The 56671-nt window shown below is 65.5% G+C and carries 49 protein-coding genes; 23 read left to right on the forward strand and 26 right to left on the reverse strand.

The annotated features are described in order from the left end of the window. Nucleotides 1-143: 143 nt before the first annotated feature. A complete protein-coding gene (gene recX / locus AC3WOS_RS19790) occupies nt 144-602 on the reverse strand; it encodes a recombination regulator RecX (protein WP_492717832.1) in 459 nt (152 codons plus the stop codon). Nucleotides 603-794: 192 nt separating this feature from the next. Next, on the reverse strand, nt 795-1892 hold the full coding sequence (gene recA / locus AC3WOS_RS19795) for a recombinase RecA (protein ID WP_492717834.1): 1098 nt from the start codon (nt 1890-1892) through the stop codon (nt 795-797). Nucleotides 1893-2096: 204 nt separating this feature from the next. On the opposite strand from recA, the gene AC3WOS_RS19800 reads away from it, so the two are divergent. The 7 genes from AC3WOS_RS19800 (at nt 2097) to AC3WOS_RS19830 (ending at nt 12054) form a co-directional block, all read left to right on the forward strand. After that, nucleotides 2097-2804 (forward strand): response regulator, encoded by a 708-nt coding sequence (locus AC3WOS_RS19800; RefSeq protein WP_492717836.1) that lies wholly within the window; start codon nt 2097-2099, stop codon nt 2802-2804. Further along, on the forward strand, nt 2801-4324 hold the full coding sequence (locus tag AC3WOS_RS19805; protein WP_492717838.1) for a sensor histidine kinase: 1524 nt from the start codon (nt 2801-2803) through the stop codon (nt 4322-4324). Before AC3WOS_RS19800 ends, AC3WOS_RS19805 begins: the two co-directional genes overlap by 4 nt. Next, nucleotides 4317-4586 carry a DUF4212 domain-containing protein gene (locus tag AC3WOS_RS19810; protein ID WP_492717839.1) on the forward strand — a complete coding sequence of 90 codons (270 nt, stop codon included), beginning with the start codon at nt 4317-4319 and terminating at the stop codon, nt 4584-4586. Before AC3WOS_RS19805 ends, AC3WOS_RS19810 begins: the two co-directional genes overlap by 8 nt. Further along, nucleotides 4583-6625: a sodium:solute symporter family protein gene (locus tag AC3WOS_RS19815; protein WP_492717841.1), complete on the forward strand. Its 2043-nt coding sequence runs from the start codon at nt 4583-4585 to the stop codon at nt 6623-6625. The genes AC3WOS_RS19810 and AC3WOS_RS19815 overlap by 4 nt, the downstream gene beginning before the upstream one ends. A 78-nt stretch (nt 6626-6703) precedes the next feature. Continuing rightward, complete coding sequence (locus AC3WOS_RS19820; RefSeq protein ID WP_492717843.1) at nt 6704-8695, forward strand: S9 family peptidase; 1992 nt, start codon at nt 6704-6706, stop codon at nt 8693-8695. A gap of 51 nt (nt 8696-8746) precedes the next feature. Then, entirely contained in the window at nt 8747-10765 is a 2019-nt protein-coding gene (locus AC3WOS_RS19825) for a S9 family peptidase (protein ID WP_492717845.1), read from the forward strand. Nucleotides 10766-10839: 74 nt separating this feature from the next. Continuing rightward, nucleotides 10840-12054, forward strand: coding sequence for a 6-phosphofructokinase (locus AC3WOS_RS19830; protein ID WP_492717847.1), 1215 nt, complete (start codon nt 10840-10842; stop codon nt 12052-12054). Nucleotides 12055-12060: 6 nt separating this feature from the next. On the opposite strand, the gene AC3WOS_RS19835 is transcribed toward AC3WOS_RS19830, so the two are convergent. Further along, nucleotides 12061-12354, reverse strand: coding sequence for a HigA family addiction module antitoxin (locus AC3WOS_RS19835; RefSeq protein ID WP_492717849.1), 294 nt, complete (start codon nt 12352-12354; stop codon nt 12061-12063). A gap of 91 nt (nt 12355-12445) precedes the next feature. On the opposite strand from AC3WOS_RS19835, the gene AC3WOS_RS19840 reads away from it, so the two are divergent. Together AC3WOS_RS19840 and AC3WOS_RS19845 are read left to right on the forward strand one after the other, a co-directional pair. Next, a complete protein-coding gene (locus AC3WOS_RS19840) occupies nt 12446-12778 on the forward strand; it encodes a hypothetical protein (RefSeq protein WP_492717851.1) in 333 nt (110 codons plus the stop codon). Between the two features lie 262 nt (nt 12779-13040). After that, entirely contained in the window at nt 13041-13487 is a 447-nt protein-coding gene (locus AC3WOS_RS19845) for a hypothetical protein (protein ID WP_492717853.1), read from the forward strand. 303 nt (nt 13488-13790) lie between these two features. Here the strand turns inward: AC3WOS_RS19845 and purM are convergent, their stop codons facing one another. Beyond that, the gene (purM, locus tag AC3WOS_RS19850) at nt 13791-14834 is read right to left on the reverse strand and encodes a phosphoribosylformylglycinamidine cyclo-ligase (protein WP_492717855.1); all 1044 of its coding nucleotides are present in this window, start codon (nt 14832-14834) and stop codon (nt 13791-13793) included. A gap of 172 nt (nt 14835-15006) precedes the next feature. On the opposite strand from purM, the gene AC3WOS_RS19855 reads away from it, so the two are divergent. From AC3WOS_RS19855 to AC3WOS_RS19890, 8 genes are all read left to right on the forward strand, one after another. Then, nucleotides 15007-16089: an AI-2E family transporter gene (locus AC3WOS_RS19855; protein WP_492717857.1), complete on the forward strand. Its 1083-nt coding sequence runs from the start codon at nt 15007-15009 to the stop codon at nt 16087-16089. Between the two features lie 48 nt (nt 16090-16137). Beyond that, nucleotides 16138-16806: a DnaA regulatory inactivator Hda gene (gene hda / locus AC3WOS_RS19860; RefSeq protein WP_492717859.1), complete on the forward strand. Its 669-nt coding sequence runs from the start codon at nt 16138-16140 to the stop codon at nt 16804-16806. Beyond that, nucleotides 16806-17477, forward strand: a complete 672-nt coding sequence (locus tag AC3WOS_RS19865; RefSeq protein WP_492717937.1) for a histidinol-phosphatase — start codon at nt 16806-16808, stop codon at nt 17475-17477. The genes hda and AC3WOS_RS19865 overlap by 1 nt, the downstream gene beginning before the upstream one ends. Then, a complete protein-coding gene (gene pcnB / locus AC3WOS_RS19870; RefSeq protein WP_492717861.1) occupies nt 17470-18873 on the forward strand; it encodes a polynucleotide adenylyltransferase PcnB in 1404 nt (467 codons plus the stop codon). Before AC3WOS_RS19865 ends, pcnB begins: the two co-directional genes overlap by 8 nt. Nucleotides 18874-18964: 91 nt before the next feature. Next, complete coding sequence (folK, locus tag AC3WOS_RS19875; protein ID WP_492717863.1) at nt 18965-19444, forward strand: 2-amino-4-hydroxy-6-hydroxymethyldihydropteridine diphosphokinase; 480 nt, start codon at nt 18965-18967, stop codon at nt 19442-19444. A 7-nt stretch (nt 19445-19451) separates the two neighbouring features. Beyond that, nucleotides 19452-19799, forward strand: a complete 348-nt coding sequence (locus tag AC3WOS_RS19880; RefSeq protein WP_492717865.1) for a DMT family protein — start codon at nt 19452-19454, stop codon at nt 19797-19799. Nucleotides 19800-19902: 103 nt separating this feature from the next. Then, complete coding sequence (panB, locus tag AC3WOS_RS19885; RefSeq protein WP_492717867.1) at nt 19903-20775, forward strand: 3-methyl-2-oxobutanoate hydroxymethyltransferase; 873 nt, start codon at nt 19903-19905, stop codon at nt 20773-20775. Between the two features lie 346 nt (nt 20776-21121). Further along, on the forward strand, nt 21122-21280 hold the full coding sequence (locus AC3WOS_RS19890; RefSeq protein WP_492717868.1) for a hypothetical protein: 159 nt from the start codon (nt 21122-21124) through the stop codon (nt 21278-21280). Nucleotides 21281-21314: 34 nt separating this feature from the next. Here the strand turns inward: AC3WOS_RS19890 and AC3WOS_RS19895 are convergent, their stop codons facing one another. The 12 genes from AC3WOS_RS19895 to AC3WOS_RS19950 form a co-directional block, all read right to left on the reverse strand. Continuing rightward, on the reverse strand, nt 21315-22685 hold the full coding sequence (locus tag AC3WOS_RS19895) for an aspartate aminotransferase family protein (protein ID WP_492717939.1): 1371 nt from the start codon (nt 22683-22685) through the stop codon (nt 21315-21317). A gap of 67 nt (nt 22686-22752) precedes the next feature. After that, nucleotides 22753-24090: a glutamine synthetase family protein gene (locus tag AC3WOS_RS19900; protein WP_492717870.1), complete on the reverse strand. Its 1338-nt coding sequence runs from the start codon at nt 24088-24090 to the stop codon at nt 22753-22755. 24 nt (nt 24091-24114) lie between these two features. Continuing rightward, nucleotides 24115-25449 (reverse strand): NAD(P)/FAD-dependent oxidoreductase, encoded by a 1335-nt coding sequence (locus tag AC3WOS_RS19905; protein ID WP_492717872.1) that lies wholly within the window; start codon nt 25447-25449, stop codon nt 24115-24117. Nucleotides 25450-25453: 4 nt separating this feature from the next. Beyond that, nucleotides 25454-26941, reverse strand: a complete 1488-nt coding sequence (locus AC3WOS_RS19910; protein WP_492717874.1) for an aldehyde dehydrogenase — start codon at nt 26939-26941, stop codon at nt 25454-25456. A 16-nt stretch (nt 26942-26957) separates the two neighbouring features. Then, complete coding sequence (locus AC3WOS_RS19915) at nt 26958-28421, reverse strand: DUF3138 family protein (protein WP_492717876.1); 1464 nt, start codon at nt 28419-28421, stop codon at nt 26958-26960. Nucleotides 28422-28463: 42 nt separating this feature from the next. Further along, nucleotides 28464-29315: an ABC transporter permease subunit gene (locus tag AC3WOS_RS19920; RefSeq protein ID WP_492717878.1), complete on the reverse strand. Its 852-nt coding sequence runs from the start codon at nt 29313-29315 to the stop codon at nt 28464-28466. Continuing rightward, entirely contained in the window at nt 29312-30232 is a 921-nt protein-coding gene (locus tag AC3WOS_RS19925) for an ABC transporter permease subunit (RefSeq protein ID WP_492717880.1), read from the reverse strand. The genes AC3WOS_RS19920 and AC3WOS_RS19925 overlap by 4 nt, the downstream gene beginning before the upstream one ends. A gap of 9 nt (nt 30233-30241) precedes the next feature. Further along, nucleotides 30242-31390, reverse strand: a complete 1149-nt coding sequence (locus AC3WOS_RS19930) for an ABC transporter ATP-binding protein (protein ID WP_492717882.1) — start codon at nt 31388-31390, stop codon at nt 30242-30244. 91 nt (nt 31391-31481) lie between these two features. Beyond that, entirely contained in the window at nt 31482-32612 is a 1131-nt protein-coding gene (locus AC3WOS_RS19935; protein ID WP_492717940.1) for a polyamine ABC transporter substrate-binding protein, read from the reverse strand. A gap of 114 nt (nt 32613-32726) precedes the next feature. Continuing rightward, nucleotides 32727-34181: an aspartate aminotransferase family protein gene (locus AC3WOS_RS19940; RefSeq protein ID WP_492717884.1), complete on the reverse strand. Its 1455-nt coding sequence runs from the start codon at nt 34179-34181 to the stop codon at nt 32727-32729. Nucleotides 34182-34275: 94 nt separating this feature from the next. Then, a complete protein-coding gene (locus AC3WOS_RS19945) occupies nt 34276-35646 on the reverse strand; it encodes a glutamine synthetase family protein (protein WP_492717886.1) in 1371 nt (456 codons plus the stop codon). 114 nt (nt 35647-35760) lie between these two features. Continuing rightward, nucleotides 35761-36525: a gamma-glutamyl-gamma-aminobutyrate hydrolase family protein gene (locus tag AC3WOS_RS19950; RefSeq protein ID WP_492717888.1), complete on the reverse strand. Its 765-nt coding sequence runs from the start codon at nt 36523-36525 to the stop codon at nt 35761-35763. Between the two features lie 245 nt (nt 36526-36770). Between AC3WOS_RS19950 and pdxR the strand changes: the two genes are divergently transcribed. The 3 genes from pdxR to gabD all read left to right on the forward strand — a co-directional run bounded on the left by pdxR (nt 36771) and on the right by gabD (nt 41166). Beyond that, nucleotides 36771-38276: a MocR-like pyridoxine biosynthesis transcription factor PdxR gene (pdxR, locus tag AC3WOS_RS19955; protein ID WP_492717890.1), complete on the forward strand. Its 1506-nt coding sequence runs from the start codon at nt 36771-36773 to the stop codon at nt 38274-38276. A 148-nt stretch (nt 38277-38424) separates the two neighbouring features. Next, the gene (locus AC3WOS_RS19960) at nt 38425-39702 is read left to right on the forward strand and encodes a 4-aminobutyrate--2-oxoglutarate transaminase (protein ID WP_492717891.1); all 1278 of its coding nucleotides are present in this window, start codon (nt 38425-38427) and stop codon (nt 39700-39702) included. A 9-nt stretch (nt 39703-39711) separates the two neighbouring features. After that, nucleotides 39712-41166 (forward strand): NADP-dependent succinate-semialdehyde dehydrogenase, encoded by a 1455-nt coding sequence (gabD, locus tag AC3WOS_RS19965; RefSeq protein ID WP_492717892.1) that lies wholly within the window; start codon nt 39712-39714, stop codon nt 41164-41166. A gap of 61 nt (nt 41167-41227) precedes the next feature. Here gabD and AC3WOS_RS19970 read toward each other — a convergent pair whose 3' ends face one another. The 4 genes from AC3WOS_RS19970 to AC3WOS_RS19985 form a co-directional block, all read right to left on the reverse strand. After that, nucleotides 41228-42073 (reverse strand): ABC transporter permease, encoded by an 846-nt coding sequence (locus tag AC3WOS_RS19970; RefSeq protein WP_492717893.1) that lies wholly within the window; start codon nt 42071-42073, stop codon nt 41228-41230. After that, nucleotides 42070-42996: an ABC transporter permease subunit gene (locus AC3WOS_RS19975; protein WP_492717895.1), complete on the reverse strand. Its 927-nt coding sequence runs from the start codon at nt 42994-42996 to the stop codon at nt 42070-42072. The genes AC3WOS_RS19970 and AC3WOS_RS19975 overlap by 4 nt, the downstream gene beginning before the upstream one ends. Before the next feature lie 14 nt (nt 42997-43010). Continuing rightward, nucleotides 43011-44159: an ABC transporter ATP-binding protein gene (locus AC3WOS_RS19980; RefSeq protein WP_492717896.1), complete on the reverse strand. Its 1149-nt coding sequence runs from the start codon at nt 44157-44159 to the stop codon at nt 43011-43013. A gap of 124 nt (nt 44160-44283) precedes the next feature. Continuing rightward, a complete protein-coding gene (locus tag AC3WOS_RS19985; RefSeq protein ID WP_492717897.1) occupies nt 44284-45654 on the reverse strand; it encodes a glutamine synthetase family protein in 1371 nt (456 codons plus the stop codon). Nucleotides 45655-45760: 106 nt separating this feature from the next. Between AC3WOS_RS19985 and AC3WOS_RS19990 the strand changes: the two genes are divergently transcribed. Next, nucleotides 45761-46033: a CopG family ribbon-helix-helix protein gene (locus AC3WOS_RS19990; RefSeq protein ID WP_492717899.1), complete on the forward strand. Its 273-nt coding sequence runs from the start codon at nt 45761-45763 to the stop codon at nt 46031-46033. Between the two features lie 80 nt (nt 46034-46113). Here AC3WOS_RS19990 and AC3WOS_RS19995 read toward each other — a convergent pair whose 3' ends face one another. Beyond that, the gene (locus AC3WOS_RS19995; RefSeq protein ID WP_492717901.1) at nt 46114-46356 is read right to left on the reverse strand and encodes a hypothetical protein; all 243 of its coding nucleotides are present in this window, start codon (nt 46354-46356) and stop codon (nt 46114-46116) included. Nucleotides 46357-46530: 174 nt separating this feature from the next. Here AC3WOS_RS19995 and AC3WOS_RS20000 point away from each other — a divergent pair, with 174 nt between their 5' ends. Together AC3WOS_RS20000 and AC3WOS_RS20005 are read left to right on the forward strand one after the other, a co-directional pair. Beyond that, entirely contained in the window at nt 46531-47358 is an 828-nt protein-coding gene (locus tag AC3WOS_RS20000; RefSeq protein WP_492717942.1) for an AraC family transcriptional regulator, read from the forward strand. 77 nt (nt 47359-47435) lie between these two features. Beyond that, a complete protein-coding gene (locus AC3WOS_RS20005) occupies nt 47436-47861 on the forward strand; it encodes a cupin domain-containing protein (protein WP_492717902.1) in 426 nt (141 codons plus the stop codon). A gap of 98 nt (nt 47862-47959) precedes the next feature. Here AC3WOS_RS20005 and AC3WOS_RS20010 read toward each other — a convergent pair whose 3' ends face one another. From AC3WOS_RS20010 to AC3WOS_RS20030, 5 genes are all read right to left on the reverse strand, one after another. Beyond that, on the reverse strand, nt 47960-50686 hold the full coding sequence (locus tag AC3WOS_RS20010; RefSeq protein WP_492717904.1) for a molybdopterin-dependent oxidoreductase: 2727 nt from the start codon (nt 50684-50686) through the stop codon (nt 47960-47962). Nucleotides 50687-50714: 28 nt separating this feature from the next. Next, nucleotides 50715-51926 carry an NAD(P)/FAD-dependent oxidoreductase gene (locus tag AC3WOS_RS20015; protein ID WP_492717906.1) on the reverse strand — a complete coding sequence of 404 codons (1212 nt, stop codon included), beginning with the start codon at nt 51924-51926 and terminating at the stop codon, nt 50715-50717. Then, nucleotides 51923-52270, reverse strand: coding sequence for a nitrite reductase small subunit NirD (gene nirD / locus AC3WOS_RS20020; protein WP_492717908.1), 348 nt, complete (start codon nt 52268-52270; stop codon nt 51923-51925). The genes AC3WOS_RS20015 and nirD overlap by 4 nt, the downstream gene beginning before the upstream one ends. 24 nt (nt 52271-52294) lie before the next feature. Next, nucleotides 52295-54823, reverse strand: coding sequence for a nitrite reductase large subunit NirB (gene nirB, locus AC3WOS_RS20025; protein ID WP_492717910.1), 2529 nt, complete (start codon nt 54821-54823; stop codon nt 52295-52297). 154 nt (nt 54824-54977) lie between these two features. Beyond that, the gene (locus AC3WOS_RS20030) at nt 54978-56282 is read right to left on the reverse strand and encodes an MFS transporter (protein WP_492717912.1); all 1305 of its coding nucleotides are present in this window, start codon (nt 56280-56282) and stop codon (nt 54978-54980) included. Between the last annotated feature and the right edge of the window lie 389 nt (nt 56283-56671).

Below are 56671 nucleotides of genomic sequence, written 5' to 3' on the forward strand. Positions count from 1 at the left end.
AGGCCGGGGTGGCCGCGGCGGCGGCATATTACAAAAAAGGGGTACGTCCCCATTTTTAGGCCGGGGTGGCCGGGGCCGCGGTGTATCGGGTCCGGTGCGCGGGTCCGGTGCGCGGGTTCGGTGCGGCGAACGCCGGCACCGGCTCAGATCTCGTCGTCGGGATCGCGCCCGCCCAGGGCCGCCAGCACGGCGCGCTGGGAAAATCCGCGCTGGAGCAAAAAGCGCATCTGTTTGTTGCGCTCGAGCCGGTCGGTGGCCACGGTGCCGAACTTGCGGCGCCACACGTCGCAGGCGCGGGCCGTCTCATCCTCGGCCAGGCCGCTCTTGAGTTCCTGCAGCGCCTCGCCCGCCACGCCGTGGCTTTGCAATTCGGCCACGATGCGACTGTTGCCGTAGCGGGCCGCGCGGCGGTGGATCAGGGCTTCGGAAAAGCGCTCCTGCGACAGCCAGTTGTTCTTTTCCAGCCAGTCCAGCAAGGCGTCCACGTCCTCCCCCTCTTCCGCATGGCGGGCCAGCTTGCGGCCCAGCTCCAGGCGGCTGTGCTCGCGCATGGACAGGTAGCGCAGGGCGCGCGCCTTCAGGCTAGGTTGTTGTGCTGCCATCAAACCCTCTGCACATACGGCAAATGCTGTAGACCTTGCACATGCTGCGCACGGCGCACGGTCTGCATAAAAAACAAACCACCGGCCGCGCTGCGGTTCGGTGGTCGCTCGTTTCGGTGGTCGCTCGTACTTGCGGTCATCGGTCGTTCCCGACCACGCGGCGCGGCGCGGGCCGGGAAAGCGACGCCGTTCTTACGCCGCGTCCGCCTTGCTGTCGACGGCCTTGAGCTTGACGGCCGCCGGGCCACCCTGCTCTTCGGTCAAGGCCGGCAGCGCACGCACGCCCAGCGATTCGCGCACCTTGTTCTCGATTTCCCATGCCAGCTGCGGACGCTCCTGCAGGAAGGCGCGGGCGTTGTCCTTGCCCTGGCCGATGCGTTCGCCGTTGTAGCTGTACCACGAACCGGACTTCTCGACGATCTTCGCTTCCGCGCCCAGGTCCAGGATCTCGCCTTCGCGCGAGGTGCCGGCGCCGTACAGGATGTCGAAGTGGGCTTCCTTGAACGGTGGGGCGATCTTGTTCTTGACCACCTTGACCTTGGTTTCGTTGCCGATCACTTCGTCGCCGGACTTGATGGAGCCGGTGCGGCGGATGTCCAGGCGCACGGAAGCGTAGAACTTGAGGGCGTTGCCGCCCGTCGTCGTTTCCGGGCTGCCGAACATGACGCCGATCTTCATGCGGATCTGGTTGATGAAGATCACCAGCGTGTTGGTGCGGTTGATGGAGCCGGTCAGCTTGCGCAGGGCCTGCGACATCAAGCGGGCCTGCAGGCCGGGCAGCGAGTCGCCCATGTCACCTTCGATCTCGGCGCGCGGGGTCAGGGCCGCCACCGAGTCCACCACCACCATGTCCACGCTGCCGGAACGGACCAGGGCGTCGCAGATTTCCAGCGCCTGCTCGCCCGTGTCCGGCTGCGAGATCAGCAGTTCGTGCAGGTTCACGCCCAGCTTTTGCGCGTAGCCCACGTCCAGTGCGTGCTCGGCGTCGATGAAGGCGCAGGTGCCGCCCAGTTTTTGCATTTCCGCGATGGTCTGCAGGGTCAGCGTGGTCTTGCCCGACGATTCAGGGCCATAGATTTCCACCACGCGCCCGCGCGGCAAGCCGCCCACGCCCAGCGCGATGTCCAGGCCCAGCGAACCGGTCGACACCACCTGCACTTCCTCGATCGGGGTGCTGGCATCCATGCGCATCACGGAACCCTTGCCGAACTGCTTTTCGATCTGCGCCAGTGCAGCGGCGAGGGCCTTGGCCTTTTCAGATGCGGGTACTACGCCTTTTTTGTCGTCCATAATGTTCTTTCAGCCTGATGCGCAAGGGAACGCGCGGGTGGGTTTAGTCGGTACAAGCGATACTGTATAAAAAAACAGTGCTTATTGCAAGCGCGATTTTACAGGAGGTTTGAAACTGCTCAAATCTTGACGGCGTCCGACACAAAAATTCGCTTCGCCGGGGGAAATGTCACACAATACAGGCTTCTGCCGCCGGAGTGACTCATGCGTATTTTACTTGCCGAAGATGACAGTGTGCTGGCCGATGGACTGACCCGCTCGCTGCGCCAGTCCGGCTATGCCATCGATTGCGTGAAAAACGGCCAGGATGCCGACACGGCCCTGTCGACCCAGGAATTCGACCTGCTGATCCTGGACCTGGGCTTGCCCAAGCTGTCCGGGCTGGAAGTGCTGCGCCGGCTGCGCGCGCGCGCCTCGCTGCTGCCGGTGCTGATTTTGACGGCGGCCGACTCCATCGAGCAGCGCGTCAATGGCCTGGACCTGGGCGCCGACGACTACATGGCCAAGCCGTTCGCCCTGTCCGAGCTGGAAGCGCGGGTGCGGGCCCTGACCCGGCGCGGCGCCGGCGGCGGCGCCACCGTGGTGCGCCACGGCCCCCTCAGCTACGACCAGGTTGGCCGCAGCGCCTACATCAACGACCAGATGCTGGAACTGTCGGCCCGTGAACTGGGCTTGCTGGAAATCCTGCTGGCCCGCAGCGGCCGCCTGGTGTCCAAGGAGCAGCTGGTGGACCACCTGTGCGAATGGGGCGAGGAAGTGAGCAACAACGCCATCGAAGTCTATGTGCACCGGCTGCGCAAGAAGATCGAAGTGGGCGGCATCCGCATCGCCACCGTGCGCGGCCTCGGCTATTGCCTGGAGAAATACAGCGAACCGGCGCCCGCCGACGCCGCCAAGCCCGAGGCCAAGTGAGTCCGGCCGACGCGCCAGGGGCCGCCCAGGCCGCCGACGACTACCAGCCGCCGGCCGCCGAGCGCGACGAGGAAATCCAGCATTCGCTGTTCGGGGAAATCCTGGACTGGATGCTGGCCCCCCTGCTGCTGCTGTGGCCCATGAGCATCGCCATCACCTACCTGGTGGCCAAGTCCATCGCCAACCAGCCGTTCGACCATGCGCTCGAGGACAGCGTGACCGTGCTGGCCCAGCAGGTGCATGCCGTCAACGGCACCGTCACCAAGCGCCTGCCCGGCACGGCGCGCGACATCCTGCGGGCCGACGACGTGGACAACGTCTACTTCCAGATCCTGGGCCCGGGCGGGGTCTATGTGGACGGCGACCGCGACCTGCCGCCGCCCCAGGAGGAGGATTACTTCCGGGCCGGCACCGTCCACTTTCGCAACGACACCATGCACGGCACCCAGGTGCGGGTGGCCTATTCCTACGTCAAGCTCGACCACGAAGACCCGGACGACACCCACCAGGCCCTGGTGCAGGTGGCCGAGACGCTGGAAAAGCGGGCCAAGCTGGCCAACGAGATCATCAAGGGCGTGATCCTGCCGCAGTTCATCATCCTGCCCATCGTGCTGGCCCTGGTGTGGTTTGCGCTGGCACGCGGGCTGTCGCCGCTGGCCCAGCTGCAGGAGCGGATCCGGGCCCGCAACCCGGACGACTTGAGTCCCATCGAAGCGCGCCAGGTGCCCGAGGAAATCTCGCCGCTGGTCAATTCCCTGAACGACATGCTGGGCCGCCTGTCGCAATCGATCGCCATGCAAAAGCGCTTCATCGCCGACGCCGCGCACCAGATGAAAACGCCGCTGGCCGGCATGCGCACCCAGTCCGAGCTGGCCTTGCGCCAGACCGACCACGAGGAAATCCACCGTTCGCTCGAGCAGCTGGCCAAGAGTTCGCAGGCCGCCACCCGCCTCGTCAACCAGCTGCTGGCCCTGGCCCGCACGGAAAACCAGCCCCAGGCCGGGGTCGCCTTCACGCCGCTGGACCTGGGCGAACTGGCCCGCAACGTGGTGCAGGACTGGGTGCCGGCCTCGTTCGCCAATCAGATCGACCTGGGCCTGGAACCGCCGCCGGAGCCGGTGCAGATCGCCGGCGACCCCACCATGCTGCGTGAAATGCTGTCCAACCTGATCGACAACGCGCTGCGCTACACGCCGGCCGGCGGCAGCGTCACCGTGCGGGTCCATGCCACGGCCGAGCACGCCTTCCTGGAAGTGGAGGACACGGGCCCCGGCATCGCGCCGGCCGAGCGGGAACGGGTGTTCGAGCGCTTCTACCGCATCCTGGGCAGCAATGTGGAAGGCAGCGGCCTGGGGCTGGCCATCGTGCGCGAAGTGGCCCAGCAGCACGGCGCCGAAGTCGACATCTACGCCAATCCGCGCAGCCAGTCGGCCAAGCTGCCCGGCAGCCTGTTCCGCCTCACCTTCCCCCTGCTGCCGGCGCCGCCCGCGCCCGACGACGAGACCATCTACTATGGATAAGCACGCCCCGCCATCGGCCCACTGGCAACGCACGCGCCACCTGAGCGGCCTGCTGTTGCTGCTGTGGCTGCTCACCACCTTCGGCGCCGCCTTCTTCGCCCGCGAACTGGCTGGCCTGAACCTGTTCGGCTGGCCCCTGTCGTTCTACCTGGCGGCCCAGGGCGGCTGCCTGGTCTACCTGGCCATCCTCGGCATCTACGCCTGGCGCATGCGGCGCCTGGACCGGCAGTGGCGGCGCCAGCACGGCCAGGAGCGTCCATGACGGCGCGCCGCTCGCTGTTCCGCCGCCTGCGCAGCACCTACCTGTGGTTTACGGCCGGCTTCGCCTGCTTCCTGGTGGCGCTGGCCGTGCTGGAGCAGGAAGGCATGCCGCGCCAGTGGATAGGCTATCTGTTCATGTTCGGCACCATCGTGCTGTATGCGTCGATCGGTGTGCTCAGCCGCACTTCCAACGTGCTCGAATACTATGTGGCGGGGCGGCGCGTGCCGGCCATGTTCAACGGCATGGCCACGGCGGCCGACTGGATCTCGGCGGCCAGCTTCATCAGCCTGGCCGGCGGGCTGTACCTGCGCGGCTTCGACGGCCTGGCCTACATCATGGGCTGGACCGGCGGCTACTGCCTGGTGGCGCTGCTGATCGCGCCCTACCTGCGCAAGTTCTGCCAGTACACCATCCCCGACTTCCTGGCCGCCCGCTACGACGGCGGCGACGGCGGGCGGGCCGTGCGCATGCTGGCCGTGGCGGCCACCATCGCCATCTCGTTCACCTATGTGGTGGCGCAGATCTATGCCGTGGGCCTGATCGCGTCGCGCTTCACGGGCGTCGATTTCTCGGTCGGCATCTTCCTCGGGCTGGCCAGCATCCTGGTGTGCTCCTTCCTGGGCGGCATGCGCGCCATCACCTGGACCCAGGTGGCGCAGTACATCATCATCGTGGTGGCCTTCCTGATCCCGGCCATGTGGCTGGCCGTCAAGCACAGCGACAATCCCATCCCCCAGCTGGCCTACGGCAAGCTGCTGCCGCGCCTGAGCGCGCGCGAGGCCGTGCTGCAGCACGACCCCAGGGAAGCCCAGGTGCGGGCCACGTTCCGCCAGCGGGCGGCCGAGTATGACGCGCGGCTGCAGCAATTGCCCGTGTCGTGGGAAGTGGGCCGCATCGAAGCCCAGCGCCACCTGGACCGCATCAAGCAGCGCAACGCCTCGCTGCTGGAAATTCGCGCCGCCGAGCGGGCCCTGATCGCCTATCCGAAGAATGTGGACGAGGCCAACCGACTATGGACCGAGGCGCGCGACCAGTACCAGGCGCGGGCCGAGCCGCTCACGCCGCACGCCCAGCCCTACCCGGGCACGCCCGAGCAGTCCGACATCAAGCGCAACAATTTCCTGGCCCTCGTGTTCTGCCTGATGGTGGGCACGGCCGGCCTGCCCCACATCCTGATGCGCTCCTACACCACGCCCTCGGTGGACGAGACCCGCATTTCCGTGTTCTGGACCCTGTTCTTCGTGCTGCTGATCTACCTGACCATCCCGGCCCTGGCCGTGCTGGTCAAGTACGACATCTACAACGCCCTGGTGGGCAGCGACTACGCCCACCTGCCCAGCTGGGTATCGTACTGGGCCAATGTGGACAAGGCCAATCCGCTGCTCAACATCACCGACATCAACCACGACGGCATCGTCCAGCTGGCCGAGATCGGCATCGACGGCGACGTGCTGGTGCTGGCCACGCCGGAGATCGCCGGCCTGCCCTACGTCATTTCCGGCCTGGTGGCGGCCGGCGGGCTGGCGGCCGCCCTGTCCACGGCCGACGGCCTGCTGCTGGCCATCTCCAACGCCCTGTCGCACGACGTCTACTACAAGCTGGTCGACCCCACGGCCTCGACCCAGAAGCGGGTCACCATCTCCAAGCTGCTGCTGCTGGCCGTGGCCTTCATCGCCGCCTATGCCGCCTCGCAAAAGCCGGGCGACATCCTGTCGCTGGTGGGGGCGGCCTTTTCGCTGGCCGGCTCGACCCTGGTGCCGGCCCTGGTGTTGGGCGTGTTCTGGAAGCGGGCCAACCACTACGGCGCCCTGGCCGGCATGACCACCGGCTTTTGCATGTGCGTCTACTACATGGTGCACACCAGCCCCGTGCTGGGCGGCAGCGCGGCCGGCCAGTGGCTGCACATCGCCCCCATCTCGGCCGGCATCTTCGGCGTGCCGGCCGGGCTGCTGGCCATGGCCGCCGTCAGCCTGGCCACGCCGGCCCCGGCGCACCGCATCGCCTCCATGGTGGACTATATTAGAGCGCCGGAACCATAGCCAAGTTGAGTCGGCAATGTTATTCTGTGGAAATTATTAATATGGCAAAATATCCTGCCTGATAATTTCTACTGACTAATGATGCACTCTCCTGCCCCCCTGCTGCGCGCCGTCCTGCTGGGCTGTGCCCTGCTGGCACGCGCTGCTGCCGCAACCACCCCGCCGCCGCTGGAAAGCTTTTTCGACAATCCCGCCTTCACCGGCGCCAAGCTCTCGCCCAGCGGCAAGTTCCTGGCCGCCAAGGTGGCGTTCAAGGGCCAACGCGACCGCCTGGCCATCGTTGACCTGAGCAACAACGAAACGAAAATCGCCGCCAACTTCCGCGATGCCGACATCGGGCGCTTCGCCTGGGTCAACGACCAGCGCCTGGTCTTTACGGCCAGCGACCGCGACCTTGGCCAGGGCGACCAGCGCTATGCGCCGGGACTGTACGCCGTCGACCGCGACGGCAGCAACTACCGCCAGCTGGCCGAGCGCGGCAGCGCCTTCATCCAGGATGGCCATGGGCACCACCTGCTGCCGTGGAACACCTACCTGCTGGACCAGCCCGGGGCCCAGGATTCCGAGTTCATTTACGTGCTCCATCCCAGCGTGGAGGGAGCGGGCCGGCTGGGCGACTTCCAGCTGCAGCGGCTGAACACGCTGACCGGGCGCGTCAAGACCATCGAGGCGCCGGACAACAACACCGGCTGGCTGCTGGACCAGCACGGCGAGCCGCGCATCACCGTCACCACCGACAAGGGCACGGCCACCATCCAGTACCTGGACCCGGCCAACGGCCAGTGGCGCGCCGTGTCGGCCTTCAACCCCTACACGGGCCAGGGCCTGCGCTTCCATCCGCTCGGCTTCGGCCCGGACGGCAAGCTGTACGTGAGCGGCTGGGGCCAGCATGAAGACAAGTCGGCCTTGTACACGTTCGACCTGGCCGCCGGCAAGTTCAGCGAACAGCCGCTGCTGCGGGTGCAGGGTTATGACTTCGACGGCCAGGTCATCATGAACGAGCACAAGCTGCTGGGCGTGCGCTACCGCGGCGACGCCGAAGAAGTCCACTGGCTGGACCCGGACATGAAGGCGCTGCAGGCGGCCGTGGACGCCAAGCTGCAGTCCACCGTCAACCTGCTGACCCTGCCGGCCCGGCCGCAGACGGCCTGGGTGCTGGTGGAGGCCTATTCCGACCGCCAGCCGCACAGCTACCTGCTGTACAACCGCGACAGCAAGGCCTTGCAGCTGGTGGGCGAAACCTTCGCCCACATCGCGCCGGCCGAGATGGGGCCCCAGGCCGTGGTGCACTACCGGGCCCGGGACGGCCTCGATATTCCGGCCCTGCTGACCCTGCCCAAGGACAGGAAGGACAAGCTACCGCTGGTGGTGCTGGTCCACGGCGGCCCCTATGTGCGCGGCAGCAGCTGGGGCTTCCATCCGGAATCGCAATTCCTCGCCTCGCGCGGCTACGCCGTGCTGGAGCCGGAATACCGCGGCAGCACGGGCCACGGCAGCCGCCACTTCCGCGCCGGCTGGAAGCAATGGGGCCTGAAGATGCAGGACGATATCGCCGACGGCGCCCGCTGGGCCATCGCCCAGGGCTATGCCGACCCCAAACGCATCTGCATCGCCGGCGCCAGCTACGGCGGCTATGCGACGCTGATGGGCCTGGTGAACGACCCCGAGCTGTACCGCTGCGGCATCGATTGGGCCGGCGTGACGGACATCAACCTGATGTACGACGGCAACTGGCGCTTCCAGTCCGACCTGCCCGACAGCTACAAGCAGTTCGGCATGCCGCAGCTGGTGGGCGACCAGGTCAAGGACGCGACCCAGCTGGACGCCACTTCGCCGCTCAAGCAGGCGGCCCGCATCAAGCAACCGCTGCTGCTGGCCTACGGCGGCGCCGACCTGCGCGTGCCGCTATACCACGGCACCAAGTTCTACGACGCCGTCAAGGCCGGCAACAGCCAGGTCGAGTGGGTGGAATATCCGGAGGAAGGCCATGGCTGGGCCCTGCCCAAGAACCGCATCGACTTCTGGGGCCGGGTCGAGAAGTTTTTGGAGCAAAACATCGGCCCGCGCTGAAACCGCCGCGCACCGCCACCGCCAGCATCACAACGACGACAAAGGATCACTTTGTACACCCTCTCCCATTCCCTGCTGCGCGCTGCCGCATTCGCCTGCACCCTGTGCCTGGCCGGCGCCGCCCTCCCTGCCTCGGCGGCCGCCGTGCCATTGCCGCCGCTGGCCGCCTTCTTCGACAACGAGGCATTCAGCGACGCCAAGCTCTCACCGGACGGCAGCTTCCTGGCCGCCCGCCTCAGCGCCAAGGGCGAGCGGGCCTGGCTGTCCGTGCTCGACCTCAACACCAAACAGCTGAAGGTGGTGGCTCAGCTGCGCGACGCCGACATCGGCGACTTCGAATGGGTCAACGAACGGCGCATCATCTTCAACGGCCACGACAGCCAGTCAGCCCAGGGCGAGCAATTTTACGGCCCCGGCCTGTATGCGGTGGACCGCGATGGCAGCAAATTCCGCCAGCTGGCCGACCGCAGCGGCGATGTGACGGAAACAGGCGACATGCGCAAGCTGCTGCCGTGGAATAGCTTCATGCCGGACGGACCCGGCCTGCAGAACAGCGACAGCTACTACGTCGTCAACACCAAATATGACGAACAGGATCGCTGGAACAGCTTGAGCGTGGTGCGCGTCAACACGGTCACGGGCCAGACCAGCTTTGTGGAGCAGCCTGGCAAATGGCGCGACATCTGGTTCGATCAGCACGACCAGGCGCGCGTAGCCAGCATGGCGGACGGCGAGACGGAAACGCTGTCCTACCGCGATCCGGCCAGCGGCGCCTGGCGTACCCTGGCCACGTTCAAGCACTTCGACCCGGAGGCGGCCAGTTTCCGCCCGCTGGCCTTCGGCCCGGACGGCACCTTCTACGTGGTCAGCGCCAACGGCAAGGACAAGCAAGCCCTGTACACCTACGACCTGGCCGCCGGCCGCCTGTCCCGGGAACCGCTGCTGAGCCTGCCGGACTTCGATTTCACGGGCCGGCTGGTGACGGACCAGCACAAGCTGCTCGGCGTGCGCTACACCAACGATGCCGAGGGCACGCTGTGGTTCGACCCCGGCATGAAAGCCTTGCAGGCCGCCGTCGACGCCCTGCTACCTGACACGGTCAATCAGCTGACGCCGGCCGTGCGGGGCAGCGCGCCGCGGGTGCTGGTGCGCTCCTACTCGGACACCAAGCCCGCCACCTTCTTCCTGTACGACGGCGAGGCCAAGGCGTTGACGCGGCTTGGGCTAAGCCGCGCTGGCATCGAGCCGGCCCGGATGGGAGAGCAAAACCTGGTGCGCTACCAGGCCCGCGACGGACTCACCATCCCGGCCTGGCTGACGCTGCCGGCCGGCCAGAGCAAGCACCTGCCCATGGTGGTGCTGGTCCACGGCGGTCCTTACGTGCGGGGTGGCCAGTGGGGCTGGAATCCGGAGGCGCAGTTTCTCGCCTCGCGCGGCTACGCCGTGCTGGAACCGGAATACCGGGGCAGCACAGGTTTCGGCTTCCGCCATTTCCGGGCGGGCTGGAAACAATGGGGCTTGAAGATGCAGGATGACATCGCCGACGGCACGCGCTGGGCCATCGCCCAGGGCATCGCAGACGGCAAGCGCATCTGCATCGCCGGCGCCAGCTATGGCGGCTATGCCACGCTGATGGGCCTGGTCAATGACCCGGATCTATACCGTTGTGGCATCGATTGGGTGGGCGTGACGGACATCAAGATGCTCTACACCGATAACAGCTGGTTCGACGACACGGCCATGGGCGACGAATGGCGCCGCTACGGCATGCGCCGCCTGGTGGGCGACCCGGAGCGCGATGCCGAGCAGCTGCGGGCCACCTCGCCGCTGGCCCAGGCGGCCCGCATCAAGCAGCCCTTGCTGCTGGCCTATGGCGGCGTCGACTATCGCGTGCCTATCATCCACGGCAACAAGTTCCGCGATGCCGTCAGCGCCACCAATCACGACGTGGAATGGGTGGTCTATCCCAAGGAAGGCCACGGCTGGTTCCTGCCGGAAAATCGCATTGACTTCTGGGGCCGGGTCGAACGCTTCCTCGATCGCCAGATCGGCGAGCACGGCCAGCACTGAGCGGGTGGCACGGGGCGGCCAATCCGGAGTAAGCTAACGGCTGGCCGTTCATCCACTCACGCAAGGAGCTGAGCATGTCGTCGGGAAAAATTCTGGTCGCACAGGGAGGCGGTCCCACCGCCGTCATCAACCAGTCGCTGGCGGGGGTGGCGCTGGAGGCGCGCCGCTTCCACAACGTCACGCGGGTGTACGGCGCCCTGCACGGCGTGCGCGGCATCGTCAACGAGGACTTCGTCGACCTGACCCAGGAAACGAGCCACAACCTGGAACTGGTGGCGGCCACGCCCTCGTCGGCCCTGGGCTCGACCCGCGACAAGCCGGACGTGGCCTATTGCCAGGAAATTTTCAAGGTGCTGCAGGCGCACCAGATCGAGCATTTTTTCTACATCGGCGGCAATGATTCGTCCGACACGGTGCGCATCGTCAGCGAACAGGCGCGCCAGGCCGGCTACCCGCTGCGCAGCGTGCACATCCCCAAGACCATCGACAACGACCTGGTGGGTAATGACCACACGCCCGGCTTTCCATCGGCGGCCCGCTTCGTGGCCCAAGCCTTCGCCGGTGCCAACCTGGACAACGCTTCGCTGCCCGGCGTGTATGTGGGGGTGGTGATGGGCCGCCATGCGGGCTTCCTGACGGCCGCCTCGGCCCTGGGCAAGAAATTCCCCGACGACGGCCCGCACCTGATCTACCTGCCCGAGCGCACCTTCGTGCTCGAGCAGTTCCTGGCCGACGTCAAGGCCACCTATGCGCGCTACGGGCGCTGCGTGATCGCCGTGTCCGAGGGCATCCACGATGCGTCGGGCGAACCGATCGCCGCCCTGCTGGCCAAGGACATCGAACGCGACGCGCACGGCAACGTGCAGCTGTCGGGCACGGGCGCGCTGGCCGACCTGCTGTGCGAGGAGATCAAGTCCAAGCTGGGCATCAAACGGGTGCGGGGCGACACCTTCGGGTATCTGCAGCGCTCCTTCATCGGCTGCGTGTCGGACGTGGACCAGCGCGAGGCGCGCGAAGTGGGCGAGAAGGCGGTGCAGTTCGCCATGTGGGGCAACCGCGACGGCTCGGTGGCCATCAAGCGCACGGGGTTTTATTCGGTCGATTACGAGCTGCTGCCGCTGGAAGCCGTGGCCGGCAAGACGCGCGTGATGGAGGACGAGTTCATCAGCGCCAGCGGCACAGATGTGACGGACGCCTTCCGCCTCTACCTGCGCCCCCTGCTCGGCTCAGGGATGCCGGACGCGTTCCGGCTGCGGCCGGCGTCGGTGGAAAAAATCCTGAAACGCTGACGGGATTCAAGCCGCGTCCACGGCATCGAATACAAACGGAGCCAGCTTGCGTGGATCAACAGCCTTGCGCGCCTGCGCGAGGCTGTGGGCCACTTGCATGGTCATCCACGATTCGGCCGACTGGTCGAACACCAACTCCAACCGTACTGCCATCTCCGGCGTCAGGTCGGACTTTTGGGCCAACAGGCGGCTGACGGCTGCCGTCGACACGCCAAGTCGCCCGGCCAGCTCACGCTGGCTAAGTCGATAGGGTTCGACATAGGACATCATCAAATATTCCCCAGGATGCATAGTGATCATGGTTGTGCCCCCTTAAATTGCGCATTGCGTAACGCGCAATTTAAGGATAGTAGCGGCATGGCCGAATGTCAACCTGATGCGGAGATTAGTCATGGCTTTGCTGGCGAGGGACATCGTTCACAAAGGATTGCAGCGCTTCTGGCAATCGGGAGGCAAAGATAAGCGTGGCATTTCCCCGTCCTGGGCCGACAACGCGGCAGGAGCGCTGGTCCACTTGTACAAGGCCCACAGCCTCGACGACCTGCTGGGCGGCTACGGCCGTCAGAAATCCGTGAAGCGCCTCACCGGTCATGCCCACCGTTACAGTATTGAGCTCAACGCCAACTGGCGCATCACATTTGATTGCCTGGATCCGGCCACCGGCGTCGTCACCGCGGTTGACCTGGAAGACCTGCACCGCCCCGGCGGTGCGCGGCGGCGATAAAAAAGGGGCTACACGGATTAGCGGGAACGCCTGAAGGGGGACATGCCAGGGGGCGTTCCCGATTTGCCCTATGGTCTATTTCGGTCCAATACGAGCCGATTGCGGCTAATTCAGCCTGAAATTTCCGAGCGCCAGTCCAAAACTGTCTACGAAACCTGGGCGCCGAGTCTAATCTGGTCGCCTTTTTTGACGCGAAAGTCTAAAGTGAACCAGCTTCCGATTCCGCTGTCCAAGTTCTAGACTCATTAGACTGGAGCGAATCATGGAATACCAAGCCAAGCAAGCTGTCTACCTGCCCGTAACGGATTTCCTGAACCTGGAATTCCATTTGATGGATACGCGGCCAGGCATCAAACCCGATGTCTTTGTGACCGAACTCGTCAAACGCTGGCTGGCAAGTGAGAGGAAACGGCTCGCGCCGCGCGAGAACGGAGGCGTAACGCGCGGCTTTCAATGGAAGAATGTTTTTCTTCCCGATGGAACCAGTTTGAGAACCAGCTACCATCACACCGCTGAATTTGCGAAAGTGGTCGGCGATCTTATCCTGTCCGACGATGGCCAGTCCTTGACCCCGTCGCTGTTTGCCAATCGCCATGCACAGGGACGCAATGCATGGCGCGTCGTCTGGCTACGTTTTCCTGGGGACGATTACTGGATCCGGGCCGCCAATTGCAGAATCCGGTCCGACGAAAGACTACGCAGGCTATAACTTGCCGTTATCTCACCGCACCGGTCTAAGCCGAAGGGCCGAAAAGTCTAAGCCGGTCCCGGTGTTGCTTTGCGGAGGCGATTGCGGTCTATAGAATATGCCGCCCTAGAAATTCTGGACGCCATTAGCGCGGATTCACATAGTTTCGACCGAATTAAATAGCGGGGATAAAAACGAAGACCGGTACCCCAAGCCCGGGGGAGTCTCCCACTAAACCGTGAAGGACCATAAAAAAGCGGACCGTGCCGGGCAGGGTCCGCTTCTTCGTGCCGCCCGGCGCCCGCCTGGGGCGCCGGGACAGGCTTAGATGACGATGGTCTGGTGCTCGTCGCCCACGCGGGCGCGGATCACGCCGATGCGCGAGACGGTTTCGCCGGCCGCTTGCAGCTGGGCGAAGGCGGCGTCCGCGTTCTCCTTCGAGACGATGACGGCCATGCCGATGCCGCAGTTGAACACACGGTGCATTTCAGCGTCGGCCACGCCGCCGTGCTGCTGCAGCCACTGGAACAGGGGCGGCATGGTCCACGATTTGGAATCCAGCTCGGCCACCAGGCCGGCCTGCAGCACGCGCGGGATGTTTTCCACCAGGCCGCCACCGGTGATGTGCACCATGCCCTTCACTTCCATCGCGTCCATCAGCGCCAGCAGCGGCTTGACGTAGATGCGGGTCGGTTCCATCAGCACGTCGGCCAGCTTGCGGCCGTGGAAGTCGCCTTCCAGGTCAGGTTTTGCCACTTCGATAATCTTGCGTACCAGCGAGTAGCCGTTCGAGTGGGCGCCCGACGAGGCCAGGCCCAGCACCACGTCGCCGGGGCAGATCTTGGTGCCGTCGATGATTTTCGACTTTTCCACGGCGCCCACGGCGAAACCGGCCAGGTCGTACTCGCCGGCCGGGTACATGCTGGGCATTTCCGCCGTTTCGCCGCCGATCAGGGCGCAACCGGACAGCTCGCAGCCCTTGGCCACACCCTTGATGACGTCGGTGGCGGTGGGCACGTCCAGCTTGCCGCAGGCGAAGTAGTCGAGGAAGAACAACGGCTCGGCGCCCTGCACCAGGATGTCGTTGACGCTCATGGCCACCAGGTCGATGCCCACCGTGTCATGGCGGTTCAGCTCGAAGGCGAGCTTGAGCTTGGTGCCCACGCCGTCCGTGCCGGACACCAGCACCGGCTCCTTGTACTTCTTGCTGATCTCGAACAGCGCGCCGAAGCCGCCAATGCCGCCCATCACGCCTTCGCGCATGGTGCGCTTGGCAAAGGGCTTGATCGCTTCGACTAAGGCGTCGCCCGCGTCGATATCGACGCCGGCGTCACGGTAGGACAGGGAAACATTAGAAGTTTGGCTCATGGTGTATTTCGCAGCGGAGGCGGTAAAATAGAAGGCGGAGACTAAATTTGCATGATTTTTTGCAATAATTTCGGCAAAACGGTCGTCAGACCCCGCGCAAATCCGGTCAATCCGCTATTTTATCAAAATGCCCCGTCCAACAGCCTTTTTTTCACGCAGCTAATCTGAATCCATGCCATTTCCCCTCTCGGTAGAGCAAAAGCAAACGGCTTTCTGGATCGCAATCTGGCTCGCATTCGTGCTGTTACTGGTCGCACTGGGCCCCGTGCTGACCCCTTTCATCGCCGCCGCCATCCTGGCCTACGCCCTCAATCCCGGGGTCGATTACCTCGACCGGCTGCACGTGGGCCGCTTCGGCGTACCCCGTTCGCTGGCCGTGGTGGCCGTGCTGCTGCTGTTTTTCGCCGCCATCGGCGCCCTGGCCCTGATCGTGGTGCCCGTGCTGCAAAAGGAAATCCCCCTGCTGCAGGCCCAGATCCCCGCCTTCCTGGACAAGTTGAACGACCTGCTGTCGCCGCGCCTGCGTGAGATGGGCATCAAGGTGCAGCTGGACGGCGCCGGCATCCGCAAGCTGATCTCGCAGCAGCTGGCCGGCAGCGGCGACGAGATCTGGGCCGCCGTGCTGGCCTCGGCCAAGGTGGGCGGCACGGCCGTGCTGGGCTGGATCGCGACCGTGGTGCTGATCCCCGTGCTGCTGTTCTACCTGCTGCTGGACTGGCACGCCCTGCTGGCGCGGGTGGCCGGCGCCGTGCCGCGCCGCTACATCGACCGCACCCTGGCCATGGCCGGCGAAGTGGACGAGCTGCTGGCCCAGTACCTGCGGGGCCAGCTGCTGGTGATGCTGGTGCTGGCCGTGTACTATTCGAGCTGCCTGATCATCGCCGGCTTCGACGTGGCGCTGCCGGTCGGTATCATCACGGGCCTGCTGGTGTTCATCCCCTACCTGGGCTTCGGCCTGGGCCTGATCCTGGCCCTGATCGCGGCCGTGCTGCAATTCCCCGGCTGGAACGGGCTGGTGGCCGTGGCCATCATCTACGGCTGCGGCCAGGTGCTGGAAGGCTTTTTCCTCACCCCGCGCCTGGTGGGCGAGCGCATCGGCCTCAATCCGCTGGCCGTGATCTTCGCCCTGCTGGCGTTCGGCCAGCTGTTCGGCTTCGTCGGCGTGCTGCTGGCGCTGCCCGCGTCGGCCGTGCTGATGGTGGCCTTCAAGCACCTGCGCCGCCACTACCTGGACAGCAGCTTTTATAATGCGTGACGATATGCAGACAACGTTGACGCAAATGACAGGAACAAGGCTTACGCCATGAAGCAACTGGTGCTCGATTTAGGCGCGGAGCAGGCGCACAGCCTCGAGTCGTTCGAGGTGGGACAGAACGCCGAGGCGGCGCAGCTGATGACGCAGTTCGCCGCCCGCAGCGCGCGCGAGCACTTCGCCTACCTGTGGGGCGAGGGCGGCGTGGGCAAGACCCATCTGCTCAAGGCCCTGGCCAGCACCGACAAGGCGCGCTACATCTCGCCGTTCTCGATCGAGTCGGAGTTCGTCTATTCGCCCGAGGTGGACCTGTACCTGCTCGACGACTGCGAAAAGCTGTCGCCGGTGGCGCAGATCGACGCCTTTGCCCTGTTTAACGAAATCCGCGCCAACCACGCCTACATGGTGTGCAGCGGCGCGGTGGCGCCGGCCGTCTTGCCGGTGCGCGAGGATTTGCGCACCCGCATGGGCTGGGGCCTGATCTACCAGATCCACGGCCTGACCGACGACGAAAAGGTGGCCGCCCTGAGCGCGGCGGCCGCGGCCCGCGGGTTGACGCTGTCGCCCGGCGTGTTACCCTACCTGCTGTCGCACTTCCGGCGCGACATGCGGTCGCTGTCTACCATGCTCGATTCGCTCGACCAGTATTCCCTTGAAACCCAACGCCCGATCACCTTGCCGCTGCTGCGCGAGTGGTTGCAGGCGGAAGCGAAAGAATGATGAATCTCGCCCTGTTTGACCTAGACCATACCCTGCTGCCGCTGGACTCCGATTTCGAATGGGGACAGTTCCTGGTGCGCACCGGCGCCGTGGACCCGGCCGAATTCGCCCGCCGCAATGAGCAGTTTTTCGCCCAGTACCAGGCCGGCACGCTGGACCCGGTGCAGTACCTGGAGTTCGCGCTGGGCACGCTGGCGCGCTTCCCGCGCCCGCAACTGGACGCCATGCACCGCCAGTTCATGGACGAAGTGATCCAGCCGGCCATCCGTCCCGCGGCCGTCGCCCTGCTGCGCAAGCACCAGGACGCGGGCGACCTGACGGCCATCGTCACGGCCACCAACCAGTACGTGACGGCGCCCATCGCACGCGCGCTGGGGGTGGAGCACCTGATCGCGGCCGTGCCGGAGACGGACGCGGCCGGCAACCTGACGGGCAAGCTGCTGGGCACCCCGACCCAGGGCGCCGGCAAGGTCACCCACACCCGCGCCTGGCTGGAAAAGCTGGGCCACACGCTGGAAGGGTTCGAACGCAGCCACTTCTACAGCGATTCGCACAACGACATTCCGCTGCTGTCCGTTGTCACCCACCCTGTCGCCACCAACCCCAACGCGACGCTGAAAACGCATGCCGCCGCCCACGGCTGGCCATCACTCGAACTGTTCAATGATTAAGAAACTTATCCGCAAAATTTTGGGTACCAAGACTAAGGGAAAACGCGACGCCGACACGCCCGTCGTACTGGGGCCGCAGGAGCACGGCATCGATCCGCGCCTGCTGTCGTCCAACGCGATCCGTGTCACCAGCACACTGCAGGAAGCGGGCTACGAAGCGTTCGTGGTGGGCGGTGCCGTGCGCGACCTGCTGCTGGGCGTGAAGCCGAAAGACTTCGACATCGCCACCAACGCCACCCCCGAGCAGGTGCGCAAGCTGTTCCGGCGCGCCTTCATCATCGGCAAGCGCTTCCAGATCGTGCACGTGATGTTCGGCCAGGACCTGCTGGAGGTGACCACCTTCCGCGGCACCGCCTCGGCCTCCGCGCCCAAGGACGAACATGGCCGCGTGCTGCGCGATAACACCTTCGGCTCGCAGGCCGAGGACGCGGTGCGGCGCGACTTCACCATCAACGCCATGTACTACAACCCGGCCACCGAACAGGTGCTGGACTACCACGGCGGCATCGAGGACATCCGCAGCAAGACGCTGCGCATCATCGGCCAGCCCGAGGCGCGCTACCGCGAAGACCCGGTGCGCATGCTGCGCGTGGTGCGCTTTGCGGCCAAGCTGCAGTTCCACATCGAGCCGACCACCGCCGCGCCGATCCGCATGATGGCGCCGCTGATCGACAACGTGCCGGCGGCCCGCGTATTCGACGAGATGCTCAAGCTGCTCATGAGCGGCCAGGCCCTGGCCTGCCTGCAGCAACTGCGCAAGGAAGGCCTGCACCACGGCCTGCTGCCGCTGCTGGACGTGGTGCTGGAGCAGCCGCTGGGCGTGAAATTCGTCACCCTGGCGCTGGACTCGACGGACGCCCGCATCCACGCCGGCAAGACCGTCTCGCCCGGCTTCCTGTTCGCCTCGCTGCTGTGGCACCAGGTGCTGGAAAAGTGGACCGCCTACCGCGCGGCCGGCGAATTCCCCATTCCCGCGCTGCACCTGGCGGCCGACGACGTGCTCGAATCGCAGACGGAAAAACTGGCCCTGCAGCGCAAGATCGGTTCCGACATGCGCGACATCTGGGCCATGCAGCCGCGCTTCGAGCGCCGCACCGGCAAGACCCCGTACAAGCTGCTGGAACACCCGCGCTTCCGCGCCGGCTACGACTTCCTGCTGCTGCGCTGCGCCTCGGGCGAGATCGAATCGGACCTCGGCGAATGGTGGACCGCATTCTACGAGGGTGACGAAACCATCCGCGAAGAACTGGTCAGCAACGCCAACCGCGGCCCGGCCGCCGGTGCCGCCGGCGCCAAGCGCAAGCGTCCGCCGCGCCGCGGCCCGCGCAACCGCGCCGGCCAGGAAGGCGGCCGGGAAGAAGGCGTGGCACGCGAAACGGAAGGCGGCGGCGAGTAAGGCCGGCCATCATGGCAGGTGGTGCGAGCCCCGCTCGCACCGGCATCCGCATCCGCATCCGCATCCCATCACTCTCTAGCATGACATCCGCATGAACATCACCGCCTACATCGGCATCGGCGCCAACCTGGGCGACGCGCGCGCCAACGTGGCCGACGCCGTCGAGCGCCTGCGCCGCCTGCCCGGCTGCACCCTGCAGGGCGTGTCGGGCCAGTACCGCACCGCGCCCATCGACTCCAGCGGCGAGGACTACATCAACGCCGTGGCCAGCATGACCACCACGCTGGAGCCCGAAGCGCTGCTGCAGGCCCTGCACGGCATCGAACAGGCGCACGGGCGTGAGCGCCCCTACCGCAACGCCCCGCGCACGCTGGACCTGGACTTGCTGCTGTACGGCGACCGGCAGATCGCCAGCCCCACGCTGACCGTGCCCCATCCGCGCATGGCGGAACGGGCCTTCGTGCTGGTGCCGCTGCTGGAACTGGCGCCGGACGTCGTCATCCCCGGCCGCGGCCCGGCGCGCGATTACGCGGCGGCGGTGGCCGGCCAGGGCATCAGTCTTCTAAGCTGAGGGGCATATGCAGATTCCCGTCATCGTGCAGACCGTCGGCCTGCTGACCATGTCCAACGTCTTCATGACGGTGGCCTGGTACGGCCACCTGAAAAACCTGGCCAGCAAGGCCTGGTGGGTGGCGGCGCTGCTCAGCTGGGCCATCGCCCTGTTCGAATACCTGCTGCAGGTGCCGGCCAACCGCATCGGCTACAGCCAGTACAGCCTGGCCCAGCTCAAGATCATGCAGGAAGCGATCACGCTGACCGTGTTCGTGCCGTTCGCCATGTTCTTCATGGGCCAGCCGTTCAAGCTCGATTACATCTGGGCCGGCCTGTGCCTGGTGGGCGCGGTCTATTTCATCTTCCGCAGCTGACGTGGCGCCGCACTGATTTCCCCATTTTTCGGCGCGCCCTGCGCGCCCGCCGGCAAAGGTCTACACTAGCGCCGATGCCTTTTTTTTACTATCGAGGATACCCATGTCTGGATATTTGCAAGGAACCGAAATGACGGCGAGCCAAAAACCCGCCGCCACGCCCGCGCCGTCCAAGCCGGTCGTTACCAAGGCCGTCACCATCCCCTCGCTCAACGCGCTGCGCGCGGCCGGCGAGAAGATCACCATGCTGACCTGCTACGACGCCAGCTTCGCTTCGCTGATGGACCGCTGCGGCGTGGAAGTGCTGCTGATCGGCGACTCGCTGGGCATGGTCTGCAACGGCCACCCGTCCACCCTGCCCGTCACGGTGGAAGAAATCGCCTACCACACGGCGGCCGTGGCGCGCGGCAGCAAGTCGGCCATGGTGCTGGCCGATATGCCCTTCGGCAGCTACGCCACGCCGGAAGCGGCCTTCCACAACGCCGTCAAGCTGATGCAGGCCGGCGCCCACATGGTCAAGCTGGAAGGCGGCGCCTGGCTGGCCGATACCGTGCGCTTCCTGACGGAGCGCTCGGTGCCCGTGTGCGCCCACCTGGGCCTGACGCCGCAATCGGTACACCAGCTGGGCGGCTACAAGGTGCAGGGCAAGACCACGGAAAGCGCCGACCTGCTCAAGGCCGACGCGCTCAAGCTGCAGGCGGCCGGCGCCGCCATGGTGGTGCTTGAAGCCATCCCCACCCAGCTCGGCAAGGAAGTAACGGAACTGCTGGCCATGCCCACCATCGGCATCGGCGCCGGCCCGGACTGCGCCGGCCAGGTGCTGGTGATGCACGACCTGCTGGGCGTGTTTCCCGGCCGCAAGGCGCGCTTCGTGAAGAACTTCATGGAAGGCCAGACCAGCATCGATGCGGCCGTCAGCGCCTATGTGCGGGCCGTCAAGGATGGCAGCTTCCCGGCCATCGAACACTGCTTCTGATGTCGCAGCGGGCCTGGACACCTGTTTAACAGGCGGCCGGGCCCGGCATCCTCTCCCATCGCCTGTCTCTCCGGCACACTGCTGTTCCGCTTTGTGCGCAGCGCCGTCCGCACTGTTGCGTCCTGCAACAGCCGGAATAAACCGTGCCAGCCGCCGCCCCGGCGACGCGCCCAATTCCATCCCCGTCACGCCCCTGCGCATAGTGCCATGCGACCCCGGGCATGAACCTTGCTGACCTTGATGGTAATCAAGTTTAACCAAGGCGTGGGACTACTCTGCCGCCCAGCCTGGTGCTTCTCAAGCGTTGGAATATGTAGGCAGGATGGCGAAGGACGAGGAGAACATCATGGAAAAGGTAAAGCAACCCAGCAAAGAGCAGGTCCGGCAATACATGGAGCAGCGCCGCGCCGCCAACGATCCGCCACCGTCGATGGAGGAAATCCGCCGCCAGCTGGGCTGGCAGCTGGTCGCCCTGCCCATCGTCGCGTCCTGGAAGGTGGCGTGAAGGGCGTGGCGGCCTTGTCCGCTACCGCCCGCCGTCACACCAGTTCGGACAGGCAGCGGTCAAAGCCGTCGAGCAGGCGGGCCACGTCCTGCGCCGTGGTGTGCGGACAGACCAGCAGCATGTTGTGGAAGGGCGTGATCAGCAGTCCCCGGTTGAGCAGGTACAGGTGGATGATCTGTTCCAGCTCGCCGTCGAGTATGGCCTCGGCCTCGCTGCCGTTGCGCGGCGCCTGCGGGGCGAACTGGAATTCCGTGCGCGCGCCCACCTGCGTCACGCACCATGGCAGGCCGTGGCGGGCGATCGCGCTGCGCAGGCCGGCCGACAGCTGGTCCGCCAGCGCGAACATGGCTTGGTAGGCGTCCTCCGTCATCACCTGTTCCAGATTGGCGCGCATGGCGGCCATGGCGAACATATTGGCGCTCAGCGTCGTTCCCACGCCCGAATGGCCGGGCGGCGCCGTGCGCTTGGCCTGCTCCACCCGTTGCGCCACGTCCGCCGAAAAGCCGTACACGGCGCACGGCACGCCGCCGCCGATCGGTTTGCCCAGCACCAGCGCGTCCGGCGCTAAGCCGTGGGCGCGGGCATAGCCGCCGGGACCGCTGCTGATGGTGTGGGTCTCGTCGATCACCAGCAGCGTGCCGTGGCGGCGCATGATCTGCTGCGCCGCCTCCCAGTAGCCGGGCTGCGGCAGCACCATGCCAATGTTGGTCATGACCGGCTCGGCCAGCACGCAGGCCACGTCGCCGCCCGCCAGCGCCGCCTCCAGCGCGGCCAGGTCGTTGAATTCCACCACCACCGTCTGCTGCGTGAGCGGATAGACCTGGCCAAGCAGGCTGTCGCGCTGGGTCGGCACGCCGTCCACCAGGTCCACGAACACATCGTCCACCGTGCCGTGATAGCAGCCGTTGAACACCAGGATCTTGCCGCGGCCCGTGGCCGCGCGCAGCCAGCGCAGCACGAAGCGGTTGGCGTCCGACGCCGACAGGGCGAACTGCCAGAACGGCAGGCCGAAGCGGCGCGCCAGTTCCTCGGCCACGGGCGCCGCATCCTCGGACGGCAGCATGGCCGTGTAGCCGCGCGTAGCCTGGTGCGCGATGGCGTGCGCCACCGGCGGCGGCGCGTGGCCGAACATGGCGCCCGTGTCGCCCAGGCAGAAATCGGTGTAGGCGTGGCCGTCGGCGTCCGTGAAGCCGGCGCCGCTGGCCTCGCGCACGGTCAGCGCGAACGGCGTGGACCAGTCCTTCATCCAGTGCATGGGGACGCCGAACAGCAGGTGCGCACCGGCGCGCGCGGCCAGCGCCTGCGAGGCCGGGTTGCGGGCGATGAAGTCGGCCCGCTCGGCCGCCGCCAGCGCCTGCGCCCTGGCCCAGTTCACGCCGTGCCGGGTTGTATGCTCGTGCCGCATCTGGTCCTGCTGCTCGTGCCCCTGCTGCGCAGGTTCCGGCTTCGCATTCTCGTGCATCGTGCTCTCCTCACACCAGCAGCATCAAGTGCTCACGTTCCCAGGAACTGATCACGCGGCTGTAGGTGGCAAATTCCAGTTCCTTCACTTCGCAGAACGCCTGCACGAACAGCTCGCCCAGCACTTCGCCCAGCGCCTTGCATTCGCGCAGGCGCACGATGGCGTCTTCCAGGTTGCGGGGCAGTTCGTCGTGCACATGCTCGGCGCTGTCGGCCGTGGGCGGCGACGGCGTCAAGTCTTCCACCATGCCCAGGTAGCCGCAAGCCAGCGTGGCGGCCATGGCCAGGTAGGGATTGACGTCCACGCCCGGCACACGGTTTTCCAGCCGGCGGTTGACGGGCGTGGAATTGGGCACGCGGATGCCGCAGGTGCGGTTGTCGTAGCCCCAGCGCACATTGGTCGGCGCCGACATGAAGCGCGACAGGCGGCGGTAGGAATTGACGTGCGGCGCCAGCAGCAGCGTGGCCGGCGCCGTGTATTTTTCCAGCCCGGCGATATAGTTGAAGAACAGCCCGCTGGCGCTGCCGTCGTCGTTGCTGAAGATGTTCTTGCCCGTCTCCGTATCGACGATGCTCTGGTGGATGTGCATGGCGCTGCCCGGCTCCGTCTCCATCGGCTTGGCCATGAAGGTGGCGAAGATGCCATGCCGCAGCGCCGTCTCGCGCACGGCGCGCTTGAACAGGAACACGCGGTCGGCCAGTTCCAGCGCGTCGCCGTGGGTGAAGTTGATCTCCATCTGGCCCGCGCCCGCCTCGTGGATCAGCGTTTCCACGCCCAGCTCGTGCAGCTTGCAGAAGGTTGATAACTCAAGGAAAAAGGGATCGAAGTCGTTGACGGCGTCGATCGAATAGGACTGGCGGCCGGACTCGGTCTTGCCGCTGCGCCCCAGCGGCGGCACCAGCGGCTCGTGCGGGTTGCTGCTGCGCGCCACCAGGTAGAACTCCATCTCGGGCGCCACCACCGGCCGCCAGCCGCGCGCCGCGTACAGCTGCAGCACCTTGCGCAGCACGGCGCGCGGCGACAGGCCGACAGGCGTGCCGTCGAAGTCCTGGCAGTCGTGGATCACCAGCGCCACGTTCTCGGCGGCCCACGGCACCTGGCGCAGCGTGGCCAGGTCCGGCACGCAGATCATGTCCGGATCGGTGGCGCCCGTGTAGGGCATGTTGTTGGGCTGCTCGCCGTTGACCGTGTTGAGCAAGACGCTCTTGGGCAAACGCATCTCGCCCTCGCTCAGGAACAGGTCCTTGGGCAGGATCTTGCCGCGGGCGATGCCGGTCATGTCGGCGATCACGCATTCCACCTCATGGATGTTGCGCTCACGCAGAAAGTCACGCATGGCTTGGGTCATCTCATTCTCCTGTCGTTGGATGGATTACAGCAGGTCGCGCAGACGATGGTACAACGTCCCCAGGATCAGCGCCGGCGTGCGCATGGCCGGCCCGCCGGGGAAGTTGCGGTGCCTCAGCTGCGACAGCAGGTCGAAGCGGCCGGCCTGGCCCGCGATCGCCTCGGCCGCCAGCAGCCCCGCCATGCCCGTCAGCGCCAGGCCGTGGCCGGAAAAGCCCTGCAGGTAGTACAGGTTGCCGTCCACCCGGCCGAAGTCGGGTCCCCGGTTCATGGTGATGTCGACGAAGCCGCCCCACGCGTGCGGCACGTCCAGGTCGGCCAGCTGCGGGAACACGGCCAGCATGCGGCGCCGCATGGCCTGCTTCAGGTTGGCCGGGGTGGCGCCGCTGTAGCTCACGCCGCCGCCGAACAGCATGCGGTTGTCGGCCGTGAGGCGGAAGTAGTCGAGCACGAAATTGGTGTCGCACACGGCGGCCCGCCGGCGGATCAGCGCCTCGGCGCGCGCCGCTTCCATCGGTTCGGTGGCGATGATGTAAGTCCCCACCGGCATGATGCGCGCGCCGATATCCGGTGCCACGGCCTTGCCGTATTCGTTCAGGTAGACGTTGCCGGCCATGACGACGAAGTCGCACGCCACTTCGCCGCCGGCCGTGCGCACCAGCGGTTTGGCGCCGCGCTGCACCTGCACCACGGCCGATCGTTCGTGGATGCGCGCGCCCGCGTCGCGCACGGCCCGGGCCAGGCCCAGGCAGTACTTGAGCGGGTGCAGGTGGCCCGATTGCGGATCGTACGCGCCGGAGTGGAAGCGCCCGCTGGCGATCCAGGCCCCCACCTCCTCCGACGCGATGGGCTGCATGGCGTAGCCGTAGGCCCGTTCCAGCTGCTCCGTGCAGGCGCGCAGCGCGGCCGCCTTGCGGGCGTTGACGGCCAGGCTCAGATAGCCGTCCACGAAATCGCATTCGATGTTGTGGGTGGCGACGCGCCGGCGCAGCAGGGCCAGCGCGTCCACCGTCACCTGCCAGGCCAGTCGCGCCTGGTCCGGCGCCAGCTGCTGCTCGACCGCCTCGTCGCTGGCGTAGCCGACCAGGGCCTGGCCGCCGTTGCGCCCGGAAGCGCCCCAGCCCACCGTCTGCGCTTCCAGCACCACCACCGACAGGCCGCGCGCGCGCAGCTCCAGCGCCGCCGACAGGCCGGCCAGGCCGGCGCCGATCACGCACACGTCGGCCGTGGTGCGCCCGGCCAGCGGGGCGTGCGGTGCGGGCCGCTGGACGCTGGCCTCGTAGTAGGAGGCGCGCGTCAATTCCTCCTCGCGCCGCAGCAGCGTGCCAGGATTGCCGGTATTGAGGACGCCGTTATCCATGCGCTCAGCCAATCTGGATCCAGGTGGTCTTGAGCTCCGTGTACTTGTCGAAGGCGTGCAGCGACTTGTCGCGCCCGTTGCCGGACTGCTTGTAGCCGCCGAACGGCACGGTGATGTCGTCGCCGTCGTACTGGTTCACGTGCACGGTACCGGCCCGCAGCGCGCGCGCGGTCTGGATCGCCTTGCTCATGTTGGCCGTCCACACGGCCGCCTGCAGGCCGTACGGTGTGGCGTTGGCCTGGCGCACGGCGTCGTGGATGTCGGTGAAGCTGAGCACCGACAGCACGGGGCCGAAGATCTCCTCGCGCGCGATCTTCATGCCGCTGTCCACCTGGTCGAACAGGGTGGGCTGCACGTAGTAGCCGCCGCTGGCCGTGCGGGCCTGCGCCCCGCCCGACAGCAGCCTGGCGCCGTCCGCCTTGCCGGCGTCGATGTAGCCGAGCACCGTCTTGAGCTGGGTAGCGTCGACGATGGCGCCCATCACGGTGGACTCGTCAAGCGGGTCGCCCGGCTGGAAGTCGGGCATCATGGCCAAGGCCTTTTCCAGGAAGCGCTCGCGGATCGACGCTTCCACGAACAGGCGCGAAGGCGCATTGCAGCTCTCGCCCTGGTTGAAGTAGATGGAGCCGATGGCCGAGGCCACGGCCGCATCCAAGTCCGGACAGTCGGCGCACACGATGTTGGCCGACTTGCCGCCCAGCTCAGTCCAGGCCCGCTTCAGGTTGGACTGGCCGGCCATCTGCAGGATCTGCTTGCCGATCCTGGTGGAGCCGGTGAAGCCGATGCAGTCCACGTCCATGTGCAGCGCCAGCGCGGCGCCGGCCTCGTGGCCGTAGCCGGGCAGCACGTTGAACACGCCGGCCGGGATACCCGCCTCCAGCGCCAGTTCGGCCAGGCGCAAGGCCGTCAGCGGCGACTTCTCCGACGGCTTGAGCACCACGCTGTTGCCGGCCGCCAGGGCCGGCGCGATCTTCCACGCCGCCATGATCATCGGATAGTTCCACGGCACGATGGCGGCCACCACGCCCACCGCCTCGCGCGTGATCAGCGCCAGGCTGGAGTCGGCCGTGGGGGCGATCTCGTCGTAGATCTTGTCGATCGCCTCGCCGTACCAGCGCAGGGTGTTGGCGGCGGCGCCCACGTCCACGCTCTGGCTGTACTTGATCGGCTTGCCCATGTCCAGCGTTTCGAGCAGGGCCAGTTCGGCCCCGTTCTGCTGCACCAGGTCGGCGAACCGTATCAGCACCCGCTTGCGCTGGGCCGGCGACTTGCCGGCCCAGCGGCGGTCCTCGAACGCGGCGCGGGCCGCGGCCACGGCCAGGTCCACGTCGGCGCCGTCGCAGCGCGCCACCTGGCCCAGGTTGCGCCCGTCGACGGGCGACAGGTTGTCGAAGCGCTGCTCCGATTTCGCCCAGACGCGCTGGCCGCCGATGAAGGCGCGGCCGTCAATCGCGAGCGCGGCTGCGCGCTCGTGCCAAAGTGTGCTAGTCATCTCTGCCTCTCCTGTCTTAGAAGCTGATCAGTGTCGACACGCCGAACACATGGTTGTCGCGGCGATACTGGTCATCCGCGGTCTTGAACACGTTGCCGGTCGAACGGTCGTAGCGGTATTCGCCCTTCAGGTTCACGCCCGGCATCAGGGCATAGTTTAACCCCAGCGACAGCGCCGAGCGATTGGTGCCCTGGGTGGGGTCGGCCACCACCCAGCTGGCGCCATCGAAGCTCATGCTGGAACCGAAGCCGTTGCGGCCATCGGGGCAGTTGGCGTCGGCCCCGGTGGCGTCCAGGCAGGTGCCGCCGTAGGTCGAACCGAACACGCCGCCGCCATTGCTCTTGTTGCTGATGTAGTCGAAGCGGGCGATCGCTTCCAGGCGCGGCGTGATCTTGTACGACGCCAGCGTGGACAGGCCCCACCAGTGCATGCTGTCGCCCGTGTAGCCGTTGTACGGCGTGGCCTTCTGGCGGCCGTAGCCGATCTGGCCCTGCACGTTCCAGTCGCCGCGGGTGAAGTAACCGTCCGCTTCCACCAGGTCCAGGCGGCCGAACTGGGTGTGGTCGTCGAAGCCGGCGTGGATGCCGGAGAAGCCGAAGCCGTTGAATTCCCCTTTGGCGTAATCGACGCGGTAGAACAGGCCGGGCGAGTTGCGGCGCGCGACGTCGATCTTGGCGCTGTTGAGGTTACCGACGATGAACTTGGCGTCCCACTTGCCGTCCACCACTTCCAGGCCGGCGCCCGTGTAGAAATTGGCGGCCGAGAAGTCGAACAGCAGGTTGTGGGTGATCAGCTTGTTCTGGTTGGACGGGATGAATTCATAGCCGGTCCAGTCGGGAATCTGGCCGCCGATGAAGCGCGTGTTCAAGTCGCCCAGCGGCACCATGAACGACGCTTCGTGCACCAGGCTGCCGAAGTTGTAGCCGGCGCCGGCGCTCTTGCTGGGCATCATGGTCATCTTGAGCTTGGTGCCGCCTTCCAGTTCCTTCTCGAACGTCAGCATGCCGCTGCCGAAGAAGGTGTTGTCGTAGCCGAAGCTCTCGCCGGAGCCGTTGATCGAGCTGTTATTGTTGAAGAACATGAAGCTCGACGTCTTGGCGTTGCGGTTGTACAGATAGGTCGGGTCGACATAGCCGGAAATCTTGACGGCCTTGAAGCCGTTCGCTTCCTGCGCGTCTTCCATGGCCTCGGTCTTGATGCGGATGCGGTTGAATTCGGCCACATCGACCGTGTTCGCCGCGGCCTTGTCGGCGCTGGCGGCGGCGGCCACGGCCTGGGTGTTGGCTTGCGCCGCCTGGGCGCTCGCTTCCCTGGCCTGGGTATTGGCCTGGACGGTCTGCGTGCTCACCTTCTCGATCATGGCTTCCAGCTGTTTTACGTGGGCCTTGAGCGCCTCCAGCTCCGCCTTCAGGTCCTTGGTGCTCTCGGCCATGGCGATGGCCGGATATGCGATGGCGATGGCGACTACGATTTTTTTCATCAAGTGCATGGCTACTCCCTTTATTATCGGTTGTTGTAGGCGTTACTCGGTATCTGCCTTGAAGGCAGCGGAAATCTGTTTCTGGCGCAGGCGCTCGGCCCTTGCCATCATCAAGCTGGAACATATGACGGCCACGGACACCGCCAGGATGGTCAATGCGGCGACGGCGTTGACACGGGGATCAAGCCCGAGCCGGGCGCGCGAGAAGATCACGATCGGCATGGTCGAGGAGCCGGGGCCGGACAGGAAGGCCGACAGCACCACGTCGTCCAGCGACAGCGTGAACGTGAGCAGCCAGGCCGAGGCCAGCGCCTGCGTGATGTTGGGCAGCGTGACGAGGAAGAACACCTGGTGCGGCTTGCAGCCCAGGTCCATCGCCGCCTCTTCCAGCGACTTGCTCATCTCCTGCAGCCGCGACTGCACCACCACGGCCGCGTAGGCCATGCCCAGCAGCGTGTGGCCAAGCCAGATGGTCATCATGCCCCGCTCCGGGAAGCCGAACAGCTTCTGCACCGACACCAGCATCAGCAGCAGCGACAGGCCGATGATCACTTCCGGCATCACCAGCGGCGCGCTGACCATGCCCGAGAACAGCGTGCGGCCGTGGAAGCGCGGGTAGCGGTTCATCACGAAGGCGGCGAAGGTGCCCAGGATGACGGAGGCGAACGCCGTCATCACGGCGATCCTGAGCGAGAGGCCGAAACCGGAGATGATCTCCGTGTCGTTCATCAGCTCAAAGTACCACTTGGTCGAGAAACCGCTCCACACCATGTCCTGGCGCGAGCTGTTAAACGAGAACACCACCAGCACCAGGATGGGCAGGTAGAGGAACAGGTAGCCCAGCGACAGCCAGCCGCGCCCGAACCACCGTTGGATCAGATTTTGTCCGTTCATGCGCGCCCCGCCATGTTCTGTTCTGCCTTGTATTTGTTGAAGATCGCCATCGGCACCAGGATCAGCAGGATCACCACCACCGTCACCGACGAGGCCATGGGCCAGTCGTTATTGGTGAAGAATTCGTCCCACAGCACGTGGCCTATCATCAGCGTTTCCGGTCCGCCCAGCAGTTCAGGAATCACGTACTCGCCCACGGCCGGAATGAACACCAGCATGGAGCCGGCGATGATGCCCGACTTCGACAGCGGCACCGTGATGCGCCAGAAGGTCTGCATCGGCGTGGCGCCCAGGTCGGCCGCCGCCTCCAGGAAGCGCACGTCCATCTTCACCAGGTTGGCGTACAGCGGCAAGATCATGAACGGCAGGTAGGCGTACACCATGCCGATGATGAGCGAGAACTGGGTGTTCATCATGTGCAGCGGTTCGGCGATGGCGCCCACGCTGATCAGGAAGTGGTTGAGGATGCCGTTGTTGGCCAGGATGCCCTTCCACGCATAGATACGCAGCAGGAAGGAAGTCCAGAACGGCAGCATCACCATCATCATCAGCACCGGCCGCACGGTGGGCTTGGCGCGCGCCATGAAGTAGGCGAACGGGTAGCCGATCAGCAGGCACAGGGCCGTCGTGATGGCGGCGAACTTGATCGAGCTCAGATAGGTCAGCACGTACAGGTCGTCCTGCGCGATGAACAGGTAGTTCGAGACCTTGATCTTGAACGTGACGACGCCTTCGACCAGCGTCATCAGGGTGCCGAAGGGGTTGGCGGCGTCCGGCTCCGTGAAGCTGATGCGCATCACGATCAGGAACGGCACCAGGAAGGCGCACGCCAGCCAGAAGAACGGCACGGCGATCACCAGCCGGCGGCCCGTGATCCAGCGCAGCGTCAGGGCATGGGTCAGCATGGATTTGCTCATGGCTACTCCTTAGCTGGTCAGCGCGACGATGTCGGCGCCGTCCCACCACGCATAGACGCGCTGGTCGCGCTGCAGGCGGCTGCTGTCGTGACGGGCCGCGTTGGTGCGCGACACTTTCAGCAGCAGGCCGCTGTCGAGCTTCACGTGGTAGTGGGTATCGTTGCCGAAGTAGGCCATGGCCGTGATGGTGCCCTGCACGCAGTTGTGGCCCTGCTCGTCGGCGTGGGCCCGCTGGTCGGCCGTCGGCGCCTCGGTCTGCAGGCAGATCTTCTCCGGCCGCACGGCCACCGACACTTCCATGCCCTTGGTGCCCGTGATGCCGTGGTTGATGTAGTGCCGGCCTTCGGGCGAATCGACGATCACGTGGTCCGGCTCATCGACCACCACGTTGCCGTTGAACAGATTGACGCTGCCGATGAAGTCGGCCACGAAGCGGCAGTTGGGCGTTTCGTAGATCTCGCCCGGCGCGCCCACCTGCAGGATGCGCCCTTCGCTCATGACGGCGATGCGGGTGGCCATGCTCATGGCCTCGTCCTGGTCGTGGGTCACCATCACGCAGGTCACGCCGACCTGCTCGATGATGTTGACCAGTTCCATCTGGGTGCGCTCGCGCAGTTTCTTGTCGAGCGCGCCCAGCGGTTCGTCGAGCAGCAGCAATTGCGGACGCTTGGCCAGGCTGCGCGCCAGCGCCACGCGCTGCTGCTGGCCGCCCGACAGCTGGTGCGGCTTGCGCCGGCCGTAGGCCTTGAGCTGGACCAGGGCCAGCATCTGTTCCACGCGGGTCGCCACTTCCTCCGGCGCCAGGCCGTCGCGGCGCAGGCCGAAGGCGATGTTGTCCCACACCGACAGGTGGGGGAACAGCGCATACGACTGGAACATCATGTTGATGGGACGCTGGTACGGCGGCACGTTGGCAATGTCTTTCCCGGCCAGTGTGATCTGGCCTTCGGTCGGCGTTTCGAAGCCGGCCAGCATGCGCAGCAAGGTGGACTTGCCGCAGCCGGAGCTGCCCAGCAGGGCGAAGATCTCGCCCTTGTTGATGGTGACGGAAATATCGTCCACTGCCCGCACGCCGTCGAACGACTTGACGAGGTTACGGATGAACAGGAACGGCTGGCCGGCGTCGACCGCCGGCTTGGCGGATGGTGCTGGATTCATGGTGGCACACAGTACAAAAAATAGGTGAAACGGACATGCGGCGGCCACACCCGGCGTTTACCGGGCGTGCAAACACGTCACTGCGGAGCGCTTACAGTCCGGTTTTGAATTTGGTGTAGACGCGGGTCATGATGCGTCGGATATCCGAGCTGTATGGCTCGGGGACGGTCATGCGCTTCTTGTCGTCGTCGGACAGGTAGACCGTCTTGTTGTCGGCGATGTCCTTCTTGACGTACTTGATGGCGGCGGCGTTCGGGTTGGCGTAGAACACTTTGTTGGTCAGGCTGGCGTGGACTTCAGGACGCATGATGTAGTTCATCCACAGCAGCGCATTGCCAGGGTGCGGCGCGTCGGTGGGGATGGCCATGGTGTCGAACAGCAGGGTGGCCGTGGTCTTCGGGATCAGCGCTTCGATATGGTTGCCGTTCTTGGCGTCGATGGCGCGCTGGCGCGCGATGTTGATGTCGCCCGACCAGCCCAGCGCCAGGCACAGCGAGCCGTTGGCCATGTCGTTGATGTAGCCGGAGGAGCTGAACAGGGTGACGTAGGGGCGAATCGAGTTGAGCAAACGGCCCGCGTCCTGGTAGTCGGAGCTGTTCTTGGAGAAGGCCGGCTTGCCCAGGTACTGCAGGGCAGGCGGCAGGATTTCGGAAGGCGAATCGAGGACGGAGATGCCGCAGGACTTGAGCTTGGAGGCGTATTTCGGATCGAAGATCAGGTCCCATGCGTTGTCCGGCATCGGCATGCTGCCCAGCGTGGCCTTGACCTTGTCGACGTTGATGCCCAGCGTCGTATAGCCCCACAGCCAGATCACCAGGTGCTTGTTGCCTGGGTCCAGGCTCTTGCCGATCAGCGCCTGCAGCTGCGGGTCCATATTGGCCAGGTTGGGCAGCTTGCTCTTGTCCAGTTCCTTGAGCAGGCCGCCGTCGATCTGCAGGCGGGCCCAGTTGGACGACGGCACCACGATGTCGTAACCGGTCTTGCCGGCCGTGAGCTTGGCGTGCAGCACTTCGTTACTGTCGAACAGGTCGTAGCGGACCTTGATGCCGGTTTCCTTCTCGAAGTTCTTGATGGTGTCGTCGGCGATGTAGTCCGACCAGTTGTAGATATTGAGGACCTTTTCTTCTTGTGCCCAGGCCGGCGTGGCCAGGGCTGCCGCCACGGCGGTGGCGGCGCAAATACAGGACAGGCCGCGTGCGACGCGGTGTTTAAGCTGATTCATCTGCTTGGCGGGTTCTGGCATCATCATTCTTGTTTCCCCTATCTTTTACAGTTGGAAAATGCGTCTCTTGTGTGACTGCTCTTATGCGATTGCACCTGCTTTAATCAGGAAGTTTTATACCCAGCCTTTTTGCTTGACGTCGTCGTAGGTCAGATCCAGGCAGTGGCGGATCAGGGCTACCATCTCGTCGATCTGCGCGCGCGTCATCACCAGCGGTGGCGCGATGATCATGCGGTCGCCCACGGCGCGCATGATCATGCCGTTGTTGAACATGTAGCCGCGGCACACCATGCCCACGCTGAGCGCCTCGTCGAAGGCCACGTTCTCGTGCACGGTGGCGCCTTTGCTGCGCACCAGGTTCAGGCCGGCCACGAAGCCGCAGCTGCTGGTGTAGCCCACCAGCGGATGCTCGCCCAGGGTGGCGAAGCGCTGCTTGAGGTAGGGGCCGGTGTCCTCGTCCACGCGCTGCACCAGCTGTTCCGATTCGAGGATGCGGATGTTCTCCAGCGCTGCGGCGCAGGCCACCGGGTGGCCCGAGTAAGTGAAGCCGTGGTTGAAATCGCCGCCCTTCTCGATCAGCACATTGGCCACGCGGTCGCCCACCAGCACGCCGCCCAGCGGCACGTAGCCGGAGGTGACGCCCTTGGCGAAGGTGATCAGGTCGGGACGGATGCCGAACAGCTCGGAGGCGAACCACTTGCCCAGCCGGCCGAAGCCGCAGATCACTTCGTCGGCGATCAGCAGGATGCCGTACTTGTCGCAGATGCGCTGGATCTCGGGCCAGTAGGTGGCGGGCGGAATGATCACGCCGCCGGCGCCCTGCACCGGTTCGCCGATGAAGGCGGCCACCTTGTCGGCGCCCACTTCCAGGATCTTGTCTTCCAGCCAGGAGGCGGCCTTGATGCCGAATTCATCCTCCGTCATGCCCTGCCCCGCTTCCAGGTAGTTGGGCTGGCCGATGTGGACGATGCCGGGAATCGGCAGGCCGCCCTGGGCGTGCATGCCGTCCATGCCACCCAGCGAGGCGCCGGCCACGGTGCTGCCGTGGTAGGCGTTGTGGCGGCTGATGATGGTGTGGCGCTCCTGGTAGCCCATCAGGTCCCAGTAGCGGCGCACCATGCGCAGGTTGGTGTCGTTGCCTTCCGAGCCGGAGCCGGTGAAGAACACGTGCTGGAAGCCCGGCGGCGCCAGTTCGGCCAGCTTGGTGGCCAGCTGCACGGCCGGCACGTTGGTGGTGTTGAAGAAGCTGTTATAGAACGGCAGCGTCTCCATCTGGCGGTAGACCGCTTCCGAGATGGTGGTGCGGCCGTAGCCGACGTTGACGCACCACAGGCCGGACATGCCGTCCAATACCTTCTTGCCCTGCGAGTCCCACAGGTAGATGCCGTCGCCGCGCACCATCACGCGGGCGCCGTGTTCGTTGAGCTGCTTGAAGTCGGTGAACGGGTGCAGGTAGTGGGCCGAGTCCATTTTCTGGATCGCCGCCGTGTCGAACAGCTCGTTGCGGGTGGCGGCCGATTTCACCGATGCCACCAGTGCGGCGCTGGGCGCCAGGGGATTTGAAGACATGATAGTCCCTATCTCAAGTGCGTTGAATGAGAGTGTTTGTCGAACGGCCGTGTTCTGCACGGCCGCGTCCTGCTTATGGTTGGTTCGGGTGCGGTTACACGTGCAGCAGCAGGTGTTCACGTTCCCACGGACTGATGACGGTCATGAATTCCTGGTGCTCCAGGTCCTTGATCGCCGCGTACACGTCGATGAAGCGGTCGCCCAGCACGGTGCGCAGCTTGTCCTCGGCGCGCAGCGCCTGCAGCGCTTCGGGCAGGCCTTGCGGCAGCTCGAACTTCAGGTCGTAGGCGCTGCCCTCGGTGATCGGGGTCGGTTCCAGCGCGTCGACCATGCCCAGGTAGCCGCAGGCCAGCGTGACGGCCAGCGCCAGGTAAGGGTTGGCGTCGGCGCCGATGATGCGGTTTTCCACGCGGCGGTCCTGCACACCCGATTCAGGGATGCGGAAGCCCACGGTGCGGTTGTCCATGCCCCACTGGATGTTGATCGGCGCGGCCGTGTGGCGCACGATGCGGCGGTAGGAATTCACGTACGGCGCCACGATCGCCATGGCCGACGGCATGTAGCGCTGCAGGCCGCCGATGTAGTGCTTGAAGATGGGCGCGGCCGAACCGTCTGGCGCACTGAAGATGTTCTGGCCGGTCTTGATGTCGACCACGCTCTGGTGCACGTGCATGGCCGAACCGGGTTCGCCCGCCATCGGCTTGGCCATGAAGGTGGCGTACATGTCATGCTTGAGGGCCGCTTCGCGCAGCGTGCGCTTGAAGAAGAACACCTTGTCGGCCAGGCCCAGCGGATCGCCGTGCAGGAAGTTGATCTCCATCTGGCCGGCGCCGATTTCGTGAATCAGCGTGTCCACGTCCAGGTTCATCAGGTCGCAGTAGTCGTAGATGTCCTCGAACAGGGGATCGAACTCGTTCACGGCGTCGATGCTGTAGACCTGGCGCGTGGTCTCGGCGCGGCCGCTGCGGCCGATAGGCGGTTTCAGCGGCAGATCGGGATCGCTGTTCTTGGCCGTCAGGTAGAACTCCAGTTCCGGCGCCACCACCGGCTGCCAGCCCTTGTCGGCATACAGCTTGAGAACGCGGCGCAGCACGGAGCGGGGCGCGAAGTCGACCAGGCGGCCATCGGAGAAATAGCAGTCATGGATCACCTGCGCCGTGGGGTCGGTGGCCCAGGGCACCATGGTGATGGTGGTGGGGTCGGCCTTCAGTATCATGTCGCGGTCGGTGCTGGAGATGGCGCGGTCGTAGGCCGTATCCTCGGTCGGGTAGTTGCCCGTCACGGTCATGCCCAGCACGGCCTCGGGAATGCGCATGCCGCGTTCCTGGGTGAATTTGGTGCGCGGCAGGATCTTGCCACGGGCCACGCCGGTCAGGTCGGGGACCAGGCATTCGATTTCCGTGACCCGTTTCTCGTTAAGCCACAGGTCCATGTCGGTGTAGGTGAAGTTCTCGCGTATTGCCATTTGGATCTCTCGTCAGTCTTTATGTTGCGCGGCGCCGTACTGCCTGCCGCGCGCTTATGGTCTTGCGTGGACAGGGTCACTAAGGAACCCGCCGCGCCCACAGTTCGTAGGTGGTCATGCGCCTCTCCCTGCCTTGCTTTGATAGATCCGGCATGCCTGGCCAAAGGCCAGGAACATTTTTTGTGAATCGGGGTTCTGCTCCAGGCGCCACTCCGGGTGCCACTGCAGCGCCAATGTGAAGCCGGGTGCCTTGGCCACGCTGTAGGCTTCCACCAGGCCGTCCTCGGCACGCGCTTCCACCTGCAGGCCGGGCGCCAGCGTGGCGATGCCCTGGCCGTGCAGCGAATTGACGCTGATTTCGGTAGCGCCTTCCAGGATGCGCGACAGCCGGCCGTTGGCTTCCAGCTGCACGCGGTGCGATGGTGCGTATTGTTCTTCCAGCGTCAGGTGCTTGGGCTCGCGGTGATCGCGCATGCCCTCCACTTCATGCACGGCCTGGTGCAGCGTGCCGCCCAGCGCCACGTTCACTTCCTGGAAGCCGCGGCAGATGGCCAGCAGCGGCAGGCCGCGCGCCAGTGCCGCGCGGATCAGCGGCAGCGTGGTGGCGTCACGCGAGGGGTCGAGCGGCAGGCTGGGGTCGCGCAGTTCCTGGCCATACAGGCTGGCGTGCACGTTGGAGGGGGAACCGGTCAGCATGATGCCGTCGGCCAGGGCCAGCACGGCTTCCAGGTCGGTGGCCTCGCCCAGCGCGGGCAGGATCAGCGGCTGGCAGCCGGCACCGGCGGCCACGGCATCGACGTATTTACGTTGCGCCGTGTGGTTGGGATGGACGCCGATCTGGTTGATACAGGCGGGTACGATCACGATAGGGCGATGCATATTGTCTTGTCTCGTTGGTTGTCTTCACATTGGCAGCGTTTCCGCTTCCAAATGCCCGAAAAACTGGGACCACTCTGCCGCAACATCTTGTTTATATAGTACGCGCTGCGTCATGTCTTGCGATGGCAAGCCCAAAATTTCGCGGCTTTGCTTTCGTTTGCATGAATTTTTATTGATGATATGCGGAAGTTGGTATCATTGTGAGTGCCACTTGTTTAATTCAGTTGGAACCACTTTCATAATCTATGTCACCCGCATCCGATCTGCTGGCCCAGACGCTGGCCCAGCCTGAGTTCCATCCGCGCCTGCCACAGCAGCGCCGCCTGTACGAGGCGGCCAAGGCCGCGATCCACCAGCAGCTGTTGGGCGCTGGCAACAAGCTGCCGTCCAGCCGCGACCTGGCGCGCGACCTGGGCATCGCCCGTAACACGGTGATCGCGGCGTTCGAACAGCTGGCGGTGGAAGGCTACGTCACCAGCGCGCTGGGCAGCGGCACCTATGTGGCCGACCTGCAGGCGCACAGCGCCAGCATGCGCGGCGGGGTCCATGCGCCGCAGGGCGGGGCCGGCGCCGAGGCTGCGGAAGTGGCTCCCCTGTCGCGCCGGGGCCAGCAGCTGACGGCCTTCGCGGCCGGGCCGCGCTATGAGATCCAGCCTTTCGCGCCGGGCGACGCCGACTTTTCCTCGTTCCCGTTCAAGCTGTGGCAGCGCCTGCAGAACCGCGTGTGGCGCGAGGCGCGCGCCGACCTGCTGGACTACGGCCAGTCCGGCGGCTACCTGCCGCTGCGCCAGGCCATCACGGAATACCTGCGCATTTCGCGCTCGGTCAAGGTGTCGGTGGAACAGGTGATGGTCACCTCGGGCACCCAGCAGTCGCTCGACCTGTGCGCCCAGCTGCTGGCCGACGCCGGCGACACGGCCTGGGTGGAAGACCCGTGCTACTGGGGCGCTCGCCGCGTGTTCCAGGCCAATGACCTGGAACTGCACCCGATCACGGTGGACGGCGACGGCATGGCGCTGGAACCGGCCGACCTGGCCACCACGCCGCGCCTGATCTACGTCACCCCGTCGCACCAGTATCCGACGGGCGCCGTCATGAGCCTGGCCCGCCGGCGCGAGCTGCTGGACGTGGCGCTGACCAAGAACGCCTGGATCCTGGAGGACGACTACGACAGCGAATTCCGCTACACAGGCCGGCCGCTGGCGGCCCTGCAGGGCCTGGACACGGGCGACCGCGTGGTCTACATGGGCACCTTCTCCAAGGTGCTCTACCCCGGCATCAAGATCGGTTATGTTGTGGCGCCGCCACAGCTGGTGGACGCCTTCAAGAGCGCGCTGTACGACCTGCAGCGCCCCGGCCAGCTGATGGTGCAGGCGGCGCTGGCCGACTTCATCGCGCTGGGCCACTTCACCACCCACATCCGCAAGATCCGCCAGATCTACGGCGCGCGGCGCGAGATGCTGCGCCGCACGCTGGTGCACCAGATGGGCGCGCACGACCACGGCGTCACTATCTCCAGCGAGGAATCGGGCCTGCACCTGGTGGTGGAACTGCCGGACCACGTGGACGACGTGGCGATGGAAAAGCTGGCCGCCGAATCGGGCATCCAGGTCAAGGCCCTGTCGACCTACTACCTGGCGCCGCCCGTGCGGCGCGGCCTGCTGGTGGGCTACGCCTACTGCACTCCCGAAAAGATCACCTATTACGGCAAGCTGCTGGCGGCCGTGATCCAGTCTGGGGTGCGGCGCTGACGGCATTGGCGGCATTGGTGACATCAACGCGGCGTGGCCGCAAAAAGTGGTCCCATCGTTTTAACAATTGTGGCACTAGGCCAGGTTCCGATCCCGGGGTTAGTATCGGTATTGCACCTTGACCAACTCTGCCTACGGAAACCAGACCATGAGCAATGCCGAACTCCAGCAACGTAAAGAAGCAGCCACGCCGCGCGGCGTGGGCGTAATGTGCCAGTTTTACGCCGAACGCGCCCTCAATTCCGAGATCTGGGACGTGGAAGGCCGCCGCTATATCGACTTCGCGGCCGGCATCGCCGTGCTCAACACGGGCCACTGCCATCCCAAGATCATGGCCGCCATCGAACAGCAAATGGGGAAATTCACCCACACCTGCTACCAGGTGGTGCCCTACGCCAGCTATGTGGAACTGGCTGAACGCATCAACGCCATCACTCCCGGCAGCCACGCCAAGAAGACCGCCTTCTTCTCGAGCGGCGCCGAGGCGGTGGAAAACGCCATCAAGATCGCCCGTGCCGCCACCGGCCGCAGCGCCGTCATCGCCTTTGCCGGCGGCTTCCACGGCCGTACCATGATGGGCATGGCCCTGACGGGCAAGGTGGCGCCCTACAAGATCGGCTTCGGTCCGTTCCCGGCCGAGATCTACCACGCCCCCTACCCCGTGCCGCTGCACGGCGTGAGCGTGGCCGATTCGATCAACGCCCTCAACACCCTGTTCAAGGCCGACGTTGATCCGGCCCGGGTGGCCGCCATCATCATCGAACCGGTGCAGGGCGAAGGCGGCTTCTACGCCGCGCCGCCCGAGTTCCTGCGCGCGCTGCGCGCCCTGTGCGACCAGCATGGCATCCTGCTGATCGCCGACGAGATCCAGACCGGCTTCGCCCGCACCGGCAAGATGTTCGCCATGGAGCACAGCGGCGTGGTGCCGGACCTGATGACCATCGCCAAGAGCCTGGCCGGCGGCATGCCGCTGTCGGCCGTGGTGGGCCGCGCCACCGTCATGGACGCGCCGGCGCCAGGCGGTTTGGGCGGCACCTATGCCGGCAACCCGCTGGCCATCGCCGCCGCGCACGCCGTGCTGGGCATCATCGAGGAAGAACAGCTGTGCCAGCGGGCCGCCGCCCTGGGCGAGAAACTGCAGGCCCGCCTGCGCAGCCTGCGCACGGCCGTGCCGCAGATCGCCGATGTGCGCGGCCTGGGCGCGATGGTCGCGGTAGAATTCAATCAGCCGGGCACCAGTACGCCCGACATGGACTTCACCAAGCGCGTACAGACGCTGGCATTGCAGCGGGGCCTGATCCTGCTGACCTGCGGCGTGTACGGCAACGTGGTGCGCTTCCTGTTCCCGCTGACCATAGGCGACGCGCTGCTCGACGAGGGTCTCGACATCCTGGAGTCGGCCATGCGCGCCGCCGCCCAACACTGAAAGGCTGCCATGCTTACTTTGAAAGATCCGGCGCTGCTGCGCCAGCAATGCTTCATCAACGGCGAGTGGTGCGATGCGGATAACGGCGCCACGGTCAACGTCGTCAACCCGGCCACCGGACAGGTGGTCGGCACCATCCCCCACATGGGCGCGGCCGAGACGGCACGCGCCATCGAGGCGGCCAACAATGCGTGGCCGGCCTGGCGCAAGAAGTCGGCCAAGGAACGGGCCGCCGTGCTGCGCAAGTGGCACGACCTGATGCTGGAAAACGCGGACGACCTGGCGCTGATCATGACCAGCGAGCAGGGCAAGCCGCTGGCCGAGGCCAAGGGCGAGATCGGCTACGCGGCCTCGTTCATCGAATGGTTTGCCGAGGAAGGCAAGCGTGTCAGCGGCGACACCATGCAGTCGCCGTGGCCGGACCGCCGCATCGTCGTCACCAAGGAGCCGATCGGCGTGTGCGCGGCCATCACGCCGTGGAACTTCCCGTCGGCCATGATCACCCGCAAAGTGGGCCCGGCGCTGGCGGCCGGCTGCCCCATCATCGTCAAGCCGGCCGAGCTGACGCCGTTTTCGGCGCTGGCGCTGGCCGTGCTGGCCGAGCGGGCCGGCATGCCGGCCGGCGTGTTCAGCGTGCTGACGGGCGACTCGCGTGCCATCGGCGGCGAAATGACGAGCAACCCCGTGGTGCGCAAACTGAGCTTCACCGGCTCGACTGCCGTGGGCCGCTTGCTGATGCAGCAGTGCGCGCCCACCATCAAGAAGCTGTCGCTGGAACTGGGCGGTAACGCGCCCTTCATCGTATTTGACGACGCCGACCTCGATGCGGCCGTGGAAGGCGCCATCGCCTCCAAGTACCGCAACGCGGGCCAGACCTGCGTGTGCGCCAACCGCCTGTACGTGCAGGACGGCGTGTACGAAGCGTTTGCCGCCAGGCTGGTGGCGGCCGTGGCCAAGCTCAAGGTGGGCAACGGCGTGGAGCCGGGCGTGACGCAGGGGCCCATGATCGAGGACAAGGCCGTGCTCAAGGTCGAGGAGCACGTGGCCGACGCGCTGTCCAAGGGTGGCCGCCTGCTGGCCGGCGGCAAGCGCCACGCGCTCGGCCACAGCTTCTTCCAGCCCACCGTGATCGCGGACGTGACGTCCGACATGATGGTGGCGAAGGAGGAAACCTTCGGCCCGCTGGCGCCGCTGTTCCGCTTCAAGACGGACGAGGAAGTGCTGGCCATGGCCAACGACACCGAGTTCGGCCTGGCGGCCTACTTCTACTCGCGCGACATCGGCCGCATCTGGCGCGTGGCGGAAGGGCTGGAGAGCGGCATGGTGGGGGTGAACACGGGACTGATCTCGAACGAGATCGCGCCGTTCGGCGGGGTCAAGCAGTCCGGCCTGGGGCGCGAAGGCTCCAAGTACGGCATCGAGGACTACCTGGTCATCAAGTACATCTGCATGGGCGGCATCTAAGCTGCCGGCGCGGGGAAGGACGCACTGTCCCTCCCCGTACCGATGCCGTGGCCAGGGCCGCTTACTCTGCCTTGGCCGCGGCAGCCACCTGCTTCTGGCGCTGCCGTTCGGTACGCGCCATCCACAGACTGGACGCGATCACGGCCACCGACACGGCCAGGATGGTCAACGCCGCCACCGCATTGACGCGCGGATCAAGCCCCAGCCGGGCACGCGAGAAAATCACAATAGGCATGGTCGAGGAGCCGGGGCCGGACAGGAAGGCCGACAGCACCACGTCGTCCAGCGACAAGGTGAACGTGAGCAGCCAGGCCGAGGCCAGCGCCTGCGTGATGTTGGGCAGCGTGACGAGGAAGAACACCTGGTGCGGCTTGCAGCCCAGGTCCATGGCCGCCTCTTCCAGCGACTTGCTCATCTCCTGCAGCCGCGACTGCACCACTACCGCCGCGTAGGCCATGCCCAGCAGCGTGTGGCCGAGCCAGATGGTCATCATGCCCCGCTCCGGGAAGCCGAACAGCTTCTGCACCGACACCAGCATCAGCAGCAGCGACAGGCCGATGATCACTTCCGGCATCACCAGCGGCGCGCTGACCATGCCCGAGAACAGCGTGCGGCCGTGGAAGCGCGGGTAGCGGTTCATCACGAAGGCGGCGAAGGTGCCCAGGATGACGGAGGCGAACGCCGTCATCACGGCGATCCTGAGCGACAGGCCGAAGCCGGAGATGATCTCCGTGTCGTTCATCAGCTCAAAGTACCACTTGGTCGAGAAACCGCTCCACACCATGTCCTGGCGCGAGCTGTTAAACGAGAACACCACCAGCACCAGGATGGGCAGGTAGAGGAACAGGTAGCCCAGCGACAGCCAGCCGCGCCCGAACCACCGTTGGATCAGATTTTGTCCGTTCATACGCGCCCCGCCATGTTCTGTTCTGCCTTGTATTTGTTGAAGATTGCCATCGGCACCAGGATCAGCAGGATCACCACCACCGTCACCGACGAGGCCATCGGCCAGTCGTTATTGGTGAAGAATTCGTCCCACAGCACGTGGCCTATCATCAGCGTTTCCGGTCCGCCCAGCAGCTCAGGAATCACGTACTCGCCCACGGCCGGAATGAACACCAGCATGGAGCCGGCGATGATGCCCGACTTCGACAGCGGCACCGTGATGCGCCAGAAGGTCTGCATCGGCGTGGCGCCCAGGTCGGCCGCCGCTTCCAGGAAGCGCACGTCCATCTTCACCAGGTTGGCGTACAGCGGCAAGATCATGAACGGCAGGTAGGCGTACACCATGCCGATGATGAGCGAGAACTGGGTGTTCATCATGTGCAGCGGTTCGGCGATGGCGCCCACGCTCAGCAAGAAGTGGTTGAGGATGCCGTTGTTGGCCAGGATGCCCTTCCAGGCATAGATACGCAGCAGGAAGGACGTCCAGAACGGCAGCATCACCATCATCATCAGCACCGGCCGCACGGTGGGCTTGGCGCGCGCCATGAAGTAGGCGAACGGGTAGCCGATCAGCAGGCACAGGGCCGTCGTGATGGCGGCGAACTTGATCGAGCTCAGATAGGTCAGCACGTACAGGTCGTCCTGCGCGATGAACAGGTAGTTCGAGACCTTGATCTTGAACGTGATGACGCCTTCGACCAGCGTCATCAGGGTGCCGAAGGGGTTGGCGGCGTCCGGCTCCGTGAAGCTGATGCGCATCACGATCAGGAACGGCACCAGGAAGGCGCACACCAGCCAGAAGAACGGCACGGCGATCACCAGCCGGCGGCCCGTGATCCAGCGCAGGGTGAAGAAATGCAGCAGTTTGTTGAGCAAGGTTTTCATGGCCACGCTCCGCGTCAGCTGGTCAGCACGACGACGTCGGCGCCGTCCCACCAGGCGTAGACGCGCTGGTCGCGGCGCAGCGCCGTATCGTCATGGCGGGCGGCGTTGGTGCGCGACACCTTGAGCTCCATGCCGCTGTCGAGCTTCACGTGGTAGCGCGTCTCGTTGCCGAAGTAAGCCATGGCCGTGATGATGCCCTGCACGCAGTTGTAACCGTGTTCGTTGGCGTGGGCCCGCTGCCCGGCCGTCGGCGCCTCGGCCTGCAGGCAGATTTTTTCCGGCCGCACGGCCACCGAGACGGCCATGCCGTCCGTACCCGTGATGCCGTGGGTGACGTAGTGGCGGCACTCTGGCGAGTCGATGACGACGTGGTCGGGCTGGTCGTCCGCCACGCGGCCATCGAACAGGTTGACGCTGCCGATGAAGTCGGCCACGAAGCGGCAGTTGGGCGTCTCGTAGATTTCGCCCGGCTTGCCCACCTGGAGGATGCGGCCTTCGCTCATGACGGCGATGCGGGTGGCCATGCTCATGGCCTCGTCCTGGTCGTGGGTCACCATCACGCAGGTCACGCCGACCTGCTCGATGATGTTGACCAGCTCCATCTGGGTGCGCTCGCGCAGCTTCTTGTCGAGCGCGCCGAGCGGTTCGTCCAGCAGCAGCAACTGGGGACGCTTGGCCAGGCTGCGCGCCAGCGCCACGCGCTGCTGCTGGCCGCCCGACAGCTGGTGCGGCTTGCGCTTGCCGTAGGCCTTGAGCTGCACCAGTTCCAGCATCTTGTCGACGCGCTGCGCCACTTCGTCCTTGGGCAGGCCGTCGCGGCGCAGGCCGAAGGCGATGTTGTCCCACACGGTCAGGTGCGGGAACAGCGCGTAGGACTGGAACATCATGTTGATGGGGCGCTCGTACGGCGGCACGTTGATGATGTCCTTGCCGGCCAGCGTGATCTGGCCCGCGGTCGGCGTCTCGAAACCGGCCAGCATGCGCAACAGGGTGGACTTGCCGCAGCCGGAGCTGCCCAGCAGGGCGAAGATCTCGCCCTTGTCGATGGCGACCGACACATCGTTGACGGCCCTCACGCCATCGAATTCCTTGACCAGGTTACGTATCAGCAGAAAAGGCTGGCCGGATTCGCTTGCGGCAGTGGCAGGTCGGTCTAGTGTCATAGTGTCGAAATATAAAAATTATAAGAAAGACAGCTGATGGCAGGCCGAAAGCGGGCCGCCGGTTCGGAGAACCCGTGATTATAGATGGAGCGCCGGGGATGGGGAATTGGCGACTCTCAGCCTCTCATACATGCAACAACAGGTGCTCGCGCTCCCACGGGCTGATGACGGTCATGAATTCGCGGTGCTCCAGTTCCTTGATGGCGGCATAGACGTCGATGAAGCGCTCGCCCAGCACGTCGCGCAGGCGCTCTTCGCGGCGCAGCAGCTGCAGGGCTTCCGGCAGGCCCTGGGGCAGCTCCTGCGGGTGGTGGTAGGCGCTGTCGACCGTCATCGGCGTGGGCTCGATCTGCTCGACCATGCCCAGGTAGCCGCAGGCCAGCGTGACGGCCATGGCCAGGTAGGGATTGGCGTCGGCGCCGATGATGCGGTTTTCCACCCGCCGTTCCTGCACCCCGGAGATGGGCACGCGAAAGCCCACGGTGCGGTTGTCCATGCCCCACTGGACGTTGATGGGCGCGGCCGTGTGGCGCACGATGCGGCGGTAGGAATTCACATACGGCGCCATGATGGCCATGCAGGCCGGCGTGTAGCGCTGCAGGCCGCCGATGTAATGATGGAACAGGGCCGACGGCGCGCCGTCGGCGTCGCTGAAGATGTTGCGGCAGGTGGCCGCATCGGCCACGCTCTGGTGCACGTGCATGGCCGAACCGGGCTCGCCCCCCATGGGCTTGGCCATGAAGGTGGCGTACATCTTGTGCTTGAGGGCCGCCTCGCGCAGCGTGCGCTTGAAGTAGAACACCTTGTCGGCCAGCGCCAGCGCGTCGCCGTGCTGGAAGTTCAGGCCCATCTGGCCGGCGCCCGTTTCGTGGATCAGGGTGTCCACGTCCAGGTTCATCATGTCGCAGTAGTCGTAGATGTCCTCGAACAGGGGATCGAACTCGTTGACGGCGTCGATGCTGTAGACCTGGCGCGACGTTTCGGCGCGGCCGCTGCGGCCGATGGGCGCCTTGAGCGGCAGGTCGGGGTCGATATTCTGCTCGGTCAGGTAGAACTCCAGTTCCGGCGCCACCACCGGCTTCCAGCCCTTGTCGGCATACAGTTTGAGCACGCGCCGCAGCACGGAGCGGGGCGCGAAATCGACCAGCGTGCCATCGGAAAAATAGCAGTCGTGGATCACCTGCGCCGTGGGGTCGGTGGCCCAGGGCACGGTGGTGATGGTGGTGGGGTCGGCCCGCAGGATCATGTCGCGGTCGGTGCTGGAAATGGCGCGGTCGTAGGCCGCGTCCTCGGTCGGGTAGTTGCCCGTTACGGTCATGCCCAGCACGGCCTCCGGGATGCGCATGCCGCGCTCCTGCGTGAATTTGGCACGCGGCAGGATCTTGCCGCGCGCCACGCCCGTCAGGTCGGGCACCAGGCATTCAATCTCCGTGACTCGTTTATCGTTGAGCCACTGATCCATATCGGCATCGGTAAAATTATCGCGGATAGGCATGTTCGCTCTCGACAGCATGATCTGACGATCGATGAGCTAATTTACCATATTTCAAAAAGCTCCATTTCAGGATTGTGCTACATTTGTCGTACTTACGGAGGTACCCATGTCCACCACGACGACGATCCGTTTGCCGGCGGAATTGAAGGCACGGATTGCCAGTGCAGCCGAGCGCGCCGGCAAGACCACCCATAGCCTGATATTGGAGGCCATCACGGAAAAAGCCGAGCAGGAAGAGCTGCGGGCCGCCATGGACGCCGAGGCCGACGCCCGGTTCGCCAACATCGCCGCCTCCGGCCGGACCATACCGTGGGCCGATATGCGGCGCTATCTTGAGGAGCGCATCGCGAACACTAGCCAATTCACCGAAATGCGCTGACCCGCCTGCCGATGCTGCTCAATAGCCGCATCGGGGAATTGCTGCCGCATCGCCGGATATCGGCCGCGTATCTTTTGCCATCACGGGAAGGTCAAGTCCAAACCAAGCATCCTGGCAAAGATGAAGGTGACGAGCCCCAGGCCCAGGAGCGACAGCAAGAAGACTGCGGCCGCCTTGCCGCCCGCGCGTCGCACCGCACGCATCTCCATCGCCCTGTCCTTCCCCTTCTCTCCTTGATCGTAATGCCACTTGATGGCGTAGAACATGCCCGTGCCGAGCACGAGCACCTTGAATGTAGCGAAGACTATAGGGATCCAATCCATCTTTTTTGAGTATTCCAGGTTATTACTTGACACTATCTTTCGTGAGGAGCACGACCTCAAAACGCCGCTTCAGTAGCCACACGGCAGCGACCACCATGCAAGGATGGAGTTGCCGCACGTACTGAGACATACTACTCGAAATCAATTCCCATACATTGAGACAAAATGTCCCAGATGAACCGACAAGCACCGCGCCCATGCCCCGACTGGGTGAAGCGCGCCGAGCCGAAAGCTGGCGTCGAACGCATCGAGGCCTGGTTTCACGGCAAGGCATATGCCATGCACCGCCATGACACCTATGCAATCGGCCGCACGCTCGCCGGCGTCCAGAGCTTCAGCTATCGGCGCAGCCAGCGCAACAGCCTGCCAGGTAACACGATGGTACTGCATCCCGACGAGGTCCACGATGGCCAGGCTGGCACCGACGAAGGGTTCCAGTACCGGATGATCTACGTTGAACCTTCGTTCTTTCAGGACGTGCTCGGCGGACGCGCGCTGCCATTCATCGAAGGCGGCGTGACGGCCGATCCGCGCCTTGCGGCGGCCACTGCGACGTTGCTGCAGCACGTAGGCTATACGCTCGAACCGCTGGAACAGAGCGATGCGCTCGCCGAACTGGCGCACGCGCTGGCCACCGTTGCCGGCATGCCCACGCGACGCTTGAAAGGCGACTTCCTCGCGGCGCGGCGTGCACGAGACTATCTGCGCGCGAACTGCGCACGCGTGGTCACGCTCGACGAACTCGAAGTGGCGACGGGCCGCGATCGCTGGAGCCTGTCGCACGACTTTCGCATGTTCTACGGCACCAGCCCGTACCGTTATCTGACGATGCGGCGCCTTGATGCGGCGCGCCGCCTGCTGCTAGCCGGAGTGTCGCTCGCGCACGCGGCCGTGGCCACCGGCTTTGCCGATCAGAGCCACATGACCCGACACTTCGCGAAGACGTTCGGCTTGACGCCGGGGCGCTGGCTCCAGGTCGCAGGCGGCATCCGGCGCGGCTGAAAACACCCACGATCGTTCAATACGGCTGCCAGGAGCATGCGTATCCTCGACGTATTACCCCTTTAACGGAGAGAACGATGGCACTATCCTCAAACCACACCGCTGTGCCGGCCGGGCGCGGCCAGTGCCAGGCTATCGACCTGACCGGAAAGATCGCGCAGATCGACGGTCATTGGCAACCTCGCGTCGTGGCTGAAATGAACGACTACCAGTTCAAGGTCGTCAAGGTCGAAGGTGAGTTCGAGTGGCACCGGCATGCCGATACCGACGAAACGTTTATTGTGCTGGAAGGCGAGTTACGTATCGAGTTACGTGCGGGACCGTCGGGCGACGGTTCGATCGTGCTGCGTCCCGGCCAGATGGCGGTGGTGCCTAAGGGCGTCGAGCACAAGCCCAGTGCAAACGCGGAAGTGAAGCTGCTGCTGATCGAGCCGCGGGGCGTGGTGAACACGGGCGAGAACGCGACAGGCGAGCGTACTGTCGAAAACGACCAGTGGATTTAACGCGCACCGGCATATGGCAGGTCATGCAATCACGCATACGGTAGCTCTTTCTGGCTAACGGAACGGGTGATTGCGAAACCTGACCCCGGTCTGATTTTTCAGGCCGCCCGTTCTTCCGCCGCTTCCACCCGCGTTTCCACCAGCAGCTTCTTGATTTCGGGGACGCAGGAGCCGCAGTTGCCGCCCGCTTTCAGGCAGGCCGTCACCTGCGCTACCGTCTGCAGATCCTGCTGCACGATGGCGCTGCAGATGGTGTTGCGGCCCACGCCGAAGCACGAGCACACGGTCGGTCCCGTGTCGGCGCCCTTCTCCACCGGCTGGCCCACCAGCAGGCCCACGCGGTCGATCTCGCTCAGCTGCTCCTTGGAGAACAGCCCGGCCAGCCATGCGCGCGAGGGCATGTCCTGGCGCGGCGACAGGAAGATGCACTGGTCGATGCGATCATCCACCAGGTGCACGGCGCGGTACACGCCGGCGCTGCGGTCTTCGTATTCCAGCCAGTCGGCCTGCTCGCCCTGTACGCCCAGCAGGTCGCGCGCCCAGCTGCCGAAATCGGCGATAGTCTGGCGTCCGGCCAGCTCGTAGCGGGCGAAGTCGCGGCCCTGGATGCGGGTCCAGTGGGCCACGCTGTCGAGGTTCAGTTCACTGCGGCTGAGGATGAAACCGTGCCAGTTCAGGCGGAACTGCTCCACCCGCACCGGCGTGTGCTTGAATTCCGGCTCGCCCGAGACGGGATCGACTTCCGGGTTCACCAGCGCGCCCACGCGCGCGTCGGACGCGGTCTGGCCATTCCAGTGGATGGGAATGAACACGCTGCCGCGCGCGATGCCGCCGCCGTGCTGCACCCGCGCCACCATCGAACCCCAGGCGGTGCTGATGCGGGCCAGCTCGCCGGCGCGCACGCCGTGCAGCAGCGCGTCCTGCGGGTGCATGTCGACAAACGATTCGGCCACATGGTCGGCCAGCTTGGGCGCCTTGCCGGTACGCGTCATGGTGTGCCAGTGGTCGCGTACGCGGCCCGTGTTGAGCGCCAGCGGGAAGTCCTCGCAGATCGCATTGACGGGTCCGCGCGGCGCGACGGCGATGAAGCGCGCCTTGCCGTCCGCATGGGCGAAACGGCCGTCGCCAAACAGGCGGGCCTGGCCCTGCAGTTCGCCCGACGCCAGCCGCACTACCGGCCACTGCACCGGCTCCAGCGTGTCGTAGCCCTGCTGCCCCAGTCCGGCCAGCGCGTCGATGTTGAAGGCGCGCGGCACGGCGCCTGGCGCGTTGCGATAGCCGCTCAGGCGCGCGTGTTCGTCGAAGATCTCATGCACGCTGCCGAAATCGAAACCGGTGTAGCCCATGCGCTGGGCGAAGCGGCACAGGATCTGCCAGTCGGGCAGCGCTTCGCCGGGCGCCGGCAGGAAAGCGCGCTGGCGCGAGATGCGGCGCTCGGAATTGGTGACCGTGCCGTCTTTTTCACCCCAGCCCAGGGCCGGCAGCAGCACGTGGGCGCAGGCGTTGGTGTCGGTGTTCTGCATGATGTCGGTGGCCACCACCAGCTGGCACTTCTCCAGCGCGCGGCGGGCCTGGTCGGCGTCCGGCAGGCTGACCAGCGGATTGGTGGCGATGATCCACACCGCCTTGACCTTGCCGTCCTCGATGGCGCGGAACAGGTCGACCGCCTTCAGGCCCGGCTTGTCGGCCATGCGCGGCGACTCCCAGAACGTTTGCACCAGTTCGCGGTGCTCGCCGCGGTCCAGGTCCATGTGGGCGGCCAGCATGTTGGCCAGCCCGCCCACTTCGCGCCCGCCCATGGCGTTGGGCTGGCCCGTGATCGAGAACGGCCCCATGCCGGGCTGGCCGATGCGTCCGGTCATCAGGTGGCAGTTGATGATGCTGTTGACTTTGTCGGTGCCGGCCGATGACTGGTTTACGCCCATCGAGAACGCCGTCACTACCTTGGCTGTGGCGGCGAACGATTCGTAGAACTCCATCAGCACGGGCAGTTCGATGCGGCAGATGCGGGCCACGGCGGCCGGATCGGCGCAGTCGATGTCGGCCGCCGCCACGGCTTCGGCCATGCCGTTGGTGTGCCGGGCCACGAAGCCGGCATCGGTGGCGCCGTTGCGGGCCAGGTAGCTGAGCAGGCCGTTGAACAGCCATACGTCCGTGCCCTGCTTGACGGACAGGTGCAGGTCGGCCAGCTCGCAGGTGGCGGTGCGGCGCGGATCGATCACCACCAGCTTCACGTGCGGGCGGGTTTCCTTGATGCGGGCGATGCGCTGGAACAGGATGGGATGGCACCAGGCCGTGTTGGAGCCCACCAGCACCACCATGTCGGCCAGTTCCAGGTCCTCATAGCTGACCGGCACCAGGTCTTCGCCAAAGGCGCGCTTGTGGCCGGCCACGGCCGACGACATGCACAGGCGCGAATTGGTGTCGATGTTGGCGCTGCCCACGTAACCCTTCATCAGCTTGTTGGCGATGTAGTAGTCTTCCGTCAGCAGCTGGCCGGAGACGTAGAACGCCACCGCGTCCGGCCCGTGTTCGGCGATGATGTCCTGCCACTGCCCGGCCACCCGGTCCAGCGCCGCATCCCACGACACGCGGTGCAATTCGCCGTCCTCGCGCACTTGCGGATGGAGCAGGCGCCCTTCCAGCCCCAGCGTCTCGCCCAGGGCCGAGCCCTTGACGCACAGCTTGCCGAAGTTGGCGGGATGGCTGGTGTCGCCGGCGATGTCTACGCCGCCGTCGCCCTTGGGCGTGGCCTTGACGCCGCAGCCCACGCCGCAATAGGCGCAGGTGGTGCGGACCGAGAGGGGATCGAGTGACAGATTCACGATAATGTCCAGTTCAGGCGTTTCCCGTTCAGGCGGCGGCGCACAGCGCTTCGCCGAACAGCAGATGGTGGCGGATAGGCCCAATGTCGGTGCCCTTCTGGATCAGGCCGAAATACCATGGCCCGTCTTGCACGTCGCCGTACAGCACGGCACCGGCGACGCGGTTGTCTTTCAGTACCAGGCGCTTGTAGACGCCCCGTTTGGCGTCGCGCAGCACCAGGTCTTCGCTGCCTTCGCCGCCGATGAAGTCGCCCACCGAGTACAGGTCCACCCCGGTGACCTTGAGGCGGGTGGGCGAGGTTTGCTGCACGTAGCGGCGGTGGCCGGCACCGGCCAGGTGGGCGCCGCATACGCGCGCCTGCTCCCAGATCGGCGCCACCAGGCCGAAGGTGGCGCTGCGGTGCTGCACGCATTCACCCACAGCATACACCCGCGGGTCGTAGGTCTGCAGCGTGTCGTCCACCACGATGGCCCGTTCGCAGTGCAGGCCGGAAGCCTTGGCCAGTTCGATGTTGGGACGCACGCCGGCCGTCATCACCACCAGGTCGGCCGGGATTTCGCTGCCGTCCTTGAAGCGCACGGCCGTCACCCGGTCCGGGCCGATGATGGCCTCGGTCTGGGCGCTCAGCATGAAGCGCAGGCCCTTGACCTCCAGCGCCTTCTGCAGCAGCTGGGCGGCCGGCTTGTCGAGCTGCTGGTTCATCAGCGCGTCCGTCACGTGCACCACCGTCACGTCCATGCCCTGGCGCAGCAGGCCGTTGGCGGCCTCCAGGCCCAGCAGGCCGCCGCCGATCACCACCGCGTGGCGATGGTTGCGCGACGCTTCGAGCATGGTTTCCACGTCCTGGATGTCGCGGAACGCGATCACGCCCGGCAGTTCGTGGCCCGGCACCGGGATGATGAAGGGCTTGGAGCCGGTCGCCAGCAGCAGCCGGTCGTAGCGCACTTCCAGCCCGGAGCGGGCGCGCACCACGCGCTTGCGGCGGTCGATGTGCACCACCGGGTCGCCCGCGTGCAGCGTGATGCCGTGGTCCACATACCACTGGCGGGTGTGCAGCATGATGTCGTCGATGCTCTTTTCGCCGGCCAGCACGGGCGACAGCAGGATGCGGTTGTAGTTACCGTGCGGCTCGGCGCCGAACACGGTGATGTCGTACAGGTCGGGCGCCAGCTTCTGCAGCTCCTCCACGGTGCGCATGCCCGCCATGCCGTTGCCGATGACAACCAGCGCCGGTTTCATAAGCCGACCCAGACCTTCCCGCCCTCGACACGGGCCGGATAGGTGGCCACCGAGTGCTCGGGCGATTCCAGGCATTCGCCCGTCTGCAGGTCGAAGTGCTGCTTGTAGATGGGCGAGGCGACCACGATGCGCTCGCCCAGGCTGCCCACCAGCCCGCGCGACAGTACGGCGGCCTGCGAGTTGGGGTCGTAGTTCTCGATGGCGAACACGCGCGGGCCGCCGTCGTCCACATGGAACACGGCCACCTGGGTGCCGTTGAGCAGGGCGCAGACGCCGGTGTTGGGCACGATCTCGTCGAGTGCGCAAACGGAAATCCAGTTATCGGTTTGAATATCGCGGTGCATGGTGTACTCCTTTAACTTGACGGGTTAGGCTGCTTTGACTGCGATCGGGATCACGCGCTGGCGCTCTTCCGGGGTGGCGGGGCGGATCTGGCCGCGCTCTTCCATGAACAGCACGTTCTGGTCGCCCTGCTCGCTGTTGACGAAGTGGCGGAAGCGCTTGCGCGTCTCCGGATCTTCCACGGCCGCCTTCCATTCGCAGGCGTAGGTATCGACCACGTGCTGCATGTCCGCTTCCAGTTCGGCGGCGATGGCCAGCTTGTCGTCGATCACCACCTGCTTCAGGTAATCGAGGCCGCCTTCCAGGTTGTCGCGCCACACGCTGGTGCGCTGCAGGCGGTCGCCGGTGCGGGTGTAGAACATCAGGAAGCGGTCGATGTAGCGCACCAGCGTGGCCTTGTCCAGGTCGGAGGCCAGCAGTTCGGCGTGGCGTGGCTTCATGCCGCCGTTGCCGCACACGTACAGGTTCCAGCCCTTCTCGGTGGCGATGATGCCCACGTCCTTGCCCTGTGCCTCGGCGCACTCGCGGGTGCAGCCGGACACGCCGAACTTGATCTTGTGCGGCGTGCGCAGGCCCTTGTAGCGGTTTTCCAGTTCGATCGCCAGGCCGACGGAATCGTCCACGCCGTAACGGCACCAGGTCGAGCCCACGCACGATTTGACGGTGCGCAGCGACTTGCCGTAGGCGTGGCCGGACTCGAAGCCGGCCGCGATCAGCTCTTCCCAGATCAGCGGCAGCTGCTCGACGCGGGCGCCGAACAGGTCAACCCGCTGGCCGCCCGTGATCTTGGTGTACAGGCCGTATTTCTTGGCCACGGTGCCGACGGCGATCAGGCCATCGGCCGTCACTTCACCACCGGCCATGCGGGGCACGACGGAATAAGTGCCGTCCTTCTGGATATTGCCCAGGAAGTAGTCATTGGTGTCCTGCAGGCTGGCGTGCTCCTTCTTGAGCACGAAGTCGTTCCAGCACGAGGCCAGGATGCTGGCCGCCAGCGGCTTGCAGACGTCGCAGCCCAGGCCCTTGCCGTGCTGCTTGAGCAGGTCGGCGAAGGTGGTGATCTTGCCGACGCGGATCAGGTGGAACAGTTCCTGGCGCGAGTACGGGAAGTGTTCGCACACGTGGTTGTTGACGGCCATGCCCAGCTTCTTCATTTCCGACTTCATGATCTGGGTCACGAGCGGCACGCAGCCGCCGCAGGCCGTGCCGGCGCCGGTGCAGTTTTTCAGCTCACCGATGCTGGTGGCGCCACCGCCCACGGCGTCGCACAGCGCGCCTTTCGAGACGGCGTTGCAGGAGCAGATCTGGGCCGTGGCGGGCAGCGCGTCCACGCCCAGGCCGGGCTTGGCCTGGCCGTCCGACTGCGGCAGGATCAGGAATTCAGGCGACTCGGGCAGCTCTATCTTGTTGAGCATCATTTGTAGCAGGGTGCCGTATTCGCTGGCGTCGCCCACCATCACGCCGCCCAGCAGGTACTTGCCGCAGTCGGAGACGACGATCTTCTTGTAGATCTGCTTGCGCTCGTCGGTGAACTGGTAGGAGCGGCTGCCGGCTTCCTTGCCGTGCGGGTCGCCGATGCTGGCCACGTCCACGCCCATCAGTTTGAGCTTGGTGCTCATGTCGGCGCCCGTGAACTCGGCCTCGTGCTCGCCCAGCAGGTGCTTGGCGGCGATGCGGGCCATGTCGTAGCCGGGCGCCACCAGGCCGAACACCTGGCCGTTCCACAGCGCGCATTCGCCGATGGCGTAGATGTCCGGGTCCGACGTCAGGCACTGGTTGTTGATCGAGATGCCGCCGCGCGGGCCGATGGCCAGGCCGCTCTCGCGCGCCAGGTGGTCGCGCGGGCGGATGCCGGCCGAGAACACGATCATGTCCGTGTCCAGGTGGCTGCCGTCGGCGAACTCCATGCGGTGGGTGCCCGCTTCGCCGTCGACGATGGCCGTCGTGTTCTTGCCCGTGTGGACCGTCACGCCCAGGTCTTCGATCTTCTGGCGCAGCACGCGCGCGCCGGCATCGTCCACCTGCACCGCCATCAGGCGCGGCGCGAATTCGACCACGTGGGTTTCCAGGTTCATGTCGCGCAGGGCCTTGGCGCATTCCAGGCCCAGCAGGCCGCCGCCGATCACCACGCCGGTGCGCGAGCGCTTGCCGCAGGCCAGCATGCCTTCCAGGTCTTCGATGGTACGGTAGACGAAGCAATCCTTGCGGTCCTTGCCCGGCAGTTGCGGCACGAACGGGAAGGAGCCGGTGGCCATCACCAGCTTGTCGTATTCCAGCACTTCGCCGCTGCGCACGGTGACCGTCTTGGCCGCGCGGTCGATGGCGACGGCGCGGGTGTTCAGTTTCAGCAGCAGGTTGCCGCGCTCAAAAAAACCGGGCGGCACCAGCGACAGCTGCTCGGCCGTCGTTCCGGAAAAATACGCGGACAGGTGGACGCGGTCGTAGGCCGGACGTGGCTCTTCGGACAGCACGGTCACGTGCAGGTCGCTGCTTTCACCCAGCGTTTCCAGGAATTTTTGGCCGACCATGCCGTGGCCGATGACGATGATTTTCATGATGCGGTTCCTTTTACAGTTGTGCTCTAACTTGTTCCGTCGTTCCCGCGGGAGCGGAAATCCATGTGGTGCAACTCGTTCGGCGCATTATGGATTCCCACCTGCGCGGGAAGTGGTTGCTCCGGGGGAGCAACGACAGCCGTTCGAGCTGCTTTTATGCTGCGATCTTGGCGGACAGCACCGCCGGTTCCACGGCTTCGCGGGAGAAGCGGGCCGCCAGGGCGCACAGCGCCGAGATGCCCACTGCCACGCCCAGCACGCCCAGGGTTTGCTGCGTGTTGCCCAGGCCCTTCATCAGGAAGCCCGCGGCGACGGCACCGACGTTGCCGCCGGCGCCGATGATGCCGGCCACGCCGCCCAGGGCGCGCTTGTCGACGAAGGGCACCAGCGCGTAGGTGGCGCCGCAAGCCATGTGGGTGAACAGGCCGAAGGTCAGCATGGCGATCACGGCGAAGGTGGCGCCGTCGGCGTTGGCGAACCACAGCAGGCCGGCGCCTTCGCCTATCATCATCACGAACAGCAGCGTGACGCGGCTGTTCAGGTCACCGCGCAGGGCGACCTTGTCCGATACCCAGCCGCCCAGGGCGCGGGCAAACAGGGCCAGCAGGCCGAAGCTGCCGGCGGCCAGGCCGGCCGACTTGACGGAGAAGCCGAAGTGGTCGACGTAGTAGATGGCGGCGATGTTGTGGATGAAGATCTCGATGCCGAAGCAGGCGCCGTAGGTAACGAACAGCAGCCATACGCGGTGGTTGATGGCGGCCAGCTTGAAGCTGTCCCAGCCGCCCTTCTTGCCGCCTTCGATAGGGATGCCGGCGGCGCGCATGTCGCTGTAGTTGCCTTCCGGGCAATCCTGGGTGTAGCGGTAGTAGACCACGGCCATGACCAGCATCAGCACGCCGGGCACCATCAGGGCGGCGCGCCAGCCCATGGTTTCGCTCACGCCGGCCATCACCATGGCGCCCATCAGCAGCGGCATGGCAGCTTGTGCGGCACCGCCGCCCGCATTGCCCCAGCCGGCGGCGGCCGCGTTGGCCGTGCCCACCACTTTCGGCGCAAACATGACCGAGGTGTGGTACTGGGTGATGACGAAGCTGGCGCCCACGGCACCGATGCCGAGGCGGAACAGCAGGAAGCTCTCGTAGGTCTGGGCGAAGCCCACGCCGATCACGGGGATGGCGCCCAGCAGCAGCAGGCCGGTGTAGGTCTTGCGGGGACCGAAGTGGTCGCACAGGGGGCCGACAATCAGGCGCACCAGGATGGTAATGGCAACGGCGGCGATGTTGATGTTGGCGATCTGGGTCACGCTGAGGTTGAACTCGCCTTTAATGACAGGCATCAGCGGCGCGCAGGCGAACCAGGCGAAGAAGCAGACGAAGAACGCCATCCAGGTCAGATGGAAAGCCCGCATTGGCGGGGTCGAGATCGAGAAAAGCTTGATGCTGTTAGCTTTGCTGGCCATTTTGTTATCCCTATAAACGCAAACGGCGCCCGCCCCACGCAGGTCTACAGACCAGGTTGGGCGGACGCCGTTGTCCTGCCGGTCCATCGTTAGACCGGCGAAATTTGGTGGGGATCGCCTTTGATCCCTTACCCTACCTATTGCAAGAGCTGTGCCAGATGTATCGGAAGGGCGCCACAGGGGCAAAGTGCGCAAAAGCGGACGCAAAGCGTTGCTCCAGGGCCAGATGGAGCGCCCATGGTGCGATGTTGCGGTGCAGCGTTGCACGCTAACGGTGCGCGGGCGGCGTCCAAAAGCGGGAATGCCCGGCAAACGAATGGGGCAGAAAAAATGGGGACGTACCCCATTTCCCCAGCAAATGGGGTACGTCCCCATTTTTCTACGGGGCG

It is taken from the genome of Rugamonas sp. FW305-51, from assembly GCF_058786935.1.

What these genes read in the sequence shown, in the direction of transcription:
- recX (WP_492717832.1), bottom strand. Translation starts at nt 602, where the DNA reads ATGGCAGCACAACAACCTAGCCTGAAGGCGCGCGCCCTGCGCTACCTG.
- recA (WP_492717834.1), bottom strand. Translation starts at nt 1,892, where the DNA reads ATGGACGACAAAAAAGGCGTAGTACCCGCATCTGAAAAGGCCAAGGCC.
- AC3WOS_RS19800 (WP_492717836.1), top strand. Translation starts at nt 2,097, where the DNA reads ATGCGTATTTTACTTGCCGAAGATGACAGTGTGCTGGCCGATGGACTG.
- AC3WOS_RS19810 (WP_492717839.1), top strand. Translation starts at nt 4,317, where the DNA reads ATGGATAAGCACGCCCCGCCATCGGCCCACTGGCAACGCACGCGCCAC.
- AC3WOS_RS19815 (WP_492717841.1), top strand. Translation starts at nt 4,583, where the DNA reads ATGACGGCGCGCCGCTCGCTGTTCCGCCGCCTGCGCAGCACCTACCTG.
- AC3WOS_RS19820 (WP_492717843.1), top strand. Translation starts at nt 6,704, where the DNA reads ATGATGCACTCTCCTGCCCCCCTGCTGCGCGCCGTCCTGCTGGGCTGT.
- AC3WOS_RS19830 (WP_492717847.1), top strand. Translation starts at nt 10,840, where the DNA reads ATGTCGTCGGGAAAAATTCTGGTCGCACAGGGAGGCGGTCCCACCGCC.
- AC3WOS_RS19835 (WP_492717849.1), bottom strand. Translation starts at nt 12,354, where the DNA reads ATGATCACTATGCATCCTGGGGAATATTTGATGATGTCCTATGTCGAA.
- AC3WOS_RS19840 (WP_492717851.1), top strand. Translation starts at nt 12,446, where the DNA reads ATGGCTTTGCTGGCGAGGGACATCGTTCACAAAGGATTGCAGCGCTTC.
- AC3WOS_RS19845 (WP_492717853.1), top strand. Translation starts at nt 13,041, where the DNA reads ATGGAATACCAAGCCAAGCAAGCTGTCTACCTGCCCGTAACGGATTTC.
- purM (WP_492717855.1), bottom strand. Translation starts at nt 14,834, where the DNA reads ATGAGCCAAACTTCTAATGTTTCCCTGTCCTACCGTGACGCCGGCGTC.
- AC3WOS_RS19855 (WP_492717857.1), top strand. Translation starts at nt 15,007, where the DNA reads ATGCCATTTCCCCTCTCGGTAGAGCAAAAGCAAACGGCTTTCTGGATC.
- hda (WP_492717859.1), top strand. Translation starts at nt 16,138, where the DNA reads ATGAAGCAACTGGTGCTCGATTTAGGCGCGGAGCAGGCGCACAGCCTC.
- AC3WOS_RS19865 (WP_492717937.1), top strand. Translation starts at nt 16,806, where the DNA reads ATGAATCTCGCCCTGTTTGACCTAGACCATACCCTGCTGCCGCTGGAC.
- pcnB (WP_492717861.1), top strand. Translation starts at nt 17,470, where the DNA reads ATGATTAAGAAACTTATCCGCAAAATTTTGGGTACCAAGACTAAGGGA.
- folK (WP_492717863.1), top strand. Translation starts at nt 18,965, where the DNA reads ATGAACATCACCGCCTACATCGGCATCGGCGCCAACCTGGGCGACGCG.
- AC3WOS_RS19880 (WP_492717865.1), top strand. Translation starts at nt 19,452, where the DNA reads ATGCAGATTCCCGTCATCGTGCAGACCGTCGGCCTGCTGACCATGTCC.
- panB (WP_492717867.1), top strand. Translation starts at nt 19,903, where the DNA reads ATGTCTGGATATTTGCAAGGAACCGAAATGACGGCGAGCCAAAAACCC.
- AC3WOS_RS19890 (WP_492717868.1), top strand. Translation starts at nt 21,122, where the DNA reads ATGGAAAAGGTAAAGCAACCCAGCAAAGAGCAGGTCCGGCAATACATG.
- AC3WOS_RS19895 (WP_492717939.1), bottom strand. Translation starts at nt 22,685, where the DNA reads ATGCGGCACGAGCATACAACCCGGCACGGCGTGAACTGGGCCAGGGCG.
- AC3WOS_RS19900 (WP_492717870.1), bottom strand. Translation starts at nt 24,090, where the DNA reads ATGACCCAAGCCATGCGTGACTTTCTGCGTGAGCGCAACATCCATGAG.
- AC3WOS_RS19905 (WP_492717872.1), bottom strand. Translation starts at nt 25,449, where the DNA reads ATGGATAACGGCGTCCTCAATACCGGCAATCCTGGCACGCTGCTGCGG.
- AC3WOS_RS19910 (WP_492717874.1), bottom strand. Translation starts at nt 26,941, where the DNA reads ATGACTAGCACACTTTGGCACGAGCGCGCAGCCGCGCTCGCGATTGAC.
- AC3WOS_RS19915 (WP_492717876.1), bottom strand. Translation starts at nt 28,421, where the DNA reads ATGAAAAAAATCGTAGTCGCCATCGCCATCGCATATCCGGCCATCGCC.
- AC3WOS_RS19920 (WP_492717878.1), bottom strand. Translation starts at nt 29,315, where the DNA reads ATGAACGGACAAAATCTGATCCAACGGTGGTTCGGGCGCGGCTGGCTG.
- AC3WOS_RS19925 (WP_492717880.1), bottom strand. Translation starts at nt 30,232, where the DNA reads ATGAGCAAATCCATGCTGACCCATGCCCTGACGCTGCGCTGGATCACG.
- AC3WOS_RS19930 (WP_492717882.1), bottom strand. Translation starts at nt 31,390, where the DNA reads ATGAATCCAGCACCATCCGCCAAGCCGGCGGTCGACGCCGGCCAGCCG.
- AC3WOS_RS19935 (WP_492717940.1), bottom strand. Translation starts at nt 32,612, where the DNA reads ATGAATCAGCTTAAACACCGCGTCGCACGCGGCCTGTCCTGTATTTGC.
- AC3WOS_RS19940 (WP_492717884.1), bottom strand. Translation starts at nt 34,181, where the DNA reads ATGTCTTCAAATCCCCTGGCGCCCAGCGCCGCACTGGTGGCATCGGTG.
- AC3WOS_RS19945 (WP_492717886.1), bottom strand. Translation starts at nt 35,646, where the DNA reads ATGGCAATACGCGAGAACTTCACCTACACCGACATGGACCTGTGGCTT.
- AC3WOS_RS19950 (WP_492717888.1), bottom strand. Translation starts at nt 36,525, where the DNA reads ATGCATCGCCCTATCGTGATCGTACCCGCCTGTATCAACCAGATCGGC.
- pdxR (WP_492717890.1), top strand. Translation starts at nt 36,771, where the DNA reads ATGTCACCCGCATCCGATCTGCTGGCCCAGACGCTGGCCCAGCCTGAG.
- AC3WOS_RS19960 (WP_492717891.1), top strand. Translation starts at nt 38,425, where the DNA reads ATGAGCAATGCCGAACTCCAGCAACGTAAAGAAGCAGCCACGCCGCGC.
- gabD (WP_492717892.1), top strand. Translation starts at nt 39,712, where the DNA reads ATGCTTACTTTGAAAGATCCGGCGCTGCTGCGCCAGCAATGCTTCATC.
- AC3WOS_RS19970 (WP_492717893.1), bottom strand. Translation starts at nt 42,073, where the DNA reads ATGAACGGACAAAATCTGATCCAACGGTGGTTCGGGCGCGGCTGGCTG.
- AC3WOS_RS19975 (WP_492717895.1), bottom strand. Translation starts at nt 42,996, where the DNA reads ATGAAAACCTTGCTCAACAAACTGCTGCATTTCTTCACCCTGCGCTGG.
- AC3WOS_RS19980 (WP_492717896.1), bottom strand. Translation starts at nt 44,159, where the DNA reads ATGACACTAGACCGACCTGCCACTGCCGCAAGCGAATCCGGCCAGCCT.
- AC3WOS_RS19985 (WP_492717897.1), bottom strand. Translation starts at nt 45,654, where the DNA reads ATGCCTATCCGCGATAATTTTACCGATGCCGATATGGATCAGTGGCTC.
- AC3WOS_RS19990 (WP_492717899.1), top strand. Translation starts at nt 45,761, where the DNA reads ATGTCCACCACGACGACGATCCGTTTGCCGGCGGAATTGAAGGCACGG.
- AC3WOS_RS19995 (WP_492717901.1), bottom strand. Translation starts at nt 46,356, where the DNA reads ATGGATTGGATCCCTATAGTCTTCGCTACATTCAAGGTGCTCGTGCTC.
- AC3WOS_RS20000 (WP_492717942.1), top strand. Translation starts at nt 46,531, where the DNA reads ATGAACCGACAAGCACCGCGCCCATGCCCCGACTGGGTGAAGCGCGCC.
- AC3WOS_RS20005 (WP_492717902.1), top strand. Translation starts at nt 47,436, where the DNA reads ATGGCACTATCCTCAAACCACACCGCTGTGCCGGCCGGGCGCGGCCAG.
- AC3WOS_RS20015 (WP_492717906.1), bottom strand. Translation starts at nt 51,926, where the DNA reads ATGAAACCGGCGCTGGTTGTCATCGGCAACGGCATGGCGGGCATGCGC.
- nirD (WP_492717908.1), bottom strand. Translation starts at nt 52,270, where the DNA reads ATGCACCGCGATATTCAAACCGATAACTGGATTTCCGTTTGCGCACTC.
- nirB (WP_492717910.1), bottom strand. Translation starts at nt 54,823, where the DNA reads ATGAAAATCATCGTCATCGGCCACGGCATGGTCGGCCAAAAATTCCTG.
- AC3WOS_RS20030 (WP_492717912.1), bottom strand. Translation starts at nt 56,282, where the DNA reads ATGGCCAGCAAAGCTAACAGCATCAAGCTTTTCTCGATCTCGACCCCG.